This window comes from Stenotrophomonas sp. YJH_SMC_81 (assembly GCF_059370875.1).
In genome coordinates this window covers 283,898-341,568 of record NZ_JCAFUB010000003.1, presented here as the reverse complement: position 1 = coordinate 341,568, position 57,671 = coordinate 283,898, and the positions used below count along the sequence as shown (strand labels likewise).

Below are 57,671 nucleotides of genomic sequence, written 5' to 3'. Positions count from 1 at the left end.
CCCTGCTGCACTCACCGCCAGCGGCCGCCGTACAGGACCTCAAGGCGGCGCTCGCCACCGGCAACGCGATCTTCAATGGCGAACCGACGCCGAAGCCCGTGCTGGGTGACGATGGCTTCGACCAGGCCATCGGCGCACGGCTGGGCTGGCTGGCCGACCAGAAGATCGGTCACGCCCACATCCGCCTGAGCCCGGACGACCTGGGCCCGGTCGACGTGCGCCTGCAGTTGAACGGCGACAAGGTGCATGCCAGCTTCAGCAGCCCGCACGTGGACGTTCGGCAAGCGCTGGAAAGCAGCCTGCCGCGCCTGCGCGAGCTGCTGGGCGAACAGGGCTTCCAGCTGGCCCACGCCGATGTCAGCCACCAGGCACCGGGCGGTGGCGGCAATGCGCCGGGCCAGCCCGGTGGCAGCGGCATCATCGGCGACGGAGAACCGACGCCGGGCGACGCCAGCGTGTCGTCGGCGCAGTTGATCCGCCAGCGCGGACTGCTGGACGCTTACGCCTGACAGGCGTGCCGACCAAGGTTGGCACCTACCGGCACAGGTTTCCGACGGAATTCCGTCGCACCCGCTGCCCGGCCTTCGGCACACCCCTTGCATATCCCGGTGAAGCAACCCTCAGGAGCTTCACCCCGTGGCCGCAGCCGCTGACAAAACCAAGAAGACCGCCGAGAAGGACAAGGCCGCCAAGCCGCGTAGTCCGATCCTGATCACCGCGCTGGTAGCCGTATTGGCCGCCGCTGCTGCCGGTGGCGGCGTGTGGTTCTTCACCCAGTCCAAGCACGAAGAGAAGACCGCACAGGCGCCGAAGAAGAGCGCGACTCCAGCCCCGGCCCAGTACTTCGCACTGGAGCCGGCCTTCGTGGTCAACCTCAATGGCCCGGTCGACGGCCCACGTTACCTGCAGCTGGAGGTCCAGCTGATGACCCGCGACCCGGCCGCGCTGGAAGCGATCAAGACCCACGCCCCGGCCATCCGTGCGCGCCTGCTGATGCTGTTCTCGCAGGTCAGCCCGGACCAGATCGCCGATGTCGCCGGCAAGCAGAAGCTGCAGGCCGCCTCATTGGCCGAGGTGCAGAAGGTGCTCAAGGCCGAGACCGGCAGCAACGGCGCCGACGATCTGCTGTTCACCAGCTTCGTGACCCAGTAAGGGCCCACCGATGAATGATCTGCTGTCCCAGGACGAGATCGATGCCCTGCTCCACGGCGTGGACAGTGGCGCGGTCGAGACCGATGCGGAACCCCCGTCAGGCGAAGCGCGCTCGTACGACTTCGCCAGCCAGGACCGCATCATCCGTGGTCGCATGCCGACCCTGGAAATGGTCCATGAGCGCTTCGCGCGCCTGTGGCGGATCGGCCTGTTCAACCTGATCCGCCGCTCGGCCGAACTGTCGGTGCGCGGCATCGAGCTGATCAAGTTCAACGACTACATGCACTCGCTGTATGTACCGACCAACCTGAACCTGATCCGCTTCAAGCCGCTGCGCGGCACCGGCCTGATCGTGTTCGAGCCGACCCTGGTGTTCGCCATCGTCGACAATTTCTTCGGTGGCGACGGGCGCTACCCCACCCGCATCGAGGGCCGCGAGTTCACAGCTACGGAAATGCGGGTGATCCACCTGCTGCTGAAGCAGACCTTCGCCGATCTGCGCGAAGCGTGGGCACCGGTGATGGATGTCGACTTCGAGTACATCAACTCGGAGATCAACCCGCATTTCGCCAACATCGTGACCCCGCGCGAGTACGTGGTGGTGTGCCGCCTGCACGTCGAGCTCGACGGTGGCGGCGGCGACATCCACGTCACCCTGCCCTACTCGATGCTGGAACCGATCCGCGAACTGCTCGACGCCGGCATCCAGAGCGACCGCAACGACCGCGACGAGAGCTGGGGCAAGACCCTGCGTGAGCAGCTCAACGTCGCCGAAGTCACCCTGTCCAGCGTACTGGCCAGCAAGCGCATGACCCTGCGCGACCTGACCCAGTTGAAGGTCGGCGACATCCTGCCGATCGAGCTGAGCCCGCAGGTGCCGCTGTGCGTGGAGAACATCCCCGTGTTCACCGGCGAGTTCGGCATCGCCAACGGCATGAACGCCGTGAAGATCACCGCTACCCATCCGCCGGGCACCCGCCCGCGCGTACCCGTCATCCAGGAAGACCCGCAATGAACGATATCGACGCCCTCGAACCGACCCCGGCCCAGTTCAGCAGCCTGCAGGCCGATGAGGCGAATGGTCCGGACCTGAACCTGGACGTGATCCTCGATGTGCCGGTGACCCTGTCGCTGGAAGTCGGTCGTGCCCGCCTGCCGATCCGCAACCTGCTGCAGCTCAACCAGGGGTCGGTGGTGGAACTGGAGCGCGGTGCTGGCGAGTCGCTGGACGTGTTCGTCAACGGCACCCTGATCGCCCACGGCGAAGTAGTAGTGATCAATGACCGCTTCGGCGTGCGCCTGACCGACGTGGTCAGCCCCAGCGAGCGTATCCGGAGACTGCGTTGAGCCTGCTGGCCTCCACCCTGCTGGCGGTCGGCAAGGCCGCCGCGCCGATCGGCCCGCAGGTCGGCCAGCATGCGGCCGCCGCACCCAGCCTGTTCGGTGCGGTGCTGGCGCTGCTGGCGGTGCTGGCACTGGTGATCGGCCTGGGCTGGCTGCTCAAGCGCATGCCCGGCAGCGGCTTCCGCCCGGCCGAAGGCATGAAGCTGGTGGCCAGCCTCAGTGTCGGCGCCAAGGAACGCGTGGTGGTGGTCGAGGTCAATGGCCAGCAACTGCTGCTGGGCGTCACCGCCGGCGGCATCAACACCCTGCATACCCTGCCCGAACCGCTGCCGCCGCCGGCACCGGTGCGCGTGCCGGACTTCAAGAACCTGCCGAATTTCGCCCAGCTGCTGCAGCAGCGGCTGCGCAAGGACCCCTGACATGCGTGTCCCCCGTACCCGTCCCGCCACCCTGACGCCGTGGCTGCTGTTGCTTGCCCTGTGCCTGTTGCCGGCGCTGGCGTTGGCCGCACCCGGCGCGCCGGCCACCCCGCTGCCGGACGTCAACGTCGGCAAGATCGGTGGCCAGCCGGTCAGCCTGCCGCTGCAGACCCTGCTGCTGATGACCGCGATCACCCTGATCCCGTCGATGCTGCTGGTGCTGACCTCGTTCACCCGCATCATCATCGTGCTGGGCCTGCTGCGCCAGGCGCTGGGCACCGGCCAGACGCCGTCCAACCAGGTGCTGCTGGGCCTGGCCCTGTTCCTCACCGCAATGGTGATGATGCCGACCTGGGACAAGGCGTGGAGCGCGGGCATGGCGCCCTACCTCAACGGCGACATCGACTTCCAGACCGCATGGACGCTGACCACGCAGCCACTGCGCGGCTTCATGCTGGCGCAGATCCGCGAGACCGACCTGATGACCTTTGCCGGCATCGCCGGGCATGGCACCTACGCCAGCCCCGACGCGATCCCGTTCCCGGTGCTGGTCGCTTCGTTCGTCACCAGTGAACTGAAGACCGCCTTCGAGATCGGATTCCTGATCTTCATCCCGTTCGTGATCATCGACCTGGTCGTTGCCAGCGTGCTGATGTCGATGGGCATGATGATGCTGTCGCCGATGCTGGTATCGGCGCCCTTCAAGATCCTGCTGTTCGTGCTGGTCGATGGCTGGGTGCTGACCGTGGGTACGTTGGCGGCAAGCTTCAATCCGGCCTGATATCCCCCGTAACGCGCAGTCGAGCAGGGCTCGACTCTACATGAGCAGATGGAATCCGAATGTCTCCCGAACTTGCCTTGACTGAACTGCGTGGCGGCCTGATCACCGTGTTGTGGGTGGCCGGCCCGCTGCTGCTCACCGTACTGGTGGTGGGCGTGGTGGTTGGTGTCGTGCAGGCCGCGACCCAGCTCAACGAACCGACCATCGCCTTCGTTGCCAAGGCGGCAGCGCTGACCGCAGTGCTGTTCGCGCTGGGCAGCCTGCTGATCGGCCACCTGGTTGAATTCACCACGCTGCTGTTCCAGCGCATCCCACACCTGATCGGCTAGGGCACGCGCTTCGATGGACGCCGCGACACAGATGGCGGCCGACGGCCTGCAGGCCTTCGGCATGATCGGCACGGTGCTGTGGACCATGCTGCGCATCGGCGCAGTGGCCATGGCCATGCCCATGGTCGGCACGCGTGCGGTGCCATCGCGGGTGCGCGTGGTGCTGGCCGGCACCCTGGCCATCGCACTGGCCCCGCTGCTCCCCCCGGTACCGGACTGGACCGGCTTCGACGCGGCTACGGTGCTGACCATTGCCCGTGAACTGGCCATTGGCGTATCCATCGGCTTCATGCTGCGGCTGGTGTTCGAAGCCGGTGCGATGGCCGGCGAACTGATCGCGCAGGGCACCGGCCTGGCCTTCGCGCAGATGAGCGATCCGCTGCGCGGTGGTACCTCCGGCGTGATCGGACAGTGGTTCTACCTGCTGTTCGGGCTGCTGTTCTTCACCGCCAACGGCCACCTGGCGTTGATCTCGCTGCTGGTGGACAGCTATCGCGCGCTGCCGATTGGCGCCCCGCTGCCGGATCCCCATGCCTTCTTCAGCATCGCCCCGACCTTCCTGCTGACCGTGCTGCGCGGCGCGCTGAGCCTGGCCATCCCTCTGACCGTGGCGATGTTGGCGGTGAATCTGGCCTTCGGTGTCCTGGCGCGTGCCGCGCCTGCGCTGAACCCGATCCAGCTGGGCCTGCCGGTTTCGCTGCTGCTGGGCCTGTTCCTCCTGGCGCTGCTGGCCGGGGAAATGGGGCCGCCGGTACAGCGCCTGTTCGACGCCGCCTTCCAGGCCGCGGACGCGGTCACACGCTGACCCGGTCGTCACGTTCTACTGCTTGCCATGCATTTGTTTCTGTAGAGCCGAGCCCATGCTCGGCTGCCTTCGGCAGGAGTGGCAGCCGAGCATGGGCTCGGCTCTACAGGGGCGCAATTTCACGGATTGCCGCTTGAAGTCCCCCCCGGTCTGCGCGTTAGAGTGAATGCGCGGCAACCGGGGGGATGCCGCACCCGGCCGACGCCCGTTCGCGTTGGCCTGCCTCATGCATGCCCCACCGTGGTTTCCGTCGACAGGCAGGTCCGGGAGACTGACGAATGCTGGTAGGCACGTACAACCCGTGGCTGGTGGCGATCTCACTGCTGGTCGCCGTGATGGCGTCGTACACAGCGCTGGCCATGGCCGGGCGCACGGTCACCGCCCCGGGCCGGGCAGCCGCCTGGTGGTGGCGCCTGGGGGGCGGATTCGCCATGGGCCTGGGTGTCTGGTCGATGCACTTCATCGGCATGCTGGCCTTCGATCTGCCCATTGCACTGGGCTACGACCTGCCCATCACCCTGCTCTCGCTGGCCCTGGCGATCGCCTCGTCGGTGTTCGCACTGTGGCTGGTCTCACTGCGTACCCTGCCCCATCCTCGATTGGCCGGTGGTGCCCTGCTGATGGGCACCGGCATTGCCGGCATGCACTACGTCGGCATGGCAGCGATGCGCATGCAGCCCGGGATCGACTACGACCCGGGCTGGCTGCTGCTCTCCCTGGTGGTGGCGGTGGCCGCTTCGTGGACCGCGCTGTACGTGGCGTTCCGCCTGCGCGCGCAGCGCACCCGCGTCGGTGACCGGTTGGCGGCCGCCGGCCTGCTTGGCCTGGCCATCGTCGGCATGCACTACACCGGCATGGCCGCCGCGCGTTTCCCGGAAGGCAGCATCTGCGGCGCCGCGGTCGGTGATGGCCTGCAGAGCGAGTGGCTGGCGATGCTGGTGGTGGTGTTGACGGTTGCGATCCTGGCGGTGGTGCTGGTGGTCTCGTGGCTGGACCAGCGTGTGGAGGCGCAGCTGCTGCGGCTTCGCAACTCGATGCTGAGCACCTCGTTGACCGATGCCCAGCAGGAATTGACCCAGGCCGCGCTGCACGACCCGCTGACCCGCCTGCCGAACCGCCTGCTGCTGCAGCGGCGCATCGTGCAGGCGCTGGCCGAAGCCGAACAGGGCGGCAGCCGTTTCGCGGTGATGTTCATGGACCTGGACGGATTCAAGCAGGTCAATGATGCCTACGGCCATCAGGCCGGCGACGCACTGCTGGTGGCGGTGGCCGAGCGTACCCGGCAGCTGCTCCGGCCCAACGATATGCTGGCCCGTCTGGGCGGCGACGAATTCGTGCTGGTGGTGCGCATCGAGCACGACGAGGACCTGCCCACCCTCGCCCGGCGCATCCTGCAGGCGGTGGGCAGCGGCCCGTTGCTGCCGGACAACGAACTTCAAGTGACCGCCAGCATCGGCGTGGCGATCTGCCCCGACCACGCTGCCAGCGAGCGCCAGTTGATGGCCTTCGCCGACGCGGCGATGTACCAGGCCAAGGAATCCGGACGCAACGCCTTCGTGCTGTTCGCCGACTGGATGAACGACAGTGCCGAGCAGCAGTTCCGGCTGCTGGCCGACCTGCGCCGTGCGATCGGCAGCGAGCAGCTGTTCCTGCACTATCAGCCGAAGATCCGCGTGGCCACCCAGAAGGTGGCCGGTGCCGAAGCGCTGATCCGCTGGAAACACCCGGAGCACGGACTGATCCCACCGGACCGCTTCATCCGCCTGGCCGAACGCAGCGGCGCGATCAACGAGATCGGTCGCTGGGCACTGGACCAGGCCTGCCAGCAGCTGCGGCGCTGGCGCGACGCCGGGCATGAAGGCTGGTCGATGTCGGTGAACCTGTCGCCGGTGCAGTTCAGTTCGCCACACCTGCTGCAGGATGTGCGTGAAGTGATCGAACGCTATGGCATTGCCCCGCGCCACCTGGTGCTGGAGATCACCGAAAGCACGGTCATGCGCGATACCGATGCCAGCCTTCGCCTGCTGCAGGCGCTGTCGGCGCTGGGCGTGGGCATCTCCATCGACGATTTCGGAACCGGCTATTCCAGCCTGCTGTACCTGAAGCGGCTGCCCGCCACGGAGATCAAGATCGACCACGCGTTCGTGCGTGACCTGGAACACAGTGCGGAGGACGTGGTGATCGTCTCGGCGATCGTGGCGCTGGGCCATGCACTGGACATGGACATCGTCGCCGAGGGCGTGGAAACCGCCGCGCAGCGCGCCTACCTGGAGCGCCTGGGCTGCGACTTCCTGCAGGGCTACCTGCTCGGCCGCCCGGTCGACGCGGCGCGCTTCATGCAGCTGCACGACCTGCCGCGGCCGCGGGTGGAGCTGGCGCAGAGCCCGCCGCAACAACACCCGCCCGGATAGCGCCGGGCAGCGCGACCACCTGCCATCGCGGAACGATTCCTGCGGCACCCTCCTGTAGAGCCGAGCCCACGCTCGGCTGCGCTTCGCGCCTGGACCCAACCGCAGCCGAGCGTGGGCCCGGCTCTACAAAAGGGTCGTCGGTTGATCCACGCCATGCGTGGAACAGTTCTTGCACGCCCTCCGGCAACCCCTGCCGCAGTACCCGTGATGTCCGAGAACGAATCCGCCGGCGAAAAGACCGAACAACCGACCGAAAAACGCCTGCGCGACGCCCGTGAACAGGGCAACCTGCCGCGCTCGCGCGAACTCGGCACCGCCGCCGTGTTCGGCGCCGGTGTGCTGGCGGTGATGGCCATGAGCGGCTCGATCGGCCGTGGCGCCACGGCCTGGATGAAGCAGGCGCTCAGCCCGGAACAGAGCCTGCGGCAGAACCCGAAGGCACTGTTCGGCCACTTCGGCGACCTGCTGTTGCAGTTCATGCTGGTGATCGCACCGCTGGTGCTGGTCTGCCTGCTGGCCAGCTTCGTCGCCCCGCTGGTGATGGGCGGCCTGCGCTGGTCGCAGAAGGCGTTGCTGCCAGACATCAACCGCATGAACCCGATGAGCGGGTTCAAGCGCCTGTATGGCCCGGAAGCCATCGCCGAGTTCACCAAATCGCTGCTGCGCGTGGCCTTCGTCGGCGTCGCCGCCGGGCTGGTGGTCTGGACCGGCTTTGACACCCTGCGCGGCCTGATCCACCACCCGCTGGAGACGGCCATCACCGACGGCCTCGGCTTCACCCTGCGCCTGCTGCTGGCCACCGCCGGCGCGATGCTGGTGCTGGCCGCCATCGATGCCCCGTACCAGCGCTGGAACTGGATGCGCAAGCTGAAGATGACCCGTGAAGAACTGCGCCGGGAAATGAAGGAAAGCGAAGGCAGCCCCGAGGTGAAGGGCCGCATCCGCCAGCTGCAGCAGCAGATGGCCAACCGCCGGATGATGGAAGCGGTACCCACCGCCGACGTGGTGGTGGTCAATCCCACCCATTACGCGGTGGCCCTGAAGTACGAAGGCGGCGCCATGAACGCCCCCACCGTGGTCGCACTGGGCGTGGACGAGACCGCCCTGCGCATCCGTGAAGTGGCCGACGGCAACAAGGTCGCGATCGTCTCTGCCCCGCCTTTGGCACGCGCCTTGTATCGGGAAGGCCAACTCGGAAAGGAAATCCCCGTGAGACTGTATTCGGCCGTCGCCCAGGTTCTGTCCTACGTCTACCAGCTGCGCGCCTGGCGCACTGGCCCGATGCCGGACGCCCCGCACATCCAGGTGGATGAATTCGGCAAGGGAGGCCGCCCGTGAGCGCCCAGCCCGCCACCGGATTCAACACCCGCCGTGCCCTGGAAATGATCCGCCAGGGCCTTGGCGCGCCGCTGATCGTGCTGGCCCTGCTGGCCATGGTCGTGGTGCCGCTGGCCGCGCCAGTCCTTGATGCGCTGTTCACCTTCAACATCGCCATCTCGCTGATGGTGCTGCTGGCGGTGGTCTACGTGAAGCGCCCGCTGGACTTCACCATCTTCCCGATCGTGCTGTTGATCACGACCATGCTGCGGCTGGCGCTGAACGTGGCCTCCACCCGCGTGATCCTGCTCAACGGCCAGAACGGCCACGACGCTGCGGGCAAGGTCATCGCCGCCTTCGGTGAATTCGTGATCGGCGGCAACTATGCGGTCGGCATCGTGGTGTTCGCGATCCTGACCATCATCAATTTCGTGGTCATCACCAAGGGCGCCGGCCGCGTCTCGGAAGTGACCGCGCGCTTCATCCTGGACGCGATGCCCGGCAAGCAGATGGCGATCGACGCCGACCTCAACGCCGGTTTGCTGACGCGCGAGGAAGCCAAGCTGCGCCGCGAGGAAGTCCGCGAGGAAGCCGACTTCTACGGTGCAATGGACGGTGCCAGCAAGTTCATCCGCGGCGACGCCATCGCCGGCATCCTGATCCTGTTCATCAACATGCTCGGCGGCCTGGCCGTGGGCGTGCTGCAGCATGGCATGCCGTTCGGCGACGCCGCTGCCACCTACACCCTGCTCTCCATCGGTGACGGCCTGGTGGCGCAGCTGCCGGCACTGCTGGTGTCCAGCGCGGTGGCGATGCTGGTCACCCGCGCCTCGCGCTCGCAGGACATGGCCCAGGCCATGACCGGGCAGGTGTTCGGCCAGTACCGCGCGCTGGCGATCACCGCCGGCATCATCGGCGTCGTTGGCCTGGTGCCGGGCATGCCCAACGTCGCTTTCCTGACGCTGGCCGCGATCCTTGGCTTCATCGCCTGGAAGCTGTATCGCAAGACCAAGGCACCGGCTGCCGATGCAACAGGCAGTGGCACCGATGCTGCCGCGCTCACTGCGCTGGGCCGCCCCGCCGCGCCGGCACCGACCGCCGAACTGAGCTGGGACGAGCTGCGCCCGGTCGATCCGCTGGGCCTGGAGGTCGGCTACCGGCTGATTCCGCTGGTGGACAGCAACCAGGGCGGCGAACTGATGGCGCGCATCAAGGGCGTGCGCCGCAAGCTGACCCAGGATGTCGGCTTCCTGATTCCCTCGGTGCACATCCGCGACAACCTGGAACTGCCGGCCAACGGCTACCGCGTGCTGGTGCATGGCGTGCCGGTGGCCACCGCCGAGATCCACCCCGACCGCGAGCTGGCCCTGGATCCGGGCAGCGCGCTCGGCGCACTGGAGGGCATTGCCGGCAAGGATCCCGCGTTCGGCCTGGATGCCACCTGGATCCAGCCGCACCAGCGCGCCCAGGCCGAAACGCTGGGCTACACGGTGGTCGACCCGGCCACCGTGGTCGCCACCCATCTGTCGCACCTGATCCGCGAACACGCACCCGAGCTGCTCGGCCATGAGGAAGTGCAGCACCTGCTGGCCAACCTCGCCAAGAGCGCACCCAAGCTCGTCGAAGATCTGACGCCGAAGGCGCTGCCGCTGTCGGCGGTGGTGCGCGTGCTGCAGAACCTGCTGGTCGAGCGCATTCCGATCCGCCAGCTGCGCAAGATCGCCGAGGCACTGGTCGAACATGCGCCCAGCAGCCAGGACCCGGCCGTGCTGACCGCCGCGGTGCGCACCGCACTGGGCCGCTTCATCGTGCAGGAGATCGCCGGAATGTCGGCGGAGCTGCCGGTGTTCACCCTCAACCCGCAATTGGAACGTGTCTTGCAGGAGTCCACGCAGGGCAACGGCGCCGCGCTGGAACCCGGACTCGCTGAGCGACTGCACCAGAGCCTGGCCGAATGTGTCAGCAAGCAGGAAGCCCGCAACGAGCCCGCGGTCGTGCTGGTACCTGGCCCGGTGCGCGCCGCGCTGGCCCGCCTGGTCCGCCACAGCGTTCCTTCGCTGTCGGTCCTGGCCTACAGCGAGGTGCCGGAGGACAAGCGCCTGAAGCTGGTCGGAACGATCAGCTGACGCCGCCCGCCGATGCGCCAGAAAACAGACACCACTTTCGAACCAACGCAACAGACAGACACCAAGGGGAACCCGCACCGTGCAGACCACCGACCACCCGAGTTCCCCGACCGCCACCCCGCCGTCTTCGCCTCGTGACCACAGCATGAAAATCAAACGATTCGTCGCCGCCGACATGCGCTCGGCCATGAACCTGGTGCGCAAGGAGCATGGTCCTGACGCCGTGATCCTGTCCAACCGCCGGATCGAGGAAGGCATCGAGATCGTCGCCGCCGCCAACTACGACGAGAGCGCGGTGCAGCGTGCGCTGGAAGCCTCGCGCCGCGACGTCGCACCGCCGCCGGCACCCAAGCCGCGCACCGCCGCCGACGCGGTGATCGCCGCCGTCACCCGCCGCCGCAGCAGCACCCCGGCACCGGAACCGGTTGCCGCCACCACCTCGGCGGTGGCCGCCCTCGCCCGTGCAGCAGTGGGCGCTACCGGCCGCACCCTCGATAGCGCCGACGAGATCGTGCCAACCCGCGGCAGCACCGGCTTCGCCGCCACCCTGGCACGCGCCGCCGTCAATGAACCGGCACTGCCGGACCAGATCTTCGCCCCGTTCGCCGAGGCCATCGTTGCTCCGGCGCCGGCACCGGCCCTCGTCGCGCCGGCCAACCGCGCCCGTTTCCAGATCGATCCGCCGCACGAGGCGCATCACGAAAGCGTGGCGCCGGCGGTGCAGCCGCCACCGCTGCCGACCGCAACCCTGTCCGAAACGCAGCCGGAGGTCGCCGTCAGCGAACCGGCGTTGGCCGATGCCACCGTCGAAGCCGCGCCGACGCCGACGCTCGCCCCAGCCCCGGTCCTGACCGTGGTCGCCCAGGACGACGCCGAGATCCGCCAGCTGCGCCAGGAAGTGGCCGGCATGCGCCAGGTGATCGAGCGCGAAATGAACCGCTTCACCGACGAGCGCCTGCGCGGCTGCCCGGTGCGCGCCACCGCGCTGGACCTGATGGACGAGTACGGCTTCGATGCTGGCCTGGCCCGCGACGTCGCCATGCAGATTCCGCTGGAGACCGAGGCGCACCGAGGCCGCGGCCTGATGCTGGGGCTGATCTCGCGCAAGCTGCCGATTGCCCCGGTCGACCCGCTGGAGGAAGGCGGCGTGATCGCGCTGGTGGGCCCGACCGGCGCCGGCAAGACCACCACCATCGCCAAGCTGGCCTCGCGGTTCGCCGAGAAGCACGCGCCGCGTGACGTGGCTCTGGTCACCACCGACACCACCCGCATCGGCGCCCGCGAGCAGCTGTATGGCTACGGCCGGCAGCTCGGCATCGCCGTGCACGAGGCCAACAGCGGCACCGACCTGGACCAGCTGCTGGAACGCCTGAAGGACTACAAGCTGGTACTGATCGACACCGCCGGACTGGGCCCGCGCGACCGCGCGCTGGCCGCGCAGCTGCAGTGGCTGCGCGCCGCGCGCCAGGTGCGCACCCTGCTGGTGCTGCCGGCCAACACCAGCTTCGGCGACATGGACGAGGTGGTCCGCCGCTTCGGTGCCGCCAACCTGCAGGGCCTGGTGCTGAGCAAGCTGGACGAAACCGGCCGCTTCGGCAACGCCCTGTCGGTGGCCGTGGACCACGCCCTGCCGATCACCTGGGTGACCGACGGCCAGGACGTTCCGGACGACCTGCACCGGGCCAGTGCGGCCAATCTCGTACTTCGCCTTGAAGATTTGCGCCGAGCGGCCGATATGCCCTGCAACCCGGAGTTGAACCATGCCGTCGCGTGAGTACGCCAAGCTGACCAAGACCTTCCCGCTGTCGGCCACCCGCAGCGAGCCGCTCGGCCCTGTGCGCACCATCGCCGTGACCGGCGGCAAGGGCGGCGTGGGCAAGACCAACGTGTCGGCCAACCTGGCCGTGGCGCTGGCCGGCATGGGCAAGCGCACGCTGCTGCTGGACGCCGACCTCGGCCTGGCCAACATCGACGTGATCCTGGGCTTGAACCCCACCTATACGCTGGCCGACCTGGTTGCCGGCCGCTGCTCGCTGGACGACGTCATCGTCGAAGGCCCGAACGGCGTGCTGGTGGTCCCGGCCGCGTCCGGCCGCCGGCACATGGCCGAGCTGGCCCCGGCCGAGCACGTCGGCCTGGTCAACGTGTTCTCCGAGCTGGAACGCGAGCTGGACATCATGGTGGTGGACACCGCCGCGGGCATCACCGACGGCGTGCTGACCTTCTGCCAGGCCGCGCAGGACACCGTGGTGGTGGTCTGTGACGAGCCGGCGTCGATCACCGACGCCTACGCGCTGATCAAGGTGCTCTCGCGCGAACGTGGCGTGGACCGCGTCCAGGTGGTGGCCAACATGGTGCGCGACCCCAACGAGGGCCGCGTACTGTACGAGAAGCTGACCCGCGTCTGCGAGAAGTTCCTCGCCGATGTCTCGCTGAACTACCTGGGCTGCGTGCCGCAGGATGACTGGCTGCGCCTGTCGGTGCAGCGCCAGCAGCCGGTGGTGAAGGCCTACCCGTCCAGCCCGTCCGCACTGGCCATCACCGAGATCGCGCGCCGCACGGCCCGCTGGCAGGCGCCCACCGAACCACGCGGCGGCGTCGAGTTCTTCCTCGAACGCATTCTCAAGCAGCGCGGGGTGGCGGCATGAAAGGCGCGGCCCAGTACAGGGAAGTCCAGCGCTCGGCGGCCAACGAGGTCATCGCCCAGCACTCGGACCTGGTGCGGCGCATCGCCCACCATCTGGCCGCGCGCCTGCCGGCCAGCGTCGAAGTCGACGACCTGATCCAGGCGGGCATGATGGGCCTGATCGAGGCTTCGCGCAGCTACGACGCCGACCAGGGCGCCTCGTTTGAGACCTATGCCTCGATCCGTATCCGTGGCTCGATGATCGACGAGATCCGCCGTGGCGACTGGGTGCCGCGCTCGGTGCACCGCCGTGCACGCGATGCTGCGGCCACCATCCGCCGCCTGGAACAGAGCAGCGGCCGCGCCGCCAGCGCCACCGAAGTGGCCGCCGCGATGGAGATGCCACTGCCCGAGTACCTGCGCCTGATGGAAGACGCTGCGCGTGGCCAGGTGCTGAGCCTGGAGTCGCGCATCGAGGACCAGGGCGAGCTGGACACGGTCGCCCAGGGTGGCCCGACCCCGCAGCAGGTGCTGGAGCGCAGCGAGTTCGGCCGCGAGCTGGGCAAGGCCATCGGCCATCTGCCCGAGCGCGAACAGCTGGTGCTCTCGCTCTACTACGAGCAGGAACTCAATCTGAAGGAGATCGGCGCGGTGCTCGGCGTGAGCGAGTCGCGGGTCTGCCAGATCCACGGCCAGGCGGTGCTGCGCCTGCGCGGCCGGCTGAAGGTATTCGAGGCCGTCGACGCCGGCCTCGAAGAATGAACATCCCCGAGGCAGCTGCCCCCGGCCGCCCGGAATGAACAACAAAGGAACTCTGCTTTGAACAAGAACATGCGCATCCTGATCGTGGACGACTTCTCGACCATGCGTCGCATCGTCAAGAACCTGCTGGGCGATCTGGGCTTCACCAACACCGCCGAAGCCGAGGACGGGCATGCCGCGCTGTCGCTGCTGCAGAGCCAGCCGTTCGATTTCGTGGTCACCGACTGGAACATGCCGGTCATGACCGGCATCGAGCTGCTCAAGGCGATCCGTGCCGACGCCAAGCTGAAGACCCTGCCGGTGCTGATGGTCACCGCCGAAGCCAAGCGCGAGCAGATCATCGAAGCGGCCCAGAACGGGGTGAACGGCTACATCATCAAGCCGTTCACCGCGCAGACGCTGGAAGAGAAGCTCGGCAAGATCTTCGAACGCCTGGCGGCCAGCGCCTGATGGACACCACGGTCGACAAGAATGCCCTCGCCCTGCGCCTGCAGGAAGCACTGGACGCACTGGAGTCCGGTGACGAAACCGCCTGGCGGCAACGCATCGACGGACTGGTCGCGCTGCGCACGCAGCCGATGATGAGCGGCCTCTCGCGGCTGGCCCGCGAGCTCGGGCAGGCCCTGGGTGAACTGCCGACCGTGCCCAGCGAGGCCGGCGAACTGGACGATGCCTGCGCACGCCTGGACCACGTGGTGGCGATGACCGAACAGGCGACGCACCGCACCCTGGACCTGGCCGAGGAATGCCGCAGCCTGACCGAACAGCTGCGCGCCGAAGGCCTGCAGCCCGGCCAGGATGCACAGCTCGAGCGCATCCGCCACAACCTCACCGAGATCGCCCTGACCCAGAGCTACCAGGACCTGACCGGGCAGATCATCCGTCGCGTGGTCGGCATCGTCCGCCGCGTGCACGAGGGCTTCGGCGCGCTCGGCCTGCCGCCGGAACAGCATCGCACCGATCCGGAACTGGCCGGGCCGGCACTGAAGGGACTGGACCGCCACGCGGTCTCGCAGAACGACGCCGACGACCTGCTGTCGGACCTGGGGCTGTAAGCATGAGCGCGGTATCCGACGACATCACTGCCGATTTCATCATCGAGGCGCAGGAAATCCTGGATCGCCTGGGCGAACAGCTGGTGTCGCTGGAGCAGGCACCACAGGACACCGAGCAGCTCAACGCGGTGTTCCGGGGCTACCACACGCTCAAGGGCGGCGCCGGCTTCCTCGGCGTCACCGCCATGGTCGAGTTGTGCCACGCCGCCGAAGAAGCGCTGGGCATCGCGCGCGCGGGCCAGGCCGTACTGCAGGCCCATCACTTCGATGCCGCCCAGCAATCGCTGGACTACCTGCAAGCGATGCTGGATGCAGTTTCCTCCGGCACCGAGCCGGGCTATGCGCCGCCGGAGCTGATCGCCCAGTTCGACATGCATGGCGGTGCCGTGGCTGCACCCGCCGCCGCAGCAGCTCCCGCTGCGGGTGGCAGCGACCTGATCACCGACGACGAGTTCGAGGCCCTGCTCGACCAGCTGCACGGCGGCAACGCACCGACTGCGGTCGCGCCGGCAAAGAAGGCTGACGACGGCCTGATCAGCGAAGACGAGTTCGAAGCCCTGCTCGACCAGCTGCACGGTGGCGCCGCACCCGGCGCCAAGCCCATCGCTGCGGTAGCGCCCGCACCGATCGCGGCACCACGCCCACTGGCCGCACCGGCCGCACCGGCAACTGCAGCGGCGACCAAGCCGGCCGCCAAGCCGCTGGCCGAAGCCGAACATACCGTGCGCGTGGACACCAAGCGCCTGGACGCGATCGTCAATCTGATCGGCGAACTGGTGCTGTCACGCAACCGGCTCAAGACCCTGCGTGCGCGCCTGCGCGACGAGGAACTGGACCGCGCCGTGTCGACCCTGGACATCGCCACCGCGCGCCTGCAGTCGGCGGTGATGCGTACCCGCATGCAGCCGGTGGGCAAGGTCTTCTCGCGCTTCCCCAAGGTCGCCCGAGACGTTGCCCGCTCGCTGAAGAAGGAAGTGGACCTGGAGCTGATCGGTGCCGAGACCGAGCTCGACCGCAACCTGGTCGAAGCGCTGGCCGACCCGCTGGTGCACCTGGTCCGCAACGCCATCGACCATGGCGTGGAAATGCCCGATCTGCGCGAAGCACAGGGCAAGCCGCGGATGGGCCATGTACGCCTGTCGGCCCAGCAGGAAGGCGACTACGTCAGCATTGAAGTGCAGGACGACGGTGCCGGCATCGATCCGGAGAAGCTGCGCGCGAAGGCGCGTGAGAAGGGCCTGATCGATCCGGAAGCTGCCGCCCGCCTGAGCAGCGAGGAGTGCCTGCACCTGGTGTTCCTGCCTGGCTTCTCGACCAAGCAGCAGGTCACGGATATCTCCGGCCGTGGCGTTGGCATGGATGTGGTGCAGTCGCGCATCCGCGAACTGAGTGGCCAGATCCAGATCCAGTCCGAGCTGGGCCGTGGCAGCCGCTTCCTGATCCGCGTGCCGCTCACCCTGGCGATCCTGCCGACCCTGCTGGTGCAGGCCGGCGAGGACGTCTATGCACTGCCGCTGGCGCGCGTGATGGAAGTGCTGCACGCGCCGCGCACCTCGCTGGGCTGGTTCGATGGCCGCGCCGTGCTCGACCGTCGTTCGCATACGCTGCCACTGGTCGATCTGCGCCAGTGGCTGGATGTGACGCCGGCCGCCTCGACCCTGCTGACCATCGTGGTGCTGCAGGCCGGCGAAGCGCGCTTCGGCCTGGTCGTGGACCAGGTGCGCGGGCGCGAGGAAGTGGTCATCAAGCCACTGCCGAAAGCCCTGCGCGGCCTGCGCGGTTACGCCGGTGCAACCCTGATCGGCGATGGTCGCATGGCACTGATCCTGGATGTGGACGGCCTGCGCAGCCCGCACGACTGACCCGTTTGCTGAACCCGTAAAACTGTGAAGTCGCACCAGTAGCCCGTACCGGTGTCTCAAGTCCCATTCATACAAGCCGATACCGGATCCATGGATAGACTCAGCCTCATTGGACTCTTTCTCGCCCTGGCCTCGCTGGTCGGCGGCAGCATCCTCAAGGGCGCCGGCCTGGCGTCGCTGTGGTCGCCTGCGGCGTTCGTGATCGTCATCGTCGGCACCGTCGCTGCGATCCTGCTGCACACCTCGCCGGCGGTGTTCAAGCATGCGTTCAGCATCGTGCGCTGGGTCGTGCGTCCACCGCACAGCGACCGCCGCGAGCTGATCCAGCAGATCGTCGAGTGGAGCAACATCGCCCGCCGCCAGGGCCTGCTGGGCCTGGAATCGCAGGTGGAAGCACAGCAGGACCCGTTCCTGCGCAAGGGCCTGCAGCTGCTGGTGGACGGCGTCGAGCCCGAATCGATGCGGCACATGCTGGAAATCGAACTGGGCAGCCAGGAGCACCAGGACCAGGCCGGCGCCAAGGTGTTCGAGGCGATGGGCATCTATGCACCGACGCTGGGCATCATCGGTGCCGTGCTGGGCCTGATCGCAGTGATGAAGAACCTGGCCGACCCGAGCAAGCTCGGCCACGGCATCGCCGCCGCGTTCACCGCCACCATCTACGGCATCGCTTCGGCCAACCTGCTGTTCCTGCCGATCGCCGCCAAGCTCAAGAGTGTGATCTCGCACAACACGCGCGACCGCGAGATGGTCATCGAAGGCCTGATCTCGATCGCCCAGGGCGAGAACCCGCGCAACATCGAAACCAACCTCTCCGGCTTCCTGCACTGACATGGCCCGCCGCAAGCACCACGAAGAGCACGCCAACCACGAAGCATGGGCGATCCCCTATGCCGACCTGATGACGCTGCTGCTCGCCTTCTTCGTGGTCATGTATGCGATCTCCTCGGTGAACGAGGGCAAGTACCGGATCATGGCCGACGCGCTGACCGATGCCTTCGGTGGCGCACCGCGCACCATCAACCCGGTGCAGGTGGGCAACAAGCAGGTGCAGGGCGGCGGCTGGGACAGCCCCTCGGTGATCAAGTCCGGCACCAAGATCGGTCCCTCCGCGCCGGCGCCCTCGCACGACCCGACCCTGCTGCCGTCGATGGCCTCGCAGATGCGCATGCCGGTGTCAGTGCACAACCAGGAGCAGATCGCCCGTGCCGAGCGCCAGCTCAACACGATTGCCGATCGCCTCACCGCCGCACTGGCGCCGCTGATCGACCGCGGCATGATCAGCGTGCGCCGCACCGAACTGTGGATCGAAGTCGAGATCAACAGCGATATCCTGTTCCCTACCGGCTCGGCCGCGCTGGACGTGCATGCGCGGCAGACCCTGGCCAGCCTGGCCGAGGTGCTGCGCGACGTGCCCAACAGCGTGCGCGTGGAAGGCCACACCGACAACGTGCCGATCGCCACCGCGACTTTCCCGTCGAACTGGGAACTGTCGGCCGGGCGCGCCGCCAGCGTGGTGCACCTGTTCGCCGACCAGGGCGTGCAGCCGTCGCGGCTGGCGATGGTCGGCTATGGCCAGTTCCGCCCGCGCGAAGAGAACGACAGCGCGCAGGGCCGCAACCGCAACCGCCGGGTGATGGTCATCATCCTGGCCGACACGTCGCACTCGGTGGATCCGCTCGGCCAGCGCCTGAACGCAGCCACCGGCGCCACCGACAGCACCGTCACCGAACAGGCCGCCGCAACTCCGGCCAGCGCCCCCACCTCCCCCATCGCACCGGTGAAGTTGCCGCCGGTGCCGGCTGGCAGCCGCGTCGGCGCCGCCGTTCCCCCGGCAATGAAGGAGTAATCCGATGCGCATCTGGGCAGTCGCCAACCAGAAGGGCGGAGTCGGCAAGACCACCACCACCCTCGCCCTCGGCCGCGGCCTGGCCGCACTCGGCCATCGCGTGCTGCTGATCGACCTCGATCCGCATGCCTCGCTCAGCCGCGCCTTCGGCGTGCCGGTGGACCCGCCGCCGGCCGGCGTGCTGGAGCTGTTCGGCACACCGCCAGCGGACCTGTCCGGCCTCTGCCATGCCAGCAACATCCATGGCCTGGACTACGTCTGCGCACAGTCGGCGCTGGCCACGCTGGAACGCCGCAGCGCCAACCAGCCCGGCCTCGGCCTGGCCCTGCAGAACGCGCTGGCGCGCCACCAGGGCCAGCACGACTACATCCTGCTGGACTGCGCACCCACCCTCGGCCTGCTGATGATCAACGCACTGGCTGCCGCCGATCGCCTGATCATCCCGACCCAGGCCGAGCCCCTGGCACTGCACGGCCTGGATGGCATGGTCCGCACCGGCGAGATGGTCGAGCGTTCGCGCCGCCGCCCGCTGCCGATCTCGATCCTGCCGACCCTGTTCGACCGCCGCACCCGCGCCGGCAACGAATCGCTGCGCACCATGCAGGATCGCCACGGCAACCGCGTGTGGGAAGACGCCATTCCGATCGATACCCGCATCAGCAACGCCGCCGGGCTGACCCTGCCGAGCGCTGGCGAGGACTACCCGGGCCGTGGCCTGGCCGCCTACCGGCGCGCCTTGAACTGGATCCTCGGCGAGGATGCCCGCGCCCTGGAGCAGGCCGCATGAACAGTACCGGCATCCTCGACGACTACCTGGACGAACTGCTGGGGGAGGCGATGGTCGCGCCGCCGCCTGCCGTTCTGCCGCCCGCAGGCGCCGGGCCAGGCCCGGCGATCGAAGCAGTCGCCGAACGCGAACCGACCTGGGACGACCTGCCGGCCGACGTGATCTACGAAACCGAAACCATCGCCGCCACGGCCAGCGGGGACAGCGCTGCGCTGGAAGCCGCCTTCGAGAGCGCCGCACCACCCACGCGCGAACCCACCTGGGATGACCTGCCCGCCGAGGTGATCTACGAAACAGAATCCGTCGCCGCCGCACCAAGCCCGGACGACGCGGTGCTGGAAGCGGCCTTCGAGAGCGCTGCCGCCTCCGCTAGCGCTGGGCCGGGTCCGGCGGGAGAAGCGGTTTCCGGACGCGAGCCGACCTGGGATGACCTGCCTGAGGAGGTCATCCACGAAACCGCGCCGGCACCCGCCGTCGTTGCAAACGCCGGTCCGGAACCTACCTGGGACGACCTGCCGGACGAGGTGATCTACGAAACCGATCCGGCGGACAGCCATCGCCTCGCCCACACCGACAGCCCCGGCCTGCAGGCCGCGTTCGAGGCGGCCGCGGGTGGCGAAGACGTAGCCACGCCACCGCCCGCCGTGGTCGCAGCACCGGTCGCCCCCACGGTTGCACCTGCAGCTCCGGCCCCGGCGGCGCGCACCGCCACTCCGCCGCCGCGCGTCGCCGTCGATGCCCCGGCAGGCAACCGTCCCGGCACCTGGCAGGAGCTGCAGGCGCAGGCCCACCAACCGGCTCGCAGCCCGCACCCGCAGAACCGACGCGCCGGCGAACGCACTTCGCGCTGGCTGCGCCTTCGCTGCGGCACCCAGGCCTATGCGCTGGAACTGCTGAAGGTGCAGGAAGTGGTGCTGCCGGTGCCCCTGCTGCCGCTGCGTGGCACTGCAGCGGCCATGCTCGGCATCATGAACCTGCGCGGCCAGGTGGTCCCGGTGATGGACCTGGGCCTGCACTTGGGCGCGGCCGCCGCCGAGGACGACGCGCAGACCCGCATCGTGGTCCTGGAGGAGGACGGCGAGACCATCGGCCTGCGCGTGTCAGCGGTCGAAGATGTCGCCAACCTCACCGATTCGCAGATCGAACCGCCCGATACCGCGCGCATCTGCCAGATCTCAAACGACCTGTTCCGCGGCGTGGCCCGGGTCAGCCAGCGGCCGATGATCCTGCTCGACGCCACCCGGCTGTTGAGCTGAGCCGCCAAGAAAAGGGGACGGAGGGGATTAAGTCGCAAGTGGCTCGGAGCTTTGCGCCGAAGCGGTCCCTGTCGGGGACGCAAGGAGTTGATCCGTTGGATCAACACCTTACGTCCCCACTGCGCGGTCGCCGTTGCCGAGGGGACTGCAGTAGAGCCAGGTCGATTGCGACTTGATCCCCTCCGTCCCCTTTTAAGCAGCGACCGCATCGACGCATCGCGTCGATTCTTCTAAAGAACCCCACCGGGGTGCCGTTATGGATCACGGAACCGTTTGTCCGGAGCAACGATGAGCACTGTCGAACTGGGTGGGGATCTCGGCATCGAGAGCACTACCGAGCTCAAGAACCGCCTCGCCCCACTCGTGGAGCAGGCTGGCGAGCTGACCCTGGATGCCAGCCAGGTCGCCCGCATCCACACGGCCGCCGTGCAGGTGCTGTGTGCGTTCGTGCAGGCCCGCCGCGAGGCAGGCCTGGGCACCGGCTTCCACGGTTGCACTGCAACCTTCAGTGACGCCGCGCGCCTGCTGGGCGTCACCCAGGCCTTGGGCCTGGACGTAACCCATGACAACCTGAAATCTGTGGAGAACGCTGCATGAGCGCACGTATCTTGGTGGTGGACGATTCGGCGTCGATGCGCCAGATGGTGTCCTTCGCCCTCACCTCGGCCGGTTTTGCCGTCGAAGAAGCTGAAGACGGCGCGGTCGCGCTCGGTCGCGCCAAGGGCCAGCGCTTCAATGCGGTGGTGACCGACGTCAACATGCCGAACATGGACGGCATCGCGCTGATCCGCGAACTGCGCCAGCTGCCGGACTACAAGTTCATCCCGCTGCTGATGCTGACCACCGAATCGGCCGCCGACAAGAAGTCCGAAGGCAAGGCCGCCGGTGCCACCGGCTGGCTGGTCAAGCCGTTCAATCCCGAACAGCTGGTCGCCACCGTGCAGAAAGTGCTGGGCTGATCGCCCGGCGCCGCTCCCCCTCCTCGCTTCCGGATCACCACTGCCATGAGCATGGACCTGCAACGCTTCCACGCCACCTTCTTCGAGGAGAGCCGCGAAGGCCTCGATGCGATGGAGGCTGGCCTGCTGGCCCTGGAATCGGGGCAGCAGGACGCGGAGATCATCAATTCGGTGTTCCGCGCCGCCCACTCGATCAAGGGCGGCGCCGGCACCTTCGGCTTCGACGCGATCGCCGGCCTGACCCACGTGCTGGAAACGCTGCTCGATGAGCTGCGCGCCGGCAAGCGGGTCCTGGAAGGCCACGCCGTCGACGCCATGCTGTCCTCGGTGGACGTGCTGCGCGCCCTGCTGCGCGAAGCCGAACACGGCCAAGCCGCAGATCCCGCCGCAGTCGCTGCGGTGAAAGCGCGCCTGGAAGCGGTTCTTTCCGGCCAGGCCGCAGCGAGCGCCCCGGCGGCCGCGGCAGCCAAGGTGGACGATACGCCGGAAGCCTGGCAGATCGGCTTCACCCCGGCGCCGTCGCTGTTCATGAGCGGCAACGATCCATTGCGCATCATCCGCGAACTGGAACACCTCGGTTCGCTGCAGGTCGCTGCGCGCATGGAACGCCTGCCGGGCTTCGCCCAGCTTGATCCGCTCGAAGCCCATCTTGCTTGGGATCTGGGCCTGGTCGGCAAAGTGCCGCGCAGCAAGATCGAAGACACCTTCGCCTGGGTGCTGGACGATTGCGAGCTGGACATCCGTCCCGCCGCGCCGCCGAGCCTGGCCACGCAGGCGCCGGCCGCTGCGGCTCCCGCTCCGGTCGCAGCGGCACCGTCTGCACCTGCCGCGCCTGCCGCCAGCGGTGGTGCCAGCCAGGAAGCGGAAACCTCGATCCGCGTCAGCGTCGACAAGGTCGATGCGCTGATCAACCTGGTCGGCGAGCTGGTCATCACCCAGGCCATGCTCAAGCAGGTCTCGCATGCGCTGGACCCGGTCCACGCCGAGAGCCTGTTCGCCGGGCTGGACCAGCTTGAACGCAACACCCGCGACCTGCAGGAAGCGGTGATCGGCGTGCGCATGCTGCCGGTTGATGCGGTGTTCCGCCGCTTCCCGCGCCTGGTCCGCGACCTGTCCAGCCGCCTCGGCAAGCAGGTGCGCCTGCGCACCGTCGGCGAAGGCACCGAACTGGACAAGGGCCTGATCGAAAAGATCGCCGATCCGCTGGTGCACCTGGTGCGCAACTCGATCGACCACGGCCTGGAAATGCCCGACGTACGTCGCGGTGCAGGCAAGGATGAGACCGGCACGATCACGCTGGCGGCCTCGCATCAAGGCGGCCATATCGTCATCGAAGTCAGCGACGATGGCCGTGGCCTGGACCGCGCCAAGATCCTCGCCAAGGCCCACGAACGCGGCCTGGCCGTGCCGGACAACCCGACCGATTCGCAGGTCTGGGACCTGATCTTCCAGCCTGGCTTCTCCACCGCCGATGCGGTCACCGACCTGTCCGGGCGCGGCGTCGGCATGGACGTGGTCCGCCGCAACATCCAGGCACTAGGCGGCGAGGTGCAGATCGAAAGCAGCCTCGGTACCGGCACCCGCACGCTGATCCGCCTGCCGCTGACCCTGGCCATCCTCGATGGCATGACGGTGGCCGTGGCCGGCGAAACCCTGATCCTGCCGCTTGCCTACGTGCTTGAGGCATTGCAGCCGCAGCCCGACGATATCCGCAGCATGGCCGGCGAAGGCCGCGTGCTGCGCGTGCGAGGCGAGTACCTGCCGATCCTGTCGTTGAGCGAGTACTACGGCTACGGCAACCGCGCACCGGGCAGCGAATCGCTGGTGGTGGTGGTGGAAGGCGATGGCCAGAAAATCGCGCTGGAAGTGGACGAACTGGTCGGCCAGCAGCAGGTGGTGGTGAAGAACATCGAGAACAACTACCGCCGTATCGGCGGGGTGTCCGGTGCCACCATCCTTGGCGACGGCCGCGTCGCGTTGATCGTTGACATCGGCGGACTGGTGCGCTCACTGCGGATGCCGCAGGCCGCCTGATCCACGCCGCATGCGGGTCATGGACCGCCGCCCTTCGGGACGGCGGTTTTTGTTTGTGTGCTCCATTCCAGCCGGGGTCAGATCCCTTTTCAGGGAAAAGGGATCTGACCCCATCCCTTCTGTGAACTCCGTCGAGGCGATGGTTTCGCGCGCAACCACGTCATCCGAGCGCAAGCCCCGCCAGACCAGCACTTTCGTGCCGTCATCCCTACGCAACCGAATGTGATCTGCGTCCATAAAGTCCGCGCGGACGGCGCCGTTATTTCGCTTTGACGGTCGTCACCGAACCCCACCGGGCACCCCCGTTCGCTCTGCGACCACCCCCAAACCGGCGCACAGACGCCGGCACTCTGCCCACCTGGAGCACCCTGCATGAAGTGGTTCCAAGATCTGCCCATCGCCCGCAAGCTGGCCGTGGGGTTCACCCTCACCACCTTGATGACCCTGATCCTCGGCGCCTTCGCACTGGTGCGCCTGAGCGAGGCCAACGCGCAGTTGCGCGACATGGCTGGCAACGATATCCCCTCGGTCCAGCACCTGGGCGAGGCCCGCTCGCAGCTCGGCGAGTTCCGCACCTACGAACTGGCCCAGCTGAGCATGCTCGACCAGCCGGAAAAGGTGGCCGACTACAACAAGCGCATGAACGACACCGCCAAGGCCGTGCATGACGAACTGGCGGCGTACGCGGCGCTGCCGGCGCTGGACAAGGAGCGTGAACTGTATCGCGCAGCCAGCGCACAGCTCGACCGCTACTTCGCCGCCAACAAGGCGATGCGCGACGCCGTGACCGCCGGTGACGGCGTCCTGGCGCGGCAGATCTCCGACGAACAGTCACGCCCGGCGCGTCGCGACCTGTTCGCTGCGATGAAGGCACTGGGCACCCACATCGCCGGCCAGATGGACCGCAAGATCGCCGACGCCAACGCCACCCACCGCACCAGCATGATTGCCATCATCGGCTGCATCGTGCTGCTGTCGCTGGTCGCTGCCGCGCTGGCCATCGTCATCTCGCGTGCAGTGACCGGCCCACTCGGCAAGGCCGTGCATGCCATCCAGGCCGTTGCCCGCGGTGATCTCAGCGTCAGCACCCAGGCCACCAGCAACGATGAAGCCGGCAGGATGCTCGCTGCCACCGCCGAGATGACGGCGATGCTGCGACGCTTCAGCGAGCAGACACAGCTGATGGCACAGATGCACGCTGGCCCGGACATCAGCCATCGCATCCCGGAAGATTTCCCGGGTGTCTACGGCCAGCTGGCCAACGGCATCAACACGGTGATCTTCGAGCACCTCGATGCGATCGTCGATGCCATTGAAGTACTCAACCAGTACGCCATCGGCAATCTGAGCCCGGATGCACGCCGCCTGCCCGGCAGCCGCGCGATCCTGCACGAATCCATGGACGCAGCCAAGGCCAGCCTGCTGACCATCAATTCGCAGATCCAGCACCTGGCTGCGGCGGCCGCCGCCGGTGACTTCAGCCAGCGCGGCGACGCACAGCGGTTCCAGCACGACTTCAAGCTGATGATCGAGCACCTCAACACCATGATGCAGGTGGCTGACGGCAACCTCGGCCAGCTCTCGCAGCTGCTGCAGTCGATCGCCACCGGCGACCTGACCGCGCGCATGGAAGGCCAGTTCAATGGCGTGTTCGCCCGCATGCGTGATGATGCCAACACCACGGTCGCGCAGCTGACCCAGATCGTCGGCCAGATCCAGGCCAGCGCTTCCAGCATCACCCTGGCCGCCGGCGAGATCGCCTCCGGCAACAGCGACCTGTCGCGCCGGACCGAGCAGCAGGCCGCCAACCTGGAAGAAACCGCAGCCTCGATGGAGGAACTGACCTCCACCGTGCGCCAGAACGCCGAACACGCCCGCCAGGCCAACCAGCTCGCCATCGGCGCGCATGGCGTCGCCTCGCAAGGTGGCGAAGTGGTCGGCCAGGTGGTCACCACCATGTCGGCCATCGAAGCCTCGTCGAAGAAGATCGCCGAGATCATCAGCGTCATCGACGGCATCGCGTTCCAGACCAACATCCTGGCACTGAATGCCGCCGTGGAAGCCGCGCGTGCCGGTGAACAGGGTCGTGGCTTCGCCGTGGTCGCCAGCGAAGTGCGCACCCTCGCCCAGCGCTCGGCCGCTGCCGCCAAGGAAATCAAGGGCCTGATCGACGACTCGGTCGGCAAGGTCGCCGAGGGCTCCAGCCTGGTGCACCAGGCCGGCAGCACCATGGGCGAGATCGTCGCCTCGGTGCAGCGTGTGACCGACATCATGGCAGAGATATCTGCGGCCTCGCAGGAACAGAGCGCGGGCATCGAGCAGGTCAACCAGACCGTGGTGCAGATGGACGAGACCACCCAGCAGAACGCCGCACTGGTGGAGGAAGCCACCGCCGCCGCACGTGCGATGGAGGATCAGGCCGTGCAGCTGGGTGAAGCCGTGGCCCGCTTCCGGCTGGCATCGCACGGCACGACGGCCATTCCGGCACGCCCGCTGGCGGCACCGGTACCGCGCCAGGTCGCAGCCGCCGCGCCTTCGGCAAAGCCGGCTTCCGCGCGCCCCCTGCGCAGCTCGACGGCGCAGCCGGTACTGGCCGCCGACGGCGACTGGCAGGAGTTCTGACAGAACCACGGGGTCAGATCCCTTTCCCGCAGAAAGGCATCTGACCCCTTACGCGTGGAAAGTGATGCAAATCCCACTTCATAATCCGGTGCAGAGGCCGATATCCCCATCGAGCCTCGCGCCAATGCGTGCTGGCGCCCGCCCCTGACCGTAGATTCCATGTCCGACGGCAACGACACTGCAGTGCATGATGTCCACGCGGCCGACGCCGCTGACGAGCGCTTCCTGGTCCGCAATCCGCGTCAGCTGCGCCAGCTGCTGCGCTCGCTGATCGACCAGCGATCATTGATCAACGCGCACATCGACGGCCGCGACCGTTCGTTCCCCACTGCGCTGCTCGACCTCGACGAAGACGAGGACTACCTGCTGCTCGATGGCAGCCCGCAGGAAGCTTCCAACCGCGCCGCCGAGCAGGCCGATCACCTGCTGTGCTTCGCCCAGCTCGAACGGGTGCTGGTGCGCTTCCGCCTGCACGAACTGCAGCGCGTGGACAACGACGGCCACGTGGCCTTCCGCGCCCCGCTTCCGGAAGAACTGGTGCACCTGCAGCGCCGCGAGCTGTATCGGCTGGAGACGCCAGTCACTGATTCACCGCAGCTGCTGCTGCCACCCGGCGAAGCGCGGGCCGAAGCGCTGTCGATGCGGGTGGTGGACATCAGCGGTGGCGGTCTGGCCGTGGTGGTGCCCAATGACTGCGCGGTATTTGGTCTGCAGAAGCGCTATCCGGCGCAGCTGTCGCTGCCGGACGGCCCCGACCTGGACATCGCGCTGGTGGTCTGCAACCTGTTGCCCCAGCGCCAGCCCAACGGCATCGAGGTCAAGCGCGTGGGCATGCGCTTCGACAGCCTGCCGCGCGGCGCCGACAGCGCCATCCAGCGCTACATCTTCCGCATCGACCGCCAACGCAAGGCACGCCGCAACGGCGAGCTCTAAGGCCCGGCCAACAGGTAGTGCCGGCCGCTGGCCGGCAACGTCGCGACAATGCGGGTACGGCCATTGCCGGCCAGCGGCAGGCACTACCGATCTCCGGTGGATCCACGCCATGCGTGGATGCCTTTCCCCGGGCACCTAAAGTCCCCCCCAGCGGGGCCGATATCGAGCCTGACACCGGGACTTCCGGCAGAACCAGGACCCCTCGATGAACGACAAGACCAGCTCCGCCGCCAGCACCGGTGGCGAATTCCTCAGCTTCACGCTTGGTGACGAGCACTACGGCGTGGACATCCTCAAGGTGCAGGAAATCCGTGGCTATGATGCGGTTACCCGCGTGCCGGATGCCCCGGACTACATCAAGGGCGTGATCAACCTGCGCGGCACCATCGTCCCGGTGATCGACCTGCGCCTGAAGCTGCGCCTGGACAACGCCCGCTACGACGCCTTCACCGTGATGATCGTGCTGAACGTCGACGACCGCGTGGTCGGCATCGTCGTCGACAGCGTCTCCGACGTGATCCCGCTGTCGGCCGAGCAGATCCGACCGACCCCGGAATTCGGTGCCGCCGTCGATACCCGCTTCATCTCCGGCATCGGTACCCATGACGATCGCATGCTGATCCTGCTGGACATCGAGACCCTGCTCGACAGCGCCGACATGGGCCAGGCCAGCCCCGCCGAAGACGTCGCCGCCTGAGCAACCGGAACTGCTTCACGTTCCAGTCACAAAACCCTTCAGTTCCCTTCGGCGGTGCCGATAGGGGGACAGAAGCCGGTCGCGCAGGAGCGCGCAGGACCGGCCCGATCGTTACCATCCCCGGAGATACCCTCGATGAAGTCCCTGTTTGCGTTCGTCTCGGCTGCTGTCCTGGCCACCACCGCCACCTCCGCTTTCGCCCAGTCGGCCGACATGATCCCGCCGGAAATGGCGCCGCGTTCGGTCGGCAAGGACGGCATGGTCTGTGGCAAGGTTGAAAAGGCCCGCTACGCAGAAGGTTCCGAAGGCCAGCCGACCTTCCTGTACATGGGCGGTGCCTTCCCGCGCCACACCTTCTCGGCCCGCATCGCCGGCGAGAACCGTGGCAAGTTCTCCTTCCCGCTGGAAACCCTGGAAGGCAAGACCGTCTGCGTGATCGGCAAGATCCAGCGCGACGCCTCGCGCGCGGAAATCGAAGTCAGCTCGCCGGCTGGGCTGAAGCTGGCCAACATCAAGTAATCCGCTGTCCGTCGAACTACGCCGGACCTGGTGCCGGCGTGGTTTCTGCTGCAACCGGGCCCGATGCCCGGGCGCGTCTGCCTTAGGAGCTCGCAACGCCAATGCCGTGGATCAACAACCTGAAACTGATGCCGAAGCTGCTGCTGACCTTCGGCGTCCTCCTGCTGGTGATGCTGCTGCAGGGCATCGTCGCCTATCGCGGCCTGCATTCGCTGAACAACGTCACCACCGAGCTGGCCGGTTCACGCATGGAAAGCATCCGCCTCGCCGGCGAGATGCGCGGCATGCTGGGCGAGTACCGCAATGCCGCCTACCAGCAGTTGATCCGCGCCAGCGACGACGTCAAGGCCGATGCGCGCAAGCAGGCCGTCGACCTGCGCACCAGCATGGACAAGTCGATCAAGGACTATCCGAAGCTGGTCGATAACGCACAACAGAAGAAGTTGTTCGACACCTTCGCCAAGGAATGGAAGGATGCCCTGGCGTCCTATGACAGCGTCACCGAGATGCTGGAACTGGACCTGCCGGACGACGCCATCGATACCTTCGTCGGCGAAACCCGTACCAAGCACCGCAAGGCTGCATCGGCGCTGGAAGCGCTGATCGCCGAAGACAACCGCCTCGCCCGCGCCTCGCGCGAAGAGGCCGCTTCCACCTATTCCGCCTCGGCCGTGCTGACCGTGATCGCCCTGCTGGGCGGCGCCGCGCTCGGCCTGGTGCTGGTGTGGCTGTTCGCACGCGCACTGGTCGGCAGCGTGCGTGGCGCCGTCTCGGTCGCCAACGACGTCGCCGGTGGCAAGCTCGATGGCCATATCGACGTCAGCCGCCAGGACGAAGTGGGCGAACTGATGCAGGCCATGCAGCGCATGCAGCGCGACCTGCGCGAGCGCATCGAAACCGACCAGGCCGTCGCCCGCGAGAACCTGCGCATCCGCACCGCGCTGGACTACAGCTCGACCGGCGTGTACCTGACCGACACCAGCAACACCATCGTTTACAGCAACCGCGCCCTGCAGCAGACCCTGAGCCAGTACCAGGACGAAGTGCGCCGCGACCTGCCGGACTTCGACGCCCAGGCCTCGCTGATCGGCAAGCCGGTCACCGTGCTCGAGCACCGTGGCGAGATGGACCAGACCCTGCTGGGCAACCTGAAGGCGCACGGTGTCGCGCGTCGCCCGATGCAGTACGGCGATGCCCAGTTCGCCCAGGTGGTGTCGACCATCCGCAATGAAGGCGGCGACACCGTCGGCTACGTGGTGGAATGGCGCGACCGTACCCAGGAAGCGCAGGTTGAAGCGGAAGTGGCCCGCGTGATCGCCCAGGCCGCCGCCGGCGACCTGTCCGGTCGCATTGACGCCACCGACAAGGAAGGCTTCTTCCTGCAGCTGGCGCAGCAGATCAACGGCCTGCTGGACGCCAACGCCGGCAGCATCGAGCAGATCTCCGGCCTGCTTGCGGCACTGTCGCAGGGCGACCTGACCGTGCGCATGCACGGCGACTACCAGGGCGTGTTCGCCCGCATGCGTGACGATGCCAACGCCACCGCCGCGCAGCTGAGCGAGATCGTCACCCGCATCAAGCAATCCAGCCGCGCGATCAGTTCGGCCGCCGGCGAGATCGCCTCCGGCAACAGCGACCTGTCGCGCCGGACCGAGCAGCAGGCCGCAAACCTGGAAGAAACCGCGGCCTCGATGGAGGAACTGACCTCCACCGTGCGCCAGAACGCCGAACACGCCCGCCAGGCCAACCAGCTCGCCATCGGCGCGCACGGTGTCGCCTCGCAGGGTGGCGAGGTCGTCGGCCAGGTGGTCACCACCATGTCCGCCATCGAAGCCTCGTCGAAGAAGATCGCCGAAATCATCAGCGTCATCGACGGCATCGCGTTCCAGACCAACATCCTGGCACTGAACGCCGCCGTGGAAGCCGCGCGTGCCGGTGAACAGGGCCGCGGCTTCGCCGTGGTTGCCAGCGAAGTGCGCACCCTCGCCCAGCGCTCGGCGGCTGCCGCCAAGGAGATCAAGGGCCTGATCGACGACTCGGTCGGCAAGGTCAACGATGGCTCGGCGCTGGTGCACAAGGCCGGCGCCACCATGGGCGAGATTGTCGCCTCGGTGCAGCGCGTGACCGACATCATGGCCGAAATCTCCGCGGCCTCGCAGGAACAGTCCGCCGGCATCGAGCAGGTCAACCAGACCGTGGTGCAGATGGACGAAACCACCCAGCAGAATGCCGCGCTGGTGGAGGAAGCCACCGCTGCCGCACGTGCGATGGAAGAACAGGCCGGCCATCTCAGCGAAGCGGTGTCGATCTTCGTGGTCGACGAGGCCGAGGTCGTCGCCGCCCCGCGCGTCGCCGCAGCCCCGGCCCCGCGAGCCACCGCGCCGGCCGCCCCGGCACCGGTCGCACCGCCGGCCCGCCGCACCGCTGGCGGTCGCCCGATGGCCACCGAACTGGCCGACGGAGACTGGCAGGAATTCTGATGCCGGCCTGACCTGATCCACGAACACGCCCTGGCCCCGTGCTGGGGCGTTTTTGTTTACGGGGTATCTGGATATCCAGCCAACGGCGAAGCCCCTCGGGGTGGTCACGGAAAGCTGCGGATTTCCTTCGCTCGGGCCGGGAGGGTGGGTCGCGCAGGGGACGCCGTGAACCCGTCCATGGGGGCTTGGCCGCGGCATCCATGCCGCGGACACCCCTGCGCAACCCACCCTCCCGGCCACGGACAGTTTCCGTGCGCGTCCACCCCGGATTGAAGAAAGAAGAGCAAAAAACAAAAGCCAGGTCACTTCCGGGGTCAGATCCGTTTTCCGCAGGAAAACGGATCTGACCCCTCTTTCCACCTGGAACCCCAACGCTCTTTCCGTCCGACACCGAAATGCCGAGAGGGCTGGGCCGGGGTGGGTAGGCAGGACCGTTGGCGCCATGGATGGCGCCATCGAGCCCCCATGGACGGGTTTACGGCGTGTCCTGGCTGCCCACCCCGGCCCAGCCACCTACTGACAATCCAGCGCCGACCAACTGCTGTTGCTGTTGCTGTTGCTGTTGCTTCAAAACCAGCCTGCCGCAGGCAGCGCCGCAGCCGCCGCTGCACGGAAACCTGAATACGTTCGGACACCGCACCTCAATCCCCCGCCCTGACGGCCGATAACGGGGTTGTCACCGCTTGTCCCGCCGTGACCGGCACGGCGCCGCCCGCCCGCTTCGACCTGGTCCTGCTCGATGAATCTCCTGCATCGCTGGCAACACTACTTCAGCAATCTTTCCGTCCGGCGCAAGCTCAACCTGCTGACGCTGCTCATCGCGCTCGGCGTGATCGCGCTCTCGGTGATCGCCGCCCGCATGCAGTACCTGGATCTCACCGAGACCCGCAAGGCCGCACTGAAGACCCAGGTCGAACTGAGCTACGGCATCCTCCAGCACTACCACCGTCTGGCCAGTACCGGCGAACTCAGCGAAGAGGCTGCCAAGCGCGCCGCGCTGCAGGCACTGGAAGTGATGCGTGCAGAGAACGATACCTACTATTTCAACGTCTACGACACCGGCTACCGGCTGCTGATGCACCCGTTCCGCAAGGACCTGGTCGGCAAAGACATGAAGGACTTCCGCACCGACGATGGTGTGCGCATCTACTACGACCAGGTCGAAGCGGCCAAGGCCGGTGGCGGCTTCGTCAACTACCGCTGGGCCAAGCCGGGCAGCAAGGGCGACGTGGAGAAGGTCGCGTACGCCGGACTGTTCGCGCCGTGGAACTGGGTGGTCAGCAGTGGCGTCTACATGGACGACGTGCAGAAGCAGGCGCTGGTGTTCACCGCCATCATGGCAGTCTCCGGCGGCGTCCTGGTGCTGATCGTACTGGCCCTGAGCTGGGTCATCGGCAACCGCATCGCGGTACCGCTGAAGCAGGCCACAGCCGTCGCCGAAGGCATCGCCGCCGGCAAGCTCGACAGCCACATCGGACCGCAGCCGCACGATGAAACCGGTCGCCTGCTGGACGCCATGGCCGGCATGCAGCAGCAGTTGCATGCGGTCATCACCGGCCAGCGCGAAATGGCCCGCCGCCACGACGGTGGCGAACTCAGCTACCGCATCGACGCCAGCGCCTTCCCCGGCGAATACGGGCTGATGGTGCAGGAAACCAACGCCCTGGTGGGTAGCCACGTGCAGACCCTGCACGATGTGCTGGACGTGGTGCAGCAGTACGCGGTCGGTGACCTGAGCCGCGACATCGCCCGCTACCCGGGCGAGAAGGCGGCGATGACCACCACCGTCGACACCGTCAAGGCCAACCTCGGCCGCATCAACGCCGAGATCAAGCAGTTGGCCAGCGCCGCCGCTGCCGGCGACTTCAGCCGCCGTGGCGATGCGCAGCGCTTCGACCACGATTTCCGCCTGATGCTGGAAAACCTCAACGCGATGATGGCGGTCAGCGATGACAACCTCGGCAAGCTGTCGCAGCTGCTGTCGGCCATCGCCGAGGGCGACCTGACCGCGCGCATGCACGGCGACTACCAGGGCGTGTTCGCCCGCATGCGTGACGATGCCAACGCCACGGTCGCGCAGCTGACCCAGATCGTCGGCCAGATCCAGGCCAGCGCCTCCAGCATCACCCTGGCCGCCGGCGAGATCGCCTCGGGCAACAGCGACCTGTCGCGCCGTACCGAGCAGCAGGCCGCCAACCTGGAGGAAACCGCCGCCTCGATGGAGGAACTGACCTCCACCGTGCGCCAGAACGCCGAGCACGCCCGCCAGGCCAACCAGCTCGCCATCGGCGCCCATGGCGTCGCCTCGCAGGGTGGCGAGGTCGTCGGCCAGGTGGTCACCACCATGTCCGCCATCGAAGCCTCGTCGAAGAAGATCGCCGAGATCATCAGCGTCATCGACGGCATTGCGTTCCAGACCAACATCCTGGCGCTGAATGCCGCCGTGGAAGCCGCGCGTGCCGGTGAACAGGGCCGCGGCTTCGCCGTGGTCGCCAGCGAAGTGCGCACCCTCGCCCAGCGCTCAGCCGCTGCCGCCAAGGAGATCAAGGGCCTGATCGACGACTCGGTCGGCAAGGTCAACGATGGCTCGGCGCTGGTGCACAAGGCCGGCGCCACCATGGGCGAGATCGTCGCCTCGGTGCAGCGCGTGACCGACATCATGGCCGAAATCTCCGCGGCCTCGCAGGAACAGAGCGCGGGCATCGAGCAGGTCAACCAGACCGTGGTGCAGATGGACGAAACCACCCAGCAGAACGCCGCACTGGTGGAGGAAGCCACCGCTGCCGCACGTGCGATGGAAGACCAGGCCGCACAGCTTGCAGATGCCGTGGCGATCTTCCGGCTCGACAACCAGGTCTCGGCCGCAGTGAAGGCTGTCGCCGAGCGCGTGGAACCGGCGCGCATCACCACCGTGGCACGTCCGCAGCCGACCAGCACCCCCGCGCCGGTACGTCGCAGCAGCAACGCCAGCACCTTCGCCGCCAGCGACAGCGACTGGCAGGAATTCTGAGACCCACCCGTGGCGGCTTCGGCCGCCGCCCCCGCCGATGGACACGTCCCCCGTGCAAAGTCCTACTCCCATCGTTACCGGCCCACGCGAATTCGAGTTCGCCGACCGTGATTTCCGCCGCGTCTGCGACCTGATCTACCAGCGCGTGGGCATTGCGCTTGCGCCGGCAAAGCGCGACATGGTCTACGGCCGCCTGTCGCGCCGCCTGCGCACGCTGGGCATGCGCAGCTTCCAGCAGTACCTGGACCATCTGGAACAGGAAGATGGTGACGAGTGGCAGGCGTTCACCAACGCCTTGACCACCAATCTGACCTCGTTCTTCCGCGAACCGCACCACTTCGACAAGCTGCGCGAAGAACTGCAGCAGCGCTCCAGCCGCACGCCGTTGCTGCTGTGGTCGTGCGCAGCGTCCACCGGCGAAGAGCCCTACTCGATGGCGATCACCGCGTGCGAGGCCTTTGGCACCCTGAAGCCGCCGGTGCGCATCATCGCCACCGACGTCGACACCCAGGTGCTGGCCACCGCCGGCCGCGGCGTCTACAACATCGATCGCGTCGCCAGCCTCGATCCGGACCTGCGCCGCCGCTACTTCCAGCGTGGCAGCGGCCCCAACGAGGGCCAGTGCCGCGTACTGCCTGCGCTGCGCGAGCTGATCGAATTCCGCCCGTTGAACCTGCTCGCCCCGCGCTACGACGTCGGTGGCCCGTTCGACGCACTGTTCTGCCGCAACGTGATGATCTACTTCGACAAGCCGACCCAGCGCGCGATCCTCGGCCGTCTGGTGCAGCACCTGGCCGATGACGGCCTGCTCTACACCGGCCATTCGGAGAACTATCTGCACGCCGCCGACCTGATCCAGCCCTGCGGCCGCACCCTGTACCGCCGTGCGGCGAAGGCCGGCGCATGAATGCTTCGCTGCGTACCGACGATGTGATGCGCTACCAGGATGCGCGCTTCCAGACCATCGCCGCCAAGCTGCTGCCCACCCAGTACCTGGTGGTCGATGACACCACCGCGCTGACCACCACGCTGGGCTCGTGCGTAGCCGCCTGCCTGCGCGACCCGGTGCTGAAGATCGGCGGCATGAACCACTTCCTGCTGCCCGAGGGCAACGCCGGTGACGGCGCGCCCGCGCGCTACGGCAGCTACGCGATGGAACTGCTGATCAACGACATGCTCAAGCGTGGTGCCCACCGCAAGCGCATCGAGGCCAAGGTGTTCGGTGGCGCCAACGTGCTGAAGGGCTTCACCAGCAACCCGGTTGGCACCCGCAACGCCGAGTTCGTCCGCCAGTACCTTCAGGCCGAGCACATTCCGATCATTGCCGAGGACCTGTGCGGCATCCATCCGCGCAAGATCTGGTTCTTCGCCGATACCGGCCGCGTGGTGGTGCAGCGCCTGCCGCATGCGCATGAGGCCGAGGTGGCCGCCACCGAATCGGCGGTGCGTGCGCGCCTGTCCAAGGCGCCGGTCACCGGTGGCGTGGAGCTGTTCGAATGACCTTCACCGGCAACGCCCCCTCCCGGGTCCTGATCGTCGACGACTCCGCCGTCGTGCGGCAGATGCTCACGGAAATCCTGTCCAGCGACCCGGCCATCGACGTGGTCGGCACCGCGGCTGACCCGCTGCTGGCGCGCGAGAAGATCAAGCGCCTGCTTCCGGACGTGATCACCCTGGACGTGGAAATGCCGCGCATGGACGGGCTGGCGTTCCTGGAAAACCTGATGCGCCTGCATCCGCTGCCGGTGGTGATGATTTCCTCGCTGACCGAGCGAGGCGCCGACACCACCCTGCAGGCACTGGCGCTGGGCGCCGTGGATTTCGTCTCCAAGCCCAAGCTGGACGTGGCCCGTGGCCTGCAGGGCTATGCCGAGGAGATCATCGCCAAGGTCAAGATGGCGGCGCGCTCGCGCGTGCGCCCGCTGGTGCGTGCCAGCGCCCCCAAGCTCACGCTGGACGCAACGCCGGCGATGCGTGCTGCCTCGCCGCAGTTCCGCACCACCGACCGCCTGATCGCGATCGGCTCGTCGGCCGGTGGCACCGAAGCGCTGCGCGTGGTGCTGGAAGGCATGCCTGCCGATGCACCCGCCGTGGTGATGACCCAACACCTGCCGGCCAGCTTCAGCAGCGCCTTCGCCGAGCGACTGGACCGCCATTCGGCGATGGCCGTGCGCGAGGCCAGCGACGGCGAAGCAGTACTGCCCGGCCACGCCTACCTGCCGCCCGGCGGCAAGCACCTGCGCATCATCCGCGACGGTGCGCGCTGGCGCTGCCGCATCGACGACGGCCCGGCGGTGAACCGGCACAAGCCCGCGGTGGACGTGCTGTTCCGCTCGGTCGCGCAGAGCGCCGGTGGCAATGCCATCGGTGCCATCCTCACCGGCATGGGTGACGACGGCGCGCGCGGCCTGCTGGAGATGCGCCAGGCCGGCGCGCCCACACTGGTGCAGGACGAGGCCACCAGCGTGGTCTGGGGCATGCCCGGCGCCGCGTTCAAGCTGGGCGCTGCCGAGGAACAGGTGCCGCTGGAGCGGGTCGCCGAGCGGTTGCTCGCCCTCGCCCGCGGCTGACAGGCCCCTGTAGAGCCGAGCCCACGCTCGGCTCCGCTCCCTGCTGGACACCTCCAAGAGACGTCAGGCTCAATTGCCGATCCGCCGCCAGCACTTTCGACCATTGATGTTTCAACGGCGCTGATCGAGATCTGATCCTGCCGCAAGCCATGCGCGGCAAACGGGAGGCCCGCAGGACACCGACTGGAGCGCGGCTGGAGCGGGTCGTATAGTCAGGTATCGCACAGCAATGGAACGCCGATGAACGTTACCCCGCAAGGCCGCGCTGCTCGGGTACACAGGGTGGGAAGTCCGGGTAACGGACAATACCCACTGCGCAACCTGTCGCATTTGCCCGGATGTGGCGCCGTCGTTCGTGATGAGACCGCATGTTCCAAGGATCAAGGACAATCCTGCAGCGACGTGGACCGCTCATGCTGAAATCCGTCCCCAGCCTTGCTCATGTTGCGTTGATCGCCTTGATCATACTGGTTGTTGCAGGCTGCAACAAGGAACGCTCGTTCCCGGTCTATCGCGAGAATCCTGCGCCCAGGGATGCGCTGCCGATTGTGATTCGGGTCCACGATGCACCCGTGGATGTCCCCGTTCCTTCGGTCTTCGTCACGTATGAGATAGACCCACTCTGTCTGCCTCCGGTCAACAATTGGGAGGGGGTGCAGTACGAGCCGAACCAGCACAAGGTTGAGGTTCAGGCACAGCGCCTCAGTGCAACTGAATTCAGCAGTGCTGTTTTCAACGACGGTATGGAAGTTGCCGACTATTACGGTCGTGGCCCGTGCACTTGGACACCCGTGCTTGTGGAAGCTTCATTCCCCTTCATCATCGATGATCGCCCAATCCGAGCGTCCGTCGCAGCACTATTCACGGAAATTGAGGGCGGGAGAACCTTCACTGCTTACGTAAAGCGCGCATTGCCGCCCTTGACCACAGGACAGTCGACAGAGCGGACGCCAACCGAGCCTTCAAGTTGGTACGAAAAGATGCCCCCAGAGAAGCGCGAGGAATACTTTCCAATCGAAGTCTCCACACGGATTGAAGGAGCATCGCAATAAATCCTAAAGAAAGCGCGGCGCTTTCGGACGATGTCTATAAGGACCCGCTTCCGCCCGTCAGTTCCGACATCACCGTCGGCGGAACAAAGTATGAGGTCCTCGCTTGTCGTGACTCTGGGAGCGGATATCAGGGTATTGTCTACCTCAACATCAATACAAAGGAAGTCATCGTCGCCCATCGCGGTACCGAGTTTGATCGTCAGCCCATGCTTGATGGCGGCATCGACGCCGCGATGGTCACCGCCAGATTCAACGCGCAACTGACTGACGCGCTGGCGCTGACAAAGCAAGCCCTCAGGCTGGCCGAAGAAAGGGGAGCCGGGCCAGTACACGTCACCGGCCACTCCTTGGGCGGCGCGCTCGCGCAGATCACTGCACACCACTACAACCTCCCCGGCGACGCGTTCAATCCCTACGGTGCCGCCGGGCTGGCATATCGCCTTCCTGAAGGCCAGCCAGCCAACGCGGCCCCCTTCACCAACCATGTGATGGCAGGCGACCTGGTCAGTGCCGGCGGTCCCCATTACGGCAAGGTCGAGATGTATGCGCTGCCCAGGGAACTGGAGATCCTGCGCAACGCCGAGCACGGCCAGCGCATCGCCTCGATCGGAACACCCGGGATGAAGAGCGGCCATGTCATGTCCGCCGCGGTGGCGGTCCAGTTGGGCGATTCCCATCGATTGGTTCATTTCCTTGATCGCATGACCGACAAGGGTCCGGTGCAATCTGTACTGGACAACCCACAGGCGCGGGTCAGGGATCCTGAGGACCTGCGCCGGATTGCCGACTACCGCAGTGATGTTCATCAACTGCGTGCGGGTGCGACCGTGCTTGTCGGCGGCGGGCCCGGTCTGCTGCGCGACGGTATCAATTTCCTGCGCGGTGTCGAGGAAGCCGGTGCATACGCCCGCCGCGAGGCTGAAGCGGAGCAGCGGGCCCAGAATGCGCTCAAGCCGGGGGAGCAACTGATCCCGGATGCAACCGGCAAGGGCTCGCCCTCTCTCAGCAATCCCGCTTTCTCTCCCAAGAACCCTTTACAGGAGAGCATTGAATCAACCTTGGACAAGGCAGGCCTGGATCCCAGGAAGGAAGGCCATCCAGACCATGCGCTCTACCGGCAGATTCGCGAGGGTGTATCCACCGTGGATGCCAGGCACGGGCGCAGCTTCGATGAAACCAGTGAGCGCGTGACGGCCGGCCTGCTTGCGGCGGCCAAGGGCAGCGGCCTGGAACACGTCGATCATGTTGTACTGGGCAATTCACCCAGCGATGGCTCAGTCTCTCGCATGTTCGTTGTGCAGGGAGCGCTCGACAATCCAGCACACCTGCGGGCGTCGGTTCCAATCAGTGAGGCCGTCAATACGCCCGTAGAACAGTCGCTCGCCAAGGCCGAGCAGATTTCGCAGGCACAGCAGGTCGCCCAGCAGGACCTCGCCCACGAGCAGGTCCTCACCGCGAGGCGGATGGGCTAGGCCACCTGGCCGGGCACAATGAAAAACCCGGCTCTCACCGGGGATTTTTCATTTCAACGGGATGCCGGCCAGCGGCCGGCACTACCATGCGTCGTCCGCTCACAAAAAACCCCCGGCGCGAGCCGGGGGTTTTCCGTTACCGCATCAGGCAGCGACCGTGCTGGCCACGTCCTGGTATTCCTCGATCTGGTCGAAGTTCATGTAGCGGTAGATCTCCGCACCATTGGCGTTGATCACGCCGATGTCCGCCATGTACTCCTCCTTGGTCGGGATGCGGCCCAGACGCGAGCAGATCGCCGCCAGTTCCGCCGAACCCAGGTACACGTTGGTGTTGCGGCCCAGACGGTTCGGGAAGTTGCGGGTCGAGGTCGACATCGCGGTGGAACCTTCGCGGATCTGCGCCTGGTTGCCCATGCACAGCGAGCAGCCCGGCATTTCCATACGAGCGCCGGTAGCACCGAAGGTGCCGTACACGCCTTCCTTGGTCAGTTCCGAGGCGTCCATCTTGGTCGGCGGGGCCACCCACAGGCGGGTCGGCAGGTCACGCTTGCCTTCCAGCAGCTTGGCAGCGGCGCGGAAGTGGCCGATGTTGGTCATGCACGAACCGATGAACACCTCGTCGATCTTGGCACCGGCCACTTCGGACAGGGTCTTCACGTCGTCCGGGTCGTTCGGGCAGGCCACGATCGGCTCGTGGATGTCGGCCAGGTCGATCTCGATGACGGCGGCGTACTCGGCGTCCGCATCCGGCTCCAGCAGCTGCGGGTTGGCCAGCCACGCTTCCATCTTCTCGATACGGCGCTGCAGCGAGCGCGGATCCTGGTAACCCTCGGCAATCATCCACTTCAGCAGGGTGATGTTGCTGGTCAGGTACTCGATGATCGGCTCCTTGTTCAGGCGCACCGAGCAACCGGCCGCCGAACGCTCGGCCGAGGCGTCGGACAGTTCGAACGCCTGTTCGACCTTCAGATCCGGCAGGCCTTCGATTTCCAGGATACGGCCGGAGAAGATGTTCTTCTTGCCCGCCTTGGCCACGGTCAGCAGGCCCGACTTGATCGCGTACAGCGGGATCGCGTTGACCAGGTCACGCAGGGTCACGCCCGGCTGCATCTTGCCCTTGAAGCGCACCAGCACCGACTCCGGCATGTCCAGCGGCATCACGCCGGTGGCGGCAGCGAAGGCGACCAGGCCCGAGCCGGCCGGGAACGAAATACCCACCGGGAAACGGGTGTGCGAATCACCACCGGTACCGACGGTGTCCGGCAGCAGCATGCGGTTGAGCCAGCTGTGGATCACGCCGTCGCCCGGGCGCAGCGAAACGCCGCCACGGGTGGAGATGAACTCCGGCAGGGTGTGGTGGGTCTTGACGTCCACCGGCTTCGGGTAAGCGGCAGTGTGGCAGAACGACTGCATCACCAGGTCGGCCGAGAAGCCCAGGCAGGCCAGGTCCTTCAGCTCGTCACGGGTCATCGGGCCGGTAGTGTCCTGCGAGCCGACCGAGGTCATCTTCGGTTCGCAGTAGGTGCCCGGGCGCATGCCCTGGCCTTCCGGCAGGCCACAGGCGCGGCCGACCATCTTCTGCGCCAGCGAGAAGCCCTTGCCGGTATCGGCCGGCTGCACCGGCAGGCGGAACAGGTCGGTCGGGGCCAGGCCCAGCGCTTCGCGCGCCTTGCCGGTCAGGCCACGACCGATGATCAGCGGGATGCGGCCACCGGCACGCACCTCGTCGAACAGCACGTCGGACTTGACCTGGAACTCGGCGATCACTTCGCCGTTCTTCAGCGCCTTGCCTTCGTACGGACGCAGCTCGATGACATCGCCGTGCTCCATCTTCGACACGTCCAGCTCGATCGGCAGCGCACCGGCATCTTCCATGGTGTTGTAGAAGATCGGGGCGATCTTGCCGCCCAGGCACACGCCACCGGCGCGCTTGTTCGGGATGTACGGAATGTCATCGCCGGTCCACCACAGCACGCTGTTGGTGGCCGACTTGCGCGAGGAGCCGGTGCCGACCACGTCGCCGACGTAGGCGACCAGGTAGCCCTTGTCCTTCAGCGACAGGATCTGCTGGATCGGGCCGCGCTTGCCGTCTTCTTCCGGGGTGAACGGCGCGTCGTCGCGCTTGTTCTTCAGCATCGCCAGGGCGTGCATCGGAATGTCCGGGCGGGTGGTCGCGTCCGGTGCTGGCGACAGGTCATCGGTGTTGGTTTCGCCCGGCACCTTGAACACGGTGACGGTCAGGCTCTGCGGCACTTCCGGGTTGCTGGTGAACCACTCAGCCTCGGCCCAGCTCTGCAGCACGGCCTGGGCGTTGGCGTTGCCGGCCTTCGCCTTCTCCTGCACGTCATGGAACGCATCGAACACCAGCAGGGTCTTCTTCAGGCCGTTGGCAGCGATGGTGCCGACGCTGGCGTCGTCCAGCAGCTGCACCAGCGGTGCAACGTTGTAGCCGCCAAGCATGGTGCCCAGCAGTTCGGTGGCGCGCTCGCGGCTGATCAGCGGGTTCTGCTCGCTGCCCAGGGCGATCGCCGCCAGGTACGACGCCTTGACCTTGGCTGCGTCATCGACGCCGGCCGGCACGCGGTGGGTCAGCAGGTCGAGCAGGAACTCGGCCTCGCCCTGCGGCGGGTTCTTCAGCAGTTCGATGACATCGGCCGTCTGCTGCGCGCTCAGCGGCAGCGGCGGGATGCCAAGCGCAGCGCGCTCGGCGACGTGGTGGCGGTAGGCTTCCAACATGACAACTCCCGGGTAATGCGTAGGTTGAAAAATCAAAAGTGGGCTCAGGCGTGCGGCACGATCAGCTTCAGGCCCTTGAAGTAGTCGCGGTAAAACGTATCGTTCCAGGTGATCAGGCCATCGCACTGCAGCAGTGCATGGGCGCCGACCATGAATTCGTCCAGGCTGCGGCGGCTGCCACCGCGCTGGCGATGACGGCGGTGCATCTCGCCGGCGCGCAGCGCCGACTTGGCCTCCATCGGGTTGAAGTGCACGCCCATCTCTTCCAGTGCTTCGAGCACTTCGGCACCACCGCGCAGCGATGCGCACACTTCGGCCAGAGTCGCGCCACAGACCACCACGCGGCCACCGACCAGGCTCTGCCGGAGGATGGCCTCCACGGCATCGGCCTGCGGGCCGTTGCTGAGCAGTTCGACCAGTACCGGCGAATCGACGGCGATCATCACGGCTTACTCCTCGTCACGCACCGCGCGCACGGCCGCGTCGGACGACTCGAAGCCGTCCAGCGCGAACTTGCCGCGCGCCCGTGAAATGGCATCGTCAACACTCTTGCGCAGGATGATGCGGCTGCCGTCCAGCTCGACCTTCAGCAGCGTGCCCTTGGTCAGGCCGAGGGCATCGCGCACCGCCTTGGGCAGGGTGATCTGTCCGCGTTCTGCAACGGTGGCTTCCATGGGTAGGCCTCAAAAAGTATGTATGAATTATACATACCTGACGTAAACACCTCAAATCGGGCGAATTGTGACCTTGAACCAGAACCAGTCGCATTCGACCGCTAGACTGGCCGGGCAGCCCTCGCTGTACCGGGCCGGGACACTCCGGCACCGCACGCCCCCTCTCTCATAAAAGGACGTTCAATGCGCGCATTCATTCTGACCCTGGCTCTGGCCACCCCCCTGGCCCTGGCCGCAGGCCCGGCCCACGCCAATCCGTTCGCGGCCCACACCACCGGCACTGAGATCACCCAGAAGCAACTGGACGAGCTGGAGGTGGGCAAGGCGACCCAGGACCAGGTCCGCGAGAAGTTTGGAGCGCCGACGCGTCGTGAGCAGCTTGGCGACACCCAGGTCTGGTACTACGACTACGCCAAGATCAAGCACTTCGGAAAGAACGTGCAGGAATCGACCGTCTTTGAGTTCGGCAAGGACAACGTACTCAAGGTGAAATCCAAGGGCGCGGCTCCCGCCAAGACCGGCAATCCGTTCCTGGGTGGCTGATCGCCACTGACTGGCGCGCTGCCCGTCGGCGGCGCGCCCCCCGTGCCCGGTCAAGAACGCCTCGACCGCCACGATGACCATCGCTCAGCACGGCTCCGCCCCCAGCGCCTGCAGCCCCCCCCATGCTGCCCTCCACCTGTCCCCCGGCGCCATACGGCACTGCCTCGAGCCTGTCAGCCCGCACTAAGTCCGGCGGCGCCATGACACGAAAACTACATACGAATTTATAACCTTGCGTTCTGAGCCCGCAGTTCTGCGGCCCCGACGGCATCGGCGATACTGGCCTTCTGCCCGGCGGCACGGACTGCCGGCCACCGCAAGCAGGCCTGCCCATGCGCGGGCCACTGCAAGCCATCCGCAAGAAGGAGTTAACCCGCATGAGCGATTCGTTCTCCACCCGCAGCCAGCTGAATGTCGGTGGCAAGACCTACGACTACTTCAGCCTGCCCACGCTGGGCCAGCGCTTCGATATCTCCCACCTGCCCTACTCGATGAAGATCCTGCTGGAGAACCTGCTCCGGCACGAGGACGGCGGCATCACCGTCGGCAAGGACCACATCGAAGCCGTGGCCCGCTGGAACCCGGCGGCCGAGCCGGACACCGAGATCGCCTTCATGCCGGCGCGCGTGGTCCTGCAGGACTTCACTGGCGTGCCCTGCGTGGTCGACCTGGCCGCGATGCGCGACGCCGTCGTCAAGCTCGGCGGCAAGCCGGAGCAGATCAACCCGCAGATTCCCTCCGAACTGGTCATCGACCACTCGGTGCAGGTCGATGTGTTCGGAAAGCCCGACGCGCTGGACCTCAACGGCAAGATCGAGTTCCAGCGCAACCAGGAACGCTACGGCTTCCTGCGCTGGGGACAGAAGGCCTTCGACAACTTCAAGGTGGTGCCGCCCAACACCGGCATCGTCCACCAGGTGAACCTGGAGAACCTGGCCCGCGTGGTGATGACCGCGCAGAAGGATGGCAAGGACATTGCCTACCCCGACACCGTGTTCGGTACCGACAGCCATACCACCATGATCAACGGCATCGGCGTGCTCGGCTGGGGCGTGGGTGGCATCGAAGCCGAGGCCGCCATGCTCGGCCAGCCATCGTCGATGCTGATTCCGCAGGTCGTCGGCTTCAAGCTGACCGGCAAGCTGCCCGAAGGCGCCACCGCCACCGACCTGGTGCTGACCGTCACCCAGATGCTGCGCAAGCTGGGCGTGGTCGGCAAGTTCGTCGAGTTCTACGGTGACGGCCTGCAGCACCTGCCACTGGCCGACCGCGCCACCATCGGCAACATGGCCCCGGAATACGGCGCCACCTGCGGCATCTTCCCGATCGACGCCGAATCGCTGAACTACCTGCGCCTGTCCGGTCGCAGCGAAGAGCAGATCAACCTGGTCGAGGCCTATGCCAAGGCGCAGGGCCTGTGGCACGAACCGGGCAGCCCGCACGCCCAGTACAGCAGCACGCTGGAACTGGACATGGGCACGGTGAAGCCGTCGCTGGCCGGCCCGAAGCGCCCGCAGGACCGCGTCCTGCTGGAAGACGTGCAGAAGAACTACCGCGAAGCGCTGGTCGGCATGACCGCCAACCGTGACAAGCGCAGCGAGGACGTTGCCACCTTCGTCAACGAAGGCGGCGGCGCCGCCGTCGGCAACGAGCAGCTGGCCAAAGGCTTCGCCGACATCGAGATCGAAGGCCGCAAGGTGCGGCTGAAGGATGGCGCGGTGGTGATCGCGGCCATCACCTCGTGCACCAACACCTCCAACCCGGCGGTGATGATCGGTGCCGGCCTGCTGGCCCGCAATGCGGCCGCCAAGGGCCTGAACCGCCAGCCGTGGGTCAAGACCTCGCTCGGCCCGGGCTCGCGCGTGGTCACCGACTACCTGGAAAAGGCCGGTGTGCTGAAGGAGCTGGAGAAGATCGGCTTCTACGTGGTCGGCTACGGCTGCACCACCTGCATCGGCAACTCCGGCCCGCTGCCGACCGAAGTCAGCGCCGGCATCGCCGCCGGCGACCTGGTGGTGACCTCGGTGCTGTCAGGCAACCGCAACTTCGAGGGCCGCGTGCACCCCGAAGTGAAGATGAACTACCTGGCCAGCCCGCCGCTGGTGGTGGCCTATGCCATCGCCGGCACCACCGACATCGACCTGACCACCCAGCCGCTCGGCACCGGCAGCGACGGCCAGCCCGTGTTCCTGCGCGACATCTGGCCGAGCAACAAGGAAATCGGCGACGTCATCGCCGCCACCATTGGCCCGGAGATGTTCAAGCAGAACTACGCCGATGTGTTCAAGGGCGATACCCGCTGGAACACCATCGCCTCGCCGGACGGCAACCTGTACGCGTGGAGCGACGACTCCACCTACATCAAGAACCCGCCCTACTTCGATGGCATGACCATGCAGACCGGCAGCATCGACGACGTGCACGGCGCACGCGTGATGGGCCTGTTCGGCGACTCGATTACCACCGACCACATTTCCCCGGCCGGCAACATCAAGAAGGACTCGCCGGCAGGCCGCTTCCTGCAGGAGCGCGGCGTGCAGCCGGCCGACTTCAACAGCTACGGCAGCCGTCGCGGCAACGATGACGTGATGGTCCGCGGCACCTTCGCCAACATCCGCATCAAGAACCTGATGTTCGGTGGCGAGGAAGGCGGCAACACCCTGTACTACCCGGCCGGTGGTGGCCAGCCGGAGAAGCTGGCGATCTACGATGCGGCCATGAAGTACAAGGCCGACAAGGTGCCGCTGGTGGTGCTGGCCGGCAAGGAATACGGCACCGGCTCGTCGCGTGACTGGGCGGCCAAGGGCACCCTGCTGCTGGGGGTGAAGGCGGTCATCGCCGAGAGCTTCGAGCGCATCCACCGCTCCAACCTGGTCGGCATGGGCGTGCTGCCGCTGCAGTTCCGCAACGGCGAGAACGCACAGACGCTGGGCCTGGACGGCTCGGAAGTGATCGACATCACCGGCCTGCAGGACGGTGCCAGCAAGCGCGCCACGGTCACCGCGACCAAGGCCGATGGCACGAAGAAGACCTTTGAGGTCTCGGTGATGCTGCTGACCCCGAAGGAAGTCGAGTACTTCCGCCATGGTGGCTTGCTGCAGTACGTGCTGCGCCAGCTGGCAGCCAAGTAACGGCGCGGCTGCGCCCGATTGAGGAAAGGGCCGGATCCTTGCGGATCCGGCCCTTTGCGTTTGCGATGCCCTTGTAGAGCCGAGCCTGCGCTCGGCTGCTTCTGCGCCAACAGCAGCCGATCATGGGCTCGGCTCTACAGAAGCGATCACCGGCGCGGCGCATCCGGGTCGGTGCGCAGGGCCTTCAACAGGCCCCACATGTAGAACGCCAGGGTGAACGAGAACGGCAGGCCGCACAGCACCACCGCGGTCTGCATCGCGCTGAAGTTGCCAGCCAGCAGTAGGCCGACGCTGGCCACAGTGATGCCGGCGGCCCAGAACACGCGCAGCCAGATCGGCGCGTCATGGCCATCTTCCACGCCATCGTCAACGCGACGCGTGCACAGGTTGGCGATCATCAGCGTGCCCGAGTCGACCGGGGTCAGGAACAGCACGAAGCCGATCACCACCGCAGCACCGGCCACGTACGGCGCCGCAGGCAGGTATTCCAGCAGCTTGAACAAGGTCATCGCTGCATCGTGCTGGGCCACGTCACCGAGGATCGCCTGGCCATGGTTGAGCACCAGGTCGATGGCGGTGTTGCCGAAGATCGACAGCCAGGCCAGGGTGAAGCCGAGCGGGATCAGCAGCACGCCCAAGATCACTTCGCGGATGGTGCGGCCGCGCGAGATGCGCGCCACGAAAAGGCCGACGAACGGCGCCCAGGCGATCCACCACGCCCAGTAGAACAGCGTCCACGACCCCATCCACTCACGGCCCTTGGGATCGTTGAGGTACATGTCGAAGCTCTTGCGCACGAACGCGCCGAGATAATCGCCGGTGTTCTGGATCAGGCCGTCGAACAGGTGCAGGGTCGGGCCGGTGACCAGCACGAACAGCAGCAGGCCGCACAGCAGGCGCACGTTGAGGTTGGACAGCCAGGCAATGCCTTTTTCCACGCCAGCGACCACGCCGATGGTGGCCACGACCATCATAACCAGCACGATCGCCACCAGCACCTGCGGTGTATCCGGGATGTGGAACAGGTAGACCAGGCCGGACTGCACCACCAGCGCGCCGATGCCGAGGTTGGTCACCATCGAGATCAGCGTGGCCAGGATGCCGAAGCCATCGACCATGTCGCCGATGCGGCCATGAATGCGCTCACCGAAGACCGGGTACAACGCAGAGCGCAGCGCCAGCGGCAGGTCCCGGCGATAGGCGAAATAGCCCAGTGCCACGCCGACCAGCGCATACAGCGCCCAGCCATGCAGGCCCCAGTGCAGGAAGGTCAGCACCATCGCCTCGCGGCCGGCGGCCACGGTGCCGCCGGGCTGCCCGGGCGGATTGAGGAAATGATCCAGCGGCTCGTAGGCGCCGTAGTACAGCAGCGCGATGCCGATGCCGGCCGAGAACAGCATCGAGACCCAGGCCACGTAGCCGAAGGCCGGTGATTCCTCGTTGTGGCCCAGGCGGATGCGGCCGTACGGCGAGAACGCCAGCCACAACACGAAGCCCAGGCACAGCACGATCAGCAGCATGTACCACCAGCCGAACGCGGCCGAGACCTCGGCCTGCGCCCATTGCAGCCAGTGCTCGCTGCCTTCGGGATAGAGAACGGTGAGCAGCCCGAGGATGCCGATCGACACCGAGGAGCTGAGGAAGACAAAACGGTTCAAGCGCAGGGGCGAACGCTTGGGATGAGCCAGGGAAGACATGGGGTCGTCTCATCAAGTCCGAGGGAGCACATGGGCGGGGCCGGACCGGTAAACCGGGCCCATGGCGTGGGGCGCGAGCGCATCCTAGGGTTTATTGATTGAACGTTCAATCAATAAAAAGCATAATGGCGGGCAGCCCGATCCTTCGGGTCGCAAACCGTGGAGAGACAATGCCGAAGAAAGGCGTGGAACCGGTACGGCGCGAACAGCTGATCCGGGCCACTTTCCAGACCATCGACGAGATCGGCATGGCCGATGCCACCGTCGCCACCATCGCGAAGAAGGCGGGGTTGTCCAGCGGCATCGTCGCCCACTACTTCGGCGACAAGGACGGCCTGCTCAATGCTGCAATGCGGCAGATCCTGCGCGAACTGAAGGACGCCGTCGCCCGCTACCGCGCCGACGCCAGCGACAACCCGCGCGAGCAGCTGCGCGCCATCGTCGATGGCAACTTCGACGACAGCCAGATCAACGGCACCGCGATGCGCGTCTGGCTCACCTTCTGGGCCGCCAGCATGCACCAGCCGGAACTGGCCCGGCTGCAGCGCGCCAACGACCAGCGCCTGTTCTCCAACCTGTGCCACCAGTTCAACCGCCTGCTGCCCCATCCGCAGGCCCGCCTGGCCGCCCGCGGCCTGGCCGCGATGATTGATGGCCTATGGCTGCGCGGCAGCCTGGTCGGCGGCCAGTTCAACGCCGAGAAGTCCCGGCGCATCGCTTACGGCTACATCGACTTCCAGTTGCAGGCTGCCGCGCTATAAGCGCTTCAGCACCCGCCCCCTTCCAAGGAGTACGCCCCATGTCCACCCTGCCCGTCCAACAGCTCTACATCCACGGCCAGCGCGTCGATGCCACCAGCGGCAAGACCTTCAAGACCATCAACCCGGCCACCGGCGAGGTGATCGCCGAGGTGCAGGTCGCCAGCCAGGCCGACGTCGAACGCGCCGTGCAGAGCGCAGCCGAAGGCCAGAAGGTGTGGGCCGCGATGACCGCCATGGAGCGCTCGCGCATCCTGCGCCGCGCCGTCGAGCTCCTGCGCGAGCGCAACGACGAACTGGCCCACCTGGAAACCCTGGACACCGGCAAGGCGCTGGCCGAGACCACCACCGTGGACATCGTCACCGGTGCCGACGTGGTCGAGTACTACGCCGGCCTGGCCACCGCCATCGAAGGCATCCAGTTGCCGCTGCGCGAATCGAGCTTCTTCTACACCCGTCGCGAGCCGCTGGGCGTGGTCGCCGGCATCGGTGCCTGGAACTACCCCATCCAGATCGCCATGTGGAAGTCGGCACCGGCGCTGGCCGCGGGCAACGCGATGGTGTTCAAGCCGTCCGAAGTGACCCCGCTGACCGCGATCCGGCTGGCCGAAATCTACACCGAAGCCGGCGTGCCGGCCGGCGTGTTCAACGTCGTGCAGGGCCCGGGCCGCGAGATCGGCCAGTGGCTGACCGAGCACCCGGTGATCGAAAAGATCTCCTTCACCGGTGGCGTCGCCACTGGCAAGAAGGTCATGGCCAGCGCGGCGTCCTCGTCGCTGAAGGAAGTGACCATGGAACTGGGCGGCAAGTCGCCGCTGGTGATCTGCGACGACGCCGACCTGGACCGCGCCGCCGACATTGCGGTGATGGCCAACTTCTTCAGCTCCGGCCAGGTCTGCACCAACGGCACCCGCGTGTTCGTGCCGCGCAGCATGCTGGCCGCATTCGAGGCGGCCGTCGTCGAGCGCGTCAAGCGCATCCGCATCGGCGACCCGATGGCCGCCGAGACCAACTTCGGCCCGCTGACCAGCTTCCCGCACATGGAAAACGTGCTGCGCTACATCGAGAGTGGCAAGGCCGAAGGTGCCCGCCTGCTGACCGGCGGCGGCCGTGCCACCGAAGGCGCGCTGGCCAACGGCGCCTACGTGCTGCCGACCGTGTTCTCCGACTGCCGCGATGACATGACCATCGTCAAGGAAGAGATCTTCGGGCCGGTGATGAGCATCCTCGCCTATGACGACGAAGACGAAGTGGTACGTCGTGCCAACGACACCACCTTCGGCCTCGCCGCCGGCGTGGTCAGCAAGGACATCAGCCGCGCCCACCGCATCATCCATCGCCTGGAAGCCGGCATCTGCTGGATCAACACCTGGGGTGAATCGCCGGCCGAAATGCCGGTCGGTGGCTACAAGGAATCCGGCGTCGGCCGCGAGAACGGTATCTCCACCCTCGGCCACTACACCCGCATCAAGTCGGTGCAGGTCGAGCTGGGCGACTACGCCAGCGTGTTCTGACCGGCGCGCCCCGAGCACGCCCCATCGTCCGGCCTCCGCGCCGATCCGACATTCCACCGGGACGCCTGCATGCAGCGCGCCCCGGCCTGCAGGAGACACCCATGAGCACCCATAACGAGTACGACTACATCATCATCGGCGCCGGTTCAGCCGGCAACGTGCTGGCGACCCGCCTCACCGAGGATGCCGATGTCAGCGTGCTGCTGCTGGAAGCCGGTGGCCCGGACTACCGGCTCGACTTCCGTACCCAGATGCCGGCGGCGCTGGCCTTCCCGCTGCAGGGCAAGCGCTACAACTGGGCGTACAAGACCGATCCGGAGCCCTTCATGAACAACCGCCGCATGGACTGCGGCCGCGGCAAGGGCCTGGGTGGCTCGTCGCTGATCAACGGCATGTGCTACATCCGCGGCAACGCGATGGACTACGACAACTGGGCCAGCATGCCGGGCCTGGAAGACTGGACCTACCTGGACTGCCTGCCCTACTTCCGCAAGGCCGAAACCCGCGACATCGGCCCTAATGACTACCACGGCGGTGACGGCCCGCTGCGCGTGACCACGCCGAAGGCCGGCAACAACGAACTGTTCGCTGCGATGGTCGAAGCCGGCGTGCAGGCCGGCTACCCGCGCACCGACGACCTCAACGGCTACCAGCAGGAAGGCTTCGGCCCGATGGACCGCACGGTGACCCCGAACGGCCGTCGTTCCAGCACCGCCCGCGGCTACCTGGACCTGGCCAAGCCACGCCCGAACCTGACCATCGTCACCCACGCGCTGACCGACCGCATCCTCTTCTCGGGCAAGCGCGCGGTGGGCGTGCAGTGGCTGCACCACGACCAGCCGCAGCGTGCCACCGCCCGCCGCGAGGTGCTGCTGTGCGGCGGCGCCATCGCCTCGCCGCAGATCCTGCAGCGCTCGGGCGTCGGCCCGGCCGACCTGCTGCGCAGCCTCGACATCGACCTGGTGCACCACCTGCCGGGCGTCGGCGCCAACCTGCAGGATCACCTTGAGATGTACCTGCAGTACGAATGCAAGAAGCCGGTGTCGCTGGCGCCGGCGCTGAAGCTGTACAACCAGCCGGCGATCGGTGCCGAGTGGCTGTTCCTGGGCACCGGCATCGGCGCCAGCAACCAGTTCGAGGCCGGTGGCTTCATCCGCAGCGACGCCGAGTTCGACTGGCCGAACCTGCAGTACCACTTCCTGCCGGTGGCGATCAACTACAACGGCTCCAACCCGATCAAGGCGCACAGCTTCCAGATGCACGTCGGCTCGATGCGCTCGCCCAGCCGTGGCCGCATCCATGTGCGCTCGAAGGACCCGCGCGAACATCCGAGCATCCTGTTCAACTACATGTCGCACGAGCAGGACTGGCGCGAATTCCGCGCGGCGATCCGCATCACCCGCGAGATCTTCGCGCAGCCGGCGCTGGCCCCGTACAGCGGCCGCGAGATCTCGCCGGGCAGTGCACTGCAGACCGACGCGCAGATCGATGCATTCGTGCGCGAGCATGCCGAGACCGCCTACCACCCGTCGTGCTCGAACAAGATGGGCCATGCCGATGACCCGATGGCGGTGGTCGATGGCCAGGGTCGCGTGCACGGCCTGGAAGGCCTCCGCATCGTCGATGCCTCGATCATGCCGCAGGTGGTGACCGGCAACCTCAACGCGCCGACCATCATGATGGCCGAGAAGCTGGCCGACGTGATCCGCGGCCGCACCCCGCTGGCCCGCAGCACTGCGCCGTACTACAAGGCCAACGGCGCACCGGTGCGCAAGCAGGGCTGACGCAAGCGGCCCGGTTGGCGCCACGGTAGTGCCGGCCGCTGGCCGGCACCAACCGGAATCCCGATCGAGCACAGATGCCGGCCAGCGGCCGGCACTACCCAGCAAAGAGGCCCTTCGGGGCCTCTTCGCGTTTTCCCTACGGCGGGGTATGCTGCAATGACCGGCCATTGTCGATACGCTCAGGGCCGGAACCTAATACATCACGATTCCTGGAGGGGGAATATGAGTCTGGATCGTCCCTGGCTGCAGAGCTATCCGAAAGGCGTTCCCGCCGAGATCGACGTCAACGAGTTCCATTCGGTAGCTTCGGTCTTCGACGCTTCCGTCGCGAAATTCCGCGACCGTCCCGCCTACTCCAGCTTCGGCAAGGTCCTCACCTATGGCGAGACCGACGCGCTGGTCAATCAGTTCGCGGCCTACCTGCTGGGAGAGCTCAAGCTCAAGAAGGGTGACCGCGTCGCCCTGATGATGCCCAACTGCCTGCAGTACCCGGTGGCCACCTTCGGCGTGCTGCGCGCCGGCCTGACCGTGGTCAATGTCAATCCGTTGTACACCGCGCGCGAGCTCAAGCACCAGCTGATCGATGCCGGCGTGACCGCACTGGTGGTGGTCGACAACTTCGGCGACACCGTCGAGCAGGTCATCGCCGATACGCCGGTCAAGCACGTGATCACCACCGGCCTGGGCGACCTGCTTGGCGCCAAGGGCGTGATCGTCAACTTCGTGCTGAAGTACATCAAGAAGATGGTGCCCAACTACCATCTCAAGGGCGCGGTGCGCTTCCGCCAGGCGCTGAAGATCGGCAGCCGCCACAGCCTGCCCCAGGTCGAGATCGACCACGACGACATTGCGTTCCTGCAGTACACCGGCGGCACCACCGGCGTGGCCAAGGGCGCGATGCTGACCAACCGCAACCTGATCGCCAACATGCAGCAGGCCTCGGCCTGGATCAGTGCGTCGGGCATCGAGATGGGCAAGGAGTGGATCATCACCGCCCTGCCGCTGTACCACATCTTCGCACTGACCGCGAACGGGCTGGTCTTCATGAAGTTCGGTGGCTGCAACCACCTGATCACCAATCCGCGTGACATGAAGGGCTTCGTCAAGGAGCTCAAGTCGGTGCGCTTCACCGCCATCACCGGCGTCAACACGCTGTTCAATGGCCTGCTCAACACCCCCGGCTTCGACACGGTCGACTTTTCCTCGCTGAAGGTCACCCTGGGCGGCGGCATGGCGGTGCAACGCGCCGTGGCCGAGCGTTGGAAGAAGGTCACCGGGGTGACCCTGGTCGAGGCGTATGGCCTGACCGAGACCTCGCCGGCGGCCTGCATCAACCCGCTCACCCTGACCGAATACAACGGCTCGATCGGCTTGCCGATCCCGTCCACCGATGCCTGCATCAAGGACGACAACAGCGCCATCCTGCCGCTGGGCGAGGTCGGCGAGCTCTGCATCAAGGGCCCGCAGGTGATGAAGGGCTACTGGCAGCGCCCGGAGGAAACCGCCAAGGCGATCGATGCCGACGGCTGGCTGCATACCGGCGACATGGCGAAGATGGACGAACACGGCTTCTTCTACATCGTCGACCGCAAGAAGGACATGATCCTGGTGTCCGGCTTCAACGTGTACCCGAATGAAGTCGAGGACGTGATCGCGATGATGCCGGGCGTGCTGGAAGTGGCCGCGGTCGGCGTGCCGGACGAAAAGTCCGGGGAAGTGGTCAAGGTGGTCATCGTGAAGAAGGACCCGAACCTGACCGCCGAAATGGTCAAGGAGCATGCCCGGGCCAACCTGACCGGCTACAAGCACCCCAAAATCGTTGAATTCCGAAAGGAGCTGCCGAAGACCAATGTCGGCAAGATCCTCCGCCGCGAACTCCGCGATACGCCCGCCCAGTAAGGGTTTGCGGCAATTTGAACGATGCAGGGCCCGGGGCGGAAACGTCCCGGGCCCTTTCGCATGCGACGCCCCTGGGGCGGTGTAGCATCGCCGCGTGTGTGGACCGTTCGGCCCGCCGGCCACCCACCTGACACTGCGGGCCGCATGCCGAGGACCCTTCCATGAGTACCATCGAAAAGCTGCCTTCAAGCGGCTCACCGTTCGCCACCATCCGCACCGAAGACAGCGCCGACGGCGCTGCCCACTGGCTGTTCATGCACGCCGATGCCGCCACTGGGATCCGCCCCTGCTGCCGCAAGGACATGCTCGACGAGATGTGGAGCTACATGGCGGCCATCACCCGCAGCCCTGCCGAACGCCACAGCGGAACATTGCGGCATTTCGTGCTGGCCTCCGATGCCGTCGCCTACAATCTGGGCGGCGACCTGGACCTGTTCACACGCCTGATCCGCGAAGGCAACCGCGACCTCCTGCTGAACTATGCCCAGCGCTGCGTGGAGGGCGTGCACCACCTGCACACCGGGTTCGGCGGCGACGTCCGTTCGATCGCGCTGATCCAGGGTGACGCCCTCGGCGGCGGGCTGGAAATGGCCCTGGCCTGCCACACCATCGTCGCCGAGGAAGGCAGCGGACTGGGCCTGCCGGAGGTGCTGTTCGGCCTGTTCCCGGGCATGGGTGCGTACTCCTTCCTGTGCCGGCGCGTGTCCCCCCACCTCGCCGAGAAGATCATCCTCGACGGCCGGGTCTACAGCGCCGAGGAGATGCACGCGATGGGCGTGGTCGACGTGCTGGTGAAGAAGGGCGAAGGCCGGGCGGCGGTGGAAGAACTGATCCGCCAGCAGCAGCGCACACCGCAGTCCTATCTGGCGATGAACGCCGCACGCGCCATCGCCCAGCCGGTCAGCTACGACGAACTGCTGGAGATCACCAAGGTTTGGGTCGATTCCGCCCTGGCCCTCGGCGACCGTTCGCTGCGCACCATGGACCGCCTGATCAAGGCCCAGACCCGTCGCGCCAGCCTCGACGCGGCCTGATTCATCCCTCCCCCAGGATGGGTTCAAGCCCGGTTGGCCACCGGGCTTTTTTTATGCACCCTGCCGTGGTTCAACGCGCCTCGCCATCGTCGGCAGCGCCGCGCAGCCGGCGTTCGGCCCGTGCCTCCAGCGCGCGCCGGCCTTCCTTGATCGCCTCCTGCAGGATGCCCAGGCGCTGGCGCCATTCGGTCTTCAGCTGCCAGTCGGCCATCCGCATCAGCTCGCCGGCACGGTTGGACGCGCGCATCAGGCCAAGGTTGCTGGCCACGCCCTTGATCGCGTGGGATTGTTCGCGGAACACATCCCACTGCGTGGCCTCACCGGCCTGCTCGGCCTTGCCCATGCAGCCCGCCACGTCCTCCAGGCATTGGCGGATGAACTCACGTTCGAAGCCCTCGCCCATGCCCAGCGAGGCCAGCTCGTCCAGCACGCTGCTGTCGAGCACCCCATCCTGCAGCGCCATCGGTCGCACCACCGGTGCGGCCATGGTCTTCAGCTGGGCATTGCTGGCGATCTCGGCCAGGGTATCGAGCAGGCGCACCGCCACCACGGGCTTGGCCAGGAACGCATGCGCCCCAGCCTGGGTACAGCGCTGGATCGCCTCGGGGGTAACATCGGCGCTGAGCACCAGCACCGGCGTGCGCGGTCCGCCGCCGGCCTGCATCACCCGCAACTCCTTCAGCATGTCCAGCCCGCTCATGCCCGGCATGTGCAGGTCGACGATGACCGCGTCGAACTCACTGTCGGCCAGCGCATCCAGCACCGCCTCACCGCCATCCACGCACAGCACGCGATGCCCGGCCTTCTGCAGCAGGCGCTGCAGGACCATGCGGTTGGCCTCGTGGTCGTCGGCCACCAGGATCTGCATGCTCCGCACGCGGGCGCGATGGCGCAGGAACGGGTCGGCAAATGCGATCACGTTGCCGCCCGGCCCCACGTCGTCGTCGCCGGTCAGGCTCGGCACCGCACCCGGCACCTGCGGCTGCGGCGGCGCGAACGGCAACTCGACCCAGAAGTGGCTGCCGCGCGGCGGGTTTTCCAAATAGCCGATGTCACCGTCCATCGCCTCGACCAGGCCCTTGGCGATGGTTGTGCCCAGCCCGGTGCCCTCGTGGCGACGCGCCATGCTGACGTCAGCCTGCTCGAAGGCATCGAACAGCCGCGCACGCATGGCCGGGGCCACGCCGATGCCGGTGTCGAGGATGTCGAAGCGCAGCCGCACCGCGCCACTGGTATCGGCCTGCACCACGCTGACACGGATTTCGACCCGGCCGTGATCGGTGAACTTGACCGCGTTGCCGGCCAGGTTCAGCAGGATCTGCCGCAGGTGCCCGACGTCCCCGCGCACGCGTGGCGGTACACCGTCAGCCACCGTCACCCGGTACTCCAGGCGCTTGGCCTTGGCCTGCGGCAACAGGATCAGCCCGATCGCCTGGATCACGTCGGCCACGGCGAAGTCTTCGGCCACCACGCGCAGCTTGCCGGCCTCGATGGCCGAGATGTCCAGCACTTCCTCCACCAGCGCCAGCAGGCTGCGCGACGACGCCTGGATGGTGTTGAGGCACTCGCGCTGCTCATCGTCCAGGCGCGTGGTCGCCAGCACTTCGGTCATGCCGTTGAGGCCGTTCAACGGCGTGCGGAACTCGTGGCTCATGTTGGCCAGGAAACGGCTCTTGGCCTCGCTGGCACGGCGCGCCTCGGCCATCGCTTCGGTCAGCTGCCGCAGCAGCGTCGAGAAGTACAGCGGCACCGCCGCCAGGCCGAGCCAGAGGCCGATGGCCAGACGGAAATTCTGTTGCCAGTAAGGCGTCAGCAGCACCGTGCAACCGAAGCTCACCATCGCCATCGCCACCGCCACGTACAGGTAGTGGTGGCCGAAGCGCATGCCGTTGCCGACCGTCACCCACATCACCACGATGTAGACCCAGGCCAGGGGCTCGCCCATCTGCACCATGCCGGCAGCGATCAGGCCATAGTCGGCGAGCATGCCCAGCACGCGGCGGGGATCGGAACGCGCCGGCCGCCACAGCAGCCAGCCGAACAACAGCAGCGACAGGCTCAGGCCGGTCAATACGATCGCCAGCACGCCCACGTACTGCGTGTGCGGCAGGTCGTGGCGCGGCGCCGGCAACAGCACGTAGGCCAGGATCAAGCTGATCAGGACAATACGGACGATCTGCTGGCCGTGTTCGCTGTCCTGGCGCTGGGACAGGCGCAGCCGCAGCTGCGACAACAGCCGTTTCACGCGCCCAGCCCCGGGCGCGCGGACGCCATCGAATGCTCGGCGCAGATCTGGTCCAGCTGTTCGCGGCCGCGCAGCAGCGCGTCCACGCATCGGGGATCGAACAGCCGGCCACGCTGGGCGTAGAGATAAGCCAGGGTGGCTTCCATGGTCCATGCTTCCTTGTACGGACGGGGCGAAATCAGGGCGTCGAAGACATCGGCGACAGCCACGATGCGCGCTTCCAGCGGAATCGCATCGCCGACCAGCCCATCAGGATAGCCGCTGCCGTCGTAGCGCTCATGATGACGCAGTGCGATCAACGCGCCAACCTGGATGAAACGATTCTGGCTGCCGCTCAGCAGTTCATGGCCAATCCGCGGGTGCCGGCGCATGATCGCCAGCTCCTCCTCGTTGAGCTTGCCCTGCTTGAGCAGCACCGCATCGGGAA

General features: G+C 66.9%; 48 protein-coding genes (2 of these 48 running past the window's edge). 42 read left to right on the top strand and 6 right to left on the bottom strand.

What is annotated here, in order from left to right; translation table 11 throughout:
- The 35 genes from AC5P8U_RS08015 to AC5P8U_RS07845 all read left to right on the top strand — a co-directional run.
- Positions 1-509, top strand: the end of a protein-coding gene (locus tag AC5P8U_RS08015; RefSeq protein WP_445391107.1) for a flagellar hook-length control protein FliK. Its footprint begins 661 nt before the window's first position; the window shows 509 of its 1,170 coding nt (coding positions 662-1,170); its start codon lies beyond the left edge, outside the window; it ends in the stop codon at positions 507-509.
- A 127-nt stretch (positions 510-636) separates the two neighbouring features.
- Positions 637-1,152 carry a flagellar basal body-associated FliL family protein gene (locus tag AC5P8U_RS08010; protein ID WP_151355146.1) on the top strand — a complete coding sequence of 172 codons (516 nt, stop codon included), beginning with the start codon at positions 637-639 and terminating at the stop codon, positions 1,150-1,152.
- Positions 1,153-1,162: 10 nt separating this feature from the next.
- Positions 1,163-2,167: a flagellar motor switch protein FliM gene (fliM, locus tag AC5P8U_RS08005; protein WP_005416434.1), complete on the top strand. Its 1,005-nt coding sequence runs from the start codon at positions 1,163-1,165 to the stop codon at positions 2,165-2,167.
- The gene (fliN, locus tag AC5P8U_RS08000) at positions 2,164-2,499 is read left to right on the top strand and encodes a flagellar motor switch protein FliN (RefSeq protein WP_005409543.1); all 336 of its coding nucleotides are present in this window, start codon (positions 2,164-2,166) and stop codon (positions 2,497-2,499) included. The genes fliM and fliN overlap by 4 nt, the downstream gene beginning before the upstream one ends.
- Positions 2,500-2,516: 17 nt before the next feature.
- A complete protein-coding gene (gene fliO / locus AC5P8U_RS07995; RefSeq protein ID WP_171956126.1) occupies positions 2,517-2,915 on the top strand; it encodes a flagellar biosynthetic protein FliO in 399 nt (132 codons plus the stop codon).
- 1 nt (position 2,916) lies between these two features.
- The gene (fliP, locus tag AC5P8U_RS07990) at positions 2,917-3,696 is read left to right on the top strand and encodes a flagellar type III secretion system pore protein FliP (RefSeq protein ID WP_445391106.1); all 780 of its coding nucleotides are present in this window, start codon (positions 2,917-2,919) and stop codon (positions 3,694-3,696) included.
- Between the two features lie 59 nt (positions 3,697-3,755).
- The gene (locus AC5P8U_RS07985; RefSeq protein WP_005413254.1) at positions 3,756-4,025 is read left to right on the top strand and encodes a flagellar biosynthetic protein FliQ; all 270 of its coding nucleotides are present in this window, start codon (positions 3,756-3,758) and stop codon (positions 4,023-4,025) included.
- 13 nt (positions 4,026-4,038) lie between these two features.
- Positions 4,039-4,830 (top strand): flagellar biosynthetic protein FliR, encoded by a 792-nt coding sequence (gene fliR, locus AC5P8U_RS07980; protein ID WP_049412889.1) that lies wholly within the window; start codon positions 4,039-4,041, stop codon positions 4,828-4,830.
- 278 nt (positions 4,831-5,108) lie between these two features.
- Positions 5,109-7,241 carry a putative bifunctional diguanylate cyclase/phosphodiesterase gene (locus AC5P8U_RS07975; RefSeq protein ID WP_072166956.1) on the top strand — a complete coding sequence of 711 codons (2,133 nt, stop codon included), beginning with the start codon at positions 5,109-5,111 and terminating at the stop codon, positions 7,239-7,241.
- Positions 7,242-7,448: 207 nt separating this feature from the next.
- Complete coding sequence (gene flhB / locus AC5P8U_RS07970) at positions 7,449-8,579, top strand: flagellar biosynthesis protein FlhB (RefSeq protein ID WP_447897461.1); 1,131 nt, start codon at positions 7,449-7,451, stop codon at positions 8,577-8,579.
- A gap of 44 nt (positions 8,580-8,623) precedes the next feature.
- On the top strand, positions 8,624-10,684 hold the full coding sequence (flhA, locus tag AC5P8U_RS07965) for a flagellar biosynthesis protein FlhA (protein WP_188241100.1): 2,061 nt from the start codon (positions 8,624-8,626) through the stop codon (positions 10,682-10,684).
- 145 nt (positions 10,685-10,829) lie between these two features.
- Positions 10,830-12,458: a flagellar biosynthesis GTPase FlhF gene (flhF, locus tag AC5P8U_RS07960; RefSeq protein ID WP_445391103.1), complete on the top strand. Its 1,629-nt coding sequence runs from the start codon at positions 10,830-10,832 to the stop codon at positions 12,456-12,458.
- Positions 12,445-13,332: a MinD/ParA family ATP-binding protein gene (locus tag AC5P8U_RS07955; protein ID WP_072166952.1), complete on the top strand. Its 888-nt coding sequence runs from the start codon at positions 12,445-12,447 to the stop codon at positions 13,330-13,332. The genes flhF and AC5P8U_RS07955 overlap by 14 nt, the downstream gene beginning before the upstream one ends.
- Positions 13,329-14,072 (top strand): RNA polymerase sigma factor FliA, encoded by a 744-nt coding sequence (locus tag AC5P8U_RS07950; protein WP_005416423.1) that lies wholly within the window; start codon positions 13,329-13,331, stop codon positions 14,070-14,072. Before AC5P8U_RS07955 ends, AC5P8U_RS07950 begins: the two co-directional genes overlap by 4 nt.
- A gap of 57 nt (positions 14,073-14,129) precedes the next feature.
- Positions 14,130-14,522, top strand: coding sequence for a chemotaxis response regulator CheY (gene cheY / locus AC5P8U_RS07945; protein WP_005413247.1), 393 nt, complete (start codon positions 14,130-14,132; stop codon positions 14,520-14,522).
- Positions 14,522-15,127 (top strand): protein phosphatase CheZ, encoded by a 606-nt coding sequence (locus tag AC5P8U_RS07940; protein WP_032129220.1) that lies wholly within the window; start codon positions 14,522-14,524, stop codon positions 15,125-15,127. The genes cheY and AC5P8U_RS07940 overlap by 1 nt, the downstream gene beginning before the upstream one ends.
- 2 nt (positions 15,128-15,129) lie before the next feature.
- A complete protein-coding gene (locus AC5P8U_RS07935) occupies positions 15,130-16,989 on the top strand; it encodes a chemotaxis protein CheA (protein WP_353761807.1) in 1,860 nt (619 codons plus the stop codon).
- A gap of 90 nt (positions 16,990-17,079) precedes the next feature.
- Entirely contained in the window at positions 17,080-17,820 is a 741-nt protein-coding gene (locus AC5P8U_RS07930; RefSeq protein WP_049413360.1) for a flagellar motor protein, read from the top strand.
- Position 17,821: 1 nt separating this feature from the next.
- Positions 17,822-18,838, top strand: coding sequence for a flagellar motor protein MotD (motD, locus tag AC5P8U_RS07925; protein ID WP_005416419.1), 1,017 nt, complete (start codon positions 17,822-17,824; stop codon positions 18,836-18,838).
- A gap of 4 nt (positions 18,839-18,842) precedes the next feature.
- Entirely contained in the window at positions 18,843-19,625 is a 783-nt protein-coding gene (locus AC5P8U_RS07920) for a ParA family protein (RefSeq protein ID WP_069138615.1), read from the top strand.
- Positions 19,622-20,881, top strand: a complete 1,260-nt coding sequence (locus AC5P8U_RS07915) for a chemotaxis protein CheW (protein WP_188241068.1) — start codon at positions 19,622-19,624, stop codon at positions 20,879-20,881. Before AC5P8U_RS07920 ends, AC5P8U_RS07915 begins: the two co-directional genes overlap by 4 nt.
- 288 nt (positions 20,882-21,169) lie before the next feature.
- The gene (locus tag AC5P8U_RS07910; RefSeq protein ID WP_061478730.1) at positions 21,170-21,478 is read left to right on the top strand and encodes an STAS domain-containing protein; all 309 of its coding nucleotides are present in this window, start codon (positions 21,170-21,172) and stop codon (positions 21,476-21,478) included.
- A complete protein-coding gene (locus AC5P8U_RS07905; protein ID WP_447897462.1) occupies positions 21,475-21,840 on the top strand; it encodes a response regulator in 366 nt (121 codons plus the stop codon). The genes AC5P8U_RS07910 and AC5P8U_RS07905 overlap by 4 nt, the downstream gene beginning before the upstream one ends.
- 45 nt (positions 21,841-21,885) lie before the next feature.
- Entirely contained in the window at positions 21,886-23,874 is a 1,989-nt protein-coding gene (locus AC5P8U_RS07900) for a chemotaxis protein CheA (protein WP_353761800.1), read from the top strand.
- Between the two features lie 372 nt (positions 23,875-24,246).
- Positions 24,247-26,496 carry a methyl-accepting chemotaxis protein gene (locus tag AC5P8U_RS07895; RefSeq protein WP_353761798.1) on the top strand — a complete coding sequence of 750 codons (2,250 nt, stop codon included), beginning with the start codon at positions 24,247-24,249 and terminating at the stop codon, positions 26,494-26,496.
- A 159-nt stretch (positions 26,497-26,655) separates the two neighbouring features.
- Entirely contained in the window at positions 26,656-27,429 is a 774-nt protein-coding gene (locus AC5P8U_RS07890; protein ID WP_005416413.1) for a flagellar brake protein, read from the top strand.
- Between the two features lie 205 nt (positions 27,430-27,634).
- Complete coding sequence (locus AC5P8U_RS07885) at positions 27,635-28,126, top strand: chemotaxis protein CheW (protein ID WP_072166946.1); 492 nt, start codon at positions 27,635-27,637, stop codon at positions 28,124-28,126.
- Positions 28,127-28,261: 135 nt separating this feature from the next.
- Positions 28,262-28,645 carry a hypothetical protein gene (locus AC5P8U_RS07880; RefSeq protein WP_061480764.1) on the top strand — a complete coding sequence of 128 codons (384 nt, stop codon included), beginning with the start codon at positions 28,262-28,264 and terminating at the stop codon, positions 28,643-28,645.
- A gap of 101 nt (positions 28,646-28,746) precedes the next feature.
- On the top strand, positions 28,747-31,125 hold the full coding sequence (locus AC5P8U_RS07875) for a methyl-accepting chemotaxis protein (protein WP_065178536.1): 2,379 nt from the start codon (positions 28,747-28,749) through the stop codon (positions 31,123-31,125).
- A gap of 739 nt (positions 31,126-31,864) precedes the next feature.
- Positions 31,865-34,135 (top strand): methyl-accepting chemotaxis protein, encoded by a 2,271-nt coding sequence (locus AC5P8U_RS07870; protein ID WP_445391101.1) that lies wholly within the window; start codon positions 31,865-31,867, stop codon positions 34,133-34,135.
- A gap of 37 nt (positions 34,136-34,172) precedes the next feature.
- Positions 34,173-35,042, top strand: a complete 870-nt coding sequence (locus AC5P8U_RS07865) for a CheR family methyltransferase (protein ID WP_049416359.1) — start codon at positions 34,173-34,175, stop codon at positions 35,040-35,042.
- Complete coding sequence (gene cheD / locus AC5P8U_RS07860) at positions 35,039-35,635, top strand: chemoreceptor glutamine deamidase CheD (RefSeq protein WP_014037083.1); 597 nt, start codon at positions 35,039-35,041, stop codon at positions 35,633-35,635. Before AC5P8U_RS07865 ends, cheD begins: the two co-directional genes overlap by 4 nt.
- Entirely contained in the window at positions 35,632-36,705 is a 1,074-nt protein-coding gene (locus tag AC5P8U_RS07855) for a protein-glutamate methylesterase/protein-glutamine glutaminase (protein WP_188241355.1), read from the top strand. Before cheD ends, AC5P8U_RS07855 begins: the two co-directional genes overlap by 4 nt.
- A gap of 413 nt (positions 36,706-37,118) precedes the next feature.
- Positions 37,119-37,757 (top strand): hypothetical protein, encoded by a 639-nt coding sequence (locus tag AC5P8U_RS07850; protein ID WP_495214041.1) that lies wholly within the window; start codon positions 37,119-37,121, stop codon positions 37,755-37,757.
- Complete coding sequence (locus AC5P8U_RS07845; protein WP_495214123.1) at positions 37,748-39,229, top strand: XVIPCD domain-containing protein; 1,482 nt, start codon at positions 37,748-37,750, stop codon at positions 39,227-39,229. Before AC5P8U_RS07850 ends, AC5P8U_RS07845 begins: the two co-directional genes overlap by 10 nt.
- Before the next feature lie 144 nt (positions 39,230-39,373).
- Here the strand turns inward: AC5P8U_RS07845 and acnB are convergent, their stop codons facing one another.
- Genes acnB through AC5P8U_RS07830 form a run of 3 tightly spaced genes read right to left on the bottom strand, consistent with a single transcriptional unit; the run spans position 39,374 to position 42,639 of the window.
- Positions 39,374-41,965 carry a bifunctional aconitate hydratase 2/2-methylisocitrate dehydratase gene (gene acnB / locus AC5P8U_RS07840; RefSeq protein ID WP_495214040.1) on the bottom strand — a complete coding sequence of 864 codons (2,592 nt, stop codon included), beginning with the start codon at positions 41,963-41,965 and terminating at the stop codon, positions 39,374-39,376.
- A gap of 44 nt (positions 41,966-42,009) precedes the next feature.
- A complete protein-coding gene (locus tag AC5P8U_RS07835) occupies positions 42,010-42,408 on the bottom strand; it encodes a type II toxin-antitoxin system VapC family toxin (protein ID WP_005416402.1) in 399 nt (132 codons plus the stop codon).
- Between the two features lie 6 nt (positions 42,409-42,414).
- Positions 42,415-42,639, bottom strand: coding sequence for an AbrB/MazE/SpoVT family DNA-binding domain-containing protein (locus AC5P8U_RS07830; RefSeq protein ID WP_005409505.1), 225 nt, complete (start codon positions 42,637-42,639; stop codon positions 42,415-42,417).
- A gap of 183 nt (positions 42,640-42,822) precedes the next feature.
- Between AC5P8U_RS07830 and bamE the strand changes: the two genes are divergently transcribed.
- Both bamE and acnA read left to right on the top strand, forming a co-directional pair.
- Entirely contained in the window at positions 42,823-43,182 is a 360-nt protein-coding gene (gene bamE, locus AC5P8U_RS07825; protein WP_069138623.1) for an outer membrane protein assembly factor BamE domain-containing protein, read from the top strand.
- 377 nt (positions 43,183-43,559) lie between these two features.
- Positions 43,560-46,313 carry an aconitate hydratase AcnA gene (acnA, locus tag AC5P8U_RS07820; protein WP_495214039.1) on the top strand — a complete coding sequence of 918 codons (2,754 nt, stop codon included), beginning with the start codon at positions 43,560-43,562 and terminating at the stop codon, positions 46,311-46,313.
- A 146-nt stretch (positions 46,314-46,459) separates the two neighbouring features.
- On the opposite strand, the gene AC5P8U_RS07815 is transcribed toward acnA, so the two are convergent.
- Positions 46,460-48,010, bottom strand: coding sequence for a BCCT family transporter (locus tag AC5P8U_RS07815; protein ID WP_061479285.1), 1,551 nt, complete (start codon positions 48,008-48,010; stop codon positions 46,460-46,462).
- A gap of 170 nt (positions 48,011-48,180) precedes the next feature.
- Between AC5P8U_RS07815 and betI the strand changes: the two genes are divergently transcribed.
- The 5 genes from betI to AC5P8U_RS07790 all read left to right on the top strand — a co-directional run bounded on the left by betI (position 48,181) and on the right by AC5P8U_RS07790 (position 54,999).
- Positions 48,181-48,771: a transcriptional regulator BetI gene (betI, locus tag AC5P8U_RS07810; protein WP_065177626.1), complete on the top strand. Its 591-nt coding sequence runs from the start codon at positions 48,181-48,183 to the stop codon at positions 48,769-48,771.
- A 38-nt stretch (positions 48,772-48,809) separates the two neighbouring features.
- Entirely contained in the window at positions 48,810-50,282 is a 1,473-nt protein-coding gene (gene betB / locus AC5P8U_RS07805) for a betaine-aldehyde dehydrogenase (RefSeq protein WP_088497664.1), read from the top strand.
- Between the two features lie 101 nt (positions 50,283-50,383).
- On the top strand, positions 50,384-52,066 hold the full coding sequence (betA, locus tag AC5P8U_RS07800) for a choline dehydrogenase (RefSeq protein WP_072168986.1): 1,683 nt from the start codon (positions 50,384-50,386) through the stop codon (positions 52,064-52,066).
- 222 nt (positions 52,067-52,288) lie between these two features.
- Positions 52,289-53,965 (top strand): long-chain fatty acid--CoA ligase, encoded by a 1,677-nt coding sequence (locus AC5P8U_RS07795; RefSeq protein ID WP_065177624.1) that lies wholly within the window; start codon positions 52,289-52,291, stop codon positions 53,963-53,965.
- Between the two features lie 161 nt (positions 53,966-54,126).
- On the top strand, positions 54,127-54,999 hold the full coding sequence (locus AC5P8U_RS07790) for a crotonase/enoyl-CoA hydratase family protein (protein WP_061479280.1): 873 nt from the start codon (positions 54,127-54,129) through the stop codon (positions 54,997-54,999).
- Positions 55,000-55,069: 70 nt separating this feature from the next.
- Here AC5P8U_RS07790 and AC5P8U_RS07785 read toward each other — a convergent pair whose 3' ends face one another.
- Together AC5P8U_RS07785 and rpfG are read right to left on the bottom strand one after the other, a co-directional pair.
- Positions 55,070-57,244, bottom strand: a complete 2,175-nt coding sequence (locus AC5P8U_RS07785) for a response regulator (protein ID WP_227837238.1) — start codon at positions 57,242-57,244, stop codon at positions 55,070-55,072.
- A protein-coding gene (rpfG, locus tag AC5P8U_RS07780) for a cyclic di-GMP phosphodiesterase response regulator RpfG (RefSeq protein ID WP_049435901.1) crosses the window boundary here: on the bottom strand, positions 57,241-57,671 show its final stretch. Its footprint extends 715 nt past the window's final position; 431 of the gene's 1,146 nt are visible here — the last part of the coding sequence; its start codon lies off the right edge, out of view — the gene reads right to left on this strand; the stop codon is at positions 57,241-57,243. The genes AC5P8U_RS07785 and rpfG overlap by 4 nt, the downstream gene beginning before the upstream one ends.

Coding starts and splice junctions, on each gene's coding strand:
- fliM (WP_005416434.1), top strand. CDS start 1,163: ATGAATGATCTGCTGTCCCAGGACGAGATCGATGCCCTGCTCCACGGC.
- fliN (WP_005409543.1), top strand. CDS start 2,164: ATGAACGATATCGACGCCCTCGAACCGACCCCGGCCCAGTTCAGCAGC.
- fliP (WP_445391106.1), top strand. CDS start 2,917: ATGCGTGTCCCCCGTACCCGTCCCGCCACCCTGACGCCGTGGCTGCTG.
- AC5P8U_RS07985 (WP_005413254.1), top strand. CDS start 3,756: ATGTCTCCCGAACTTGCCTTGACTGAACTGCGTGGCGGCCTGATCACC.
- fliR (WP_049412889.1), top strand. CDS start 4,039: ATGGACGCCGCGACACAGATGGCGGCCGACGGCCTGCAGGCCTTCGGC.
- AC5P8U_RS07975 (WP_072166956.1), top strand. CDS start 5,109: ATGCTGGTAGGCACGTACAACCCGTGGCTGGTGGCGATCTCACTGCTG.
- flhB (WP_447897461.1), top strand. CDS start 7,449: ATGTCCGAGAACGAATCCGCCGGCGAAAAGACCGAACAACCGACCGAA.
- flhA (WP_188241100.1), top strand. CDS start 8,624: ATGATCCGCCAGGGCCTTGGCGCGCCGCTGATCGTGCTGGCCCTGCTG.
- flhF (WP_445391103.1), top strand. CDS start 10,830: ATGAAAATCAAACGATTCGTCGCCGCCGACATGCGCTCGGCCATGAAC.
- AC5P8U_RS07955 (WP_072166952.1), top strand. CDS start 12,445: ATGCCGTCGCGTGAGTACGCCAAGCTGACCAAGACCTTCCCGCTGTCG.
- AC5P8U_RS07950 (WP_005416423.1), top strand. CDS start 13,329: ATGAAAGGCGCGGCCCAGTACAGGGAAGTCCAGCGCTCGGCGGCCAAC.
- AC5P8U_RS07940 (WP_032129220.1), top strand. CDS start 14,522: ATGGACACCACGGTCGACAAGAATGCCCTCGCCCTGCGCCTGCAGGAA.
- AC5P8U_RS07935 (WP_353761807.1), top strand. CDS start 15,130: ATGAGCGCGGTATCCGACGACATCACTGCCGATTTCATCATCGAGGCG.
- AC5P8U_RS07930 (WP_049413360.1), top strand. CDS start 17,080: ATGGATAGACTCAGCCTCATTGGACTCTTTCTCGCCCTGGCCTCGCTG.
- motD (WP_005416419.1), top strand. CDS start 17,822: ATGGCCCGCCGCAAGCACCACGAAGAGCACGCCAACCACGAAGCATGG.
- AC5P8U_RS07920 (WP_069138615.1), top strand. CDS start 18,843: ATGCGCATCTGGGCAGTCGCCAACCAGAAGGGCGGAGTCGGCAAGACC.
- AC5P8U_RS07915 (WP_188241068.1), top strand. CDS start 19,622: ATGAACAGTACCGGCATCCTCGACGACTACCTGGACGAACTGCTGGGG.
- AC5P8U_RS07910 (WP_061478730.1), top strand. CDS start 21,170: ATGAGCACTGTCGAACTGGGTGGGGATCTCGGCATCGAGAGCACTACC.
- AC5P8U_RS07905 (WP_447897462.1), top strand. CDS start 21,475: ATGAGCGCACGTATCTTGGTGGTGGACGATTCGGCGTCGATGCGCCAG.
- AC5P8U_RS07900 (WP_353761800.1), top strand. CDS start 21,886: ATGAGCATGGACCTGCAACGCTTCCACGCCACCTTCTTCGAGGAGAGC.
- AC5P8U_RS07895 (WP_353761798.1), top strand. CDS start 24,247: ATGAAGTGGTTCCAAGATCTGCCCATCGCCCGCAAGCTGGCCGTGGGG.
- AC5P8U_RS07890 (WP_005416413.1), top strand. CDS start 26,656: ATGTCCGACGGCAACGACACTGCAGTGCATGATGTCCACGCGGCCGAC.
- AC5P8U_RS07885 (WP_072166946.1), top strand. CDS start 27,635: ATGAACGACAAGACCAGCTCCGCCGCCAGCACCGGTGGCGAATTCCTC.
- AC5P8U_RS07880 (WP_061480764.1), top strand. CDS start 28,262: ATGAAGTCCCTGTTTGCGTTCGTCTCGGCTGCTGTCCTGGCCACCACC.
- AC5P8U_RS07875 (WP_065178536.1), top strand. CDS start 28,747: ATGCCGTGGATCAACAACCTGAAACTGATGCCGAAGCTGCTGCTGACC.
- AC5P8U_RS07870 (WP_445391101.1), top strand. CDS start 31,865: ATGAATCTCCTGCATCGCTGGCAACACTACTTCAGCAATCTTTCCGTC.
- AC5P8U_RS07865 (WP_049416359.1), top strand. CDS start 34,173: ATGGACACGTCCCCCGTGCAAAGTCCTACTCCCATCGTTACCGGCCCA.
- cheD (WP_014037083.1), top strand. CDS start 35,039: ATGAATGCTTCGCTGCGTACCGACGATGTGATGCGCTACCAGGATGCG.
- AC5P8U_RS07855 (WP_188241355.1), top strand. CDS start 35,632: ATGACCTTCACCGGCAACGCCCCCTCCCGGGTCCTGATCGTCGACGAC.
- AC5P8U_RS07850 (WP_495214041.1), top strand. CDS start 37,119: ATGCTGAAATCCGTCCCCAGCCTTGCTCATGTTGCGTTGATCGCCTTG.
- acnB (WP_495214040.1), bottom strand. CDS start 41,965: ATGTTGGAAGCCTACCGCCACCACGTCGCCGAGCGCGCTGCGCTTGGC.
- AC5P8U_RS07835 (WP_005416402.1), bottom strand. CDS start 42,408: ATGATCGCCGTCGATTCGCCGGTACTGGTCGAACTGCTCAGCAACGGC.
- AC5P8U_RS07830 (WP_005409505.1), bottom strand. CDS start 42,639: ATGGAAGCCACCGTTGCAGAACGCGGACAGATCACCCTGCCCAAGGCG.
- bamE (WP_069138623.1), top strand. CDS start 42,823: ATGCGCGCATTCATTCTGACCCTGGCTCTGGCCACCCCCCTGGCCCTG.
- acnA (WP_495214039.1), top strand. CDS start 43,560: ATGAGCGATTCGTTCTCCACCCGCAGCCAGCTGAATGTCGGTGGCAAG.
- AC5P8U_RS07815 (WP_061479285.1), bottom strand. CDS start 48,010: ATGTCTTCCCTGGCTCATCCCAAGCGTTCGCCCCTGCGCTTGAACCGT.
- betI (WP_065177626.1), top strand. CDS start 48,181: ATGCCGAAGAAAGGCGTGGAACCGGTACGGCGCGAACAGCTGATCCGG.
- betB (WP_088497664.1), top strand. CDS start 48,810: ATGTCCACCCTGCCCGTCCAACAGCTCTACATCCACGGCCAGCGCGTC.
- betA (WP_072168986.1), top strand. CDS start 50,384: ATGAGCACCCATAACGAGTACGACTACATCATCATCGGCGCCGGTTCA.
- AC5P8U_RS07795 (WP_065177624.1), top strand. CDS start 52,289: ATGAGTCTGGATCGTCCCTGGCTGCAGAGCTATCCGAAAGGCGTTCCC.
- AC5P8U_RS07790 (WP_061479280.1), top strand. CDS start 54,127: ATGAGTACCATCGAAAAGCTGCCTTCAAGCGGCTCACCGTTCGCCACC.